A 57,671-nucleotide genomic window follows, 5' to 3' on the forward strand; every position below is an offset into this window, starting at 1 on the left:
ACGCTATTCAGGACGGGTCACATGCGAAAAAAAAGCCCGTACTTTCGTACGAGCTCTTCTCAGAATATGGCGGTGAGGCGGGGATTCGAACCCCGGATACGTTGCCGTATACACACTTTCCAGGCGTGCTCCTTCAGCCACTCGGACACCTCACCAAATTGTTTTGCTGCCTGACCTCATGGGTGGCAACGGGGCGCTACTATAGGGAGTTGGAGTAAAACGGTCAAGAAGAATTTATATGGATTGATTCGTTTGGTTACGCAATGAACATACTGCTCGCGCCCGGAGATTTTGACCGTATGTGTTCTGGTCAATTGTTTATCAAAATCTATGCATAAAATATGAGATTGAAGAAGTACCAAATAGACCCTTTTTTTAGGTTGAAATGTAACTCATTGATTTTGTTTATTGCTTTTTTGATGTCTGGAAAAAGGGTTTAAATCTGCGACTTTGTAAGTTTTAACAGTAAATCAATCGGATAGTCTGCTATTATTCCAGTTCACTGCCGTACAGGCAGCTTAGAAAACCAGTGCGCACCAGTGGTGGCCTTTGTCCTTGTTCACTGCCGTACAGGCAGCTTAGAAAATTCCCTGCGCTATCTCGTTACGCCCGTCATAGTTCACTGCCGTACAGGCAGCTTAGAAAGTTATAGAGATGCGGATCACAGTAACGAGCACGTTCACTGCCGTACAGGCAGCTTAGAAATCAATAGCCGCGAGCACGCGCTCGGCATATGTGTTCACTGCCGTACAGGCAGCTTAGAAAATTCACTGGGTAAGCAGGGAAGAACTTGCCGAGTTCACTGCCGTACAGGCAGCTTAGAAATGGTCGCTAATGCAATAACAGCCTGTAGTTCTGTTCACTGCCGTACAGGCAGCTTAGAAAAATACTGCCGACAAAAACACAAAACTATTCACGTTCACTGCCGTACAGGCAGCTTAGAAAAGTTGAGAGACGTTGCCGCGCTCGCGGCTACCGTTCACTGCCGTACAGGCAGCTTAGAAAAAATTGTCGCGCGAACAGGCGATATTCCGTATGTTCACTGCCGTACAGGCAGCTTAGAAAGACGCGCGGCGCTCGATAACCGCCTCAATAGCGTTCACTGCCGTACAGGCAGCTTAGAAAACCTGGCGCTACTGTAGAAAAATAATAATAAAGTTCACTGCCGTACAGGCAGCTTAGAAATGCCGAATGGGCTGAACGCGGAGTTCTGCTCGGTTCACTGCCGTACAGGCAGCTTAGAAAAAATACCTGGAGGGCAAATAATGTCGTTTCCAAGTTCACTGCCGTACAGGCAGCTTAGAAAAGTACCGCCATAAGATCACGTAATTAGTTACGGTTCACTGCCGTACAGGCAGCTTAGAAACATCGGGGCGCGCACAATCACCGGGCCGCTGCGTTCACTGCCGTACAGGCAGCTTAGAAAGAGATACGCTCCGCTAGCAGTGACAACGTAAAGTTCACTGCCGTACAGGCAGCTTAGAAATAACTACTGGCTGGAATTGCAGCAAACCAAAGGTTCACTGCCGTACAGGCAGTTTTCAAACACAACACTCCATCCTCCAATATTTATTCCCCGTAACTCCAGACGCAAAAAAGGCCGGTTAAACCGACCTTTTACTCGTTCTTTCTCTTCGCCCATCAGGCGGTAAAGCAATCAGCGACTACGGAAGACAATGCGGCCTTTGCTCAGGTCGTACGGGGTCAGTTCAACAGTCACTTTGTCGCCCGTCAGGATGCGGATGTAGTTTTTGCGCATTTTACCGGAGATGTGTGCAGTAACCACGTGACCGTTTTCTAACTCTACGCGGAACATGGTATTAGGCAACGTTTCAAGAACGGTACCTTGCATTTCAATATTGTCTTCTTTGGCCATCTAATCCTCTGGGGTATCACTACCGTAATTTGAACCGGCAAGATAATGCCGAAGTTCTGTAAATAAGTAAAGATTTGTGCGCTAATTCGCAACAAACAGGTTTGGCACATAACTCCGAAAACACACGGCTAAGCCGCACTATAAGCGCAACATATAAGGGAGCGGTGAGATAAACGGTGGGCGTTACCTGACGCGAAAAATTCCTTATCGGCAGCGGAGTAATGAGCATAACCAACTCTGCGACCGCAATTATAACACTCTGGGGAGAAATGTGCCGAAAACATTCATTCTTGTGGTGAAAACAATCGCCGTGGTACCCAGAAATTATTTGGTAACCGTTCGGGGCGCAGTTGATTGAGATAATTGAGGTAATCCCGGCGAGGAATTTCGCAGGCACCAAGCGAGGCCGTATGGTCATTTAATACCTGGCAGTCGATAAGCTTGCCGCCGTGGCGGATAAATTCGTCACAAAAAACCAGGAGCGCTGTTTTCGAGGCATTCTCCATGCGGCTGAACATCGACTCGCCACAAAACAGTGTTCCCTGCGCTACGCCGTACATGCCGCCGACAATTTCGCCTTCACGCCACACTTCTATGGAATGGGCATGGCCCAACTCGTGAAGACGATGGTAGGCTTCGACGACGTCACGCGTTATCCAGGTCCCTTCTTCGCGATCGCTGGCGCAGCCTTCAATGACCTGACCAAACGCGTAATTCAGCGTGACGCGATAGGGAGAGCGCTTATGAAAACGTTTCATGCTGCGGCTGATGTGCAGTGATTCTGGCCATAAAACCGCACGAGGATCAGGCGACCACCAGAGAATAGGATCGCCCGGAGAAAACCACGGGAAAATACCGCGCTGATAAGCCATGAGCAGCCGCGCAGGGCTAAGATCGCCTCCCAGCGCCAGCAGACCGTTAGGCTCGCGTAATGCGCCTTCCGGGGAAGGGAAGGCTATTGAATGGCGAGAAAGCTGAACCAGGCGCATGACTGCAAAACTCCACTACGCAAGTCGGATCGTTCAATAATAGCTTACAAACCCTGCTTAAACTGGTAATAACGCCCCTGTCTGGCAAGCAGTTCTGCATGGGTACCTTGTTCAATAATTTGCCCGTTGTCCATCACTATTATTTGCTGAAAATGTGAAAGCCCACGCAGCCGATGTGTAACCATTAATAGCGTTTTCTCACGCATCATTTCAGCCAGTAATTCGAGGATCTGACTTTCAGTCGTGGCATCTAAGCCTTCGGTTGGTTCATCCAGCAATACTAACGGCGCATCGTGCAATAGCGCACGGGCGATAGCCAGACGACGCAGCTCGCCGCCGGAAAGCTGACGTCCGCCTTCTCCCAACCAACTGTTGAGCCCTGTGTCTTCGAGTAGTTTCTCCAGACCGACGCGACGGAGAATTTCAGCAAGAGTCTCATCAGTAGCGCCAGGTGCGGCGAGTAACAGATTATCGCGCAGTGTGGCGCTAAACAGATGCACTCGCTGCGGCACAACGCTGATGGTCTGGCGCAATGTCGATTCATTCAGGTCAGAGATCGGGCTGCCGTTAAGCAAAATCTCACCCTGTTGCGGGTCCCATGCACGGGTTAGAAGTTGTAACAACGTTGATTTGCCGCATCCGGTTCGCCCGAGAATCGCAATATGTTCACCGGCGTTTGCCTGAAGAGAAATCCCTTTAAGTGCTTGTTGGGATTGTTCCGGATAAGTGAACACAACATCCCGTAATGTCAGGGAAACCTGCTCAGGAACGGCGGACTGAGTATCCGGAAAGGTCACTTCTGGTTTTTGGTCAGTTAAGTCAGTGATACGCACGGCAGAAGCAATAACTTGCCCCAGATGCTGAAATGCACCTGTCACCGGAGCCAGGGCTTCGAATGCAGCCAATGCACAGAAGACAAACAGCGCAATTAACGCACCCGGCTGGCTATTACCGCCAACGCCGCCGGAGGCCATCCATAGCATCAGAATCACCGCCAGCGCGCCAATCAACAGCATAATTGCCTGCGAGAGCGCAGTCAGTTCGGACTGACGACGTTGCGCTTCCAGCCACTGAATTTCGGTGTTCTCTAACTGCGTACGATAACGATCGCTGGCACCAAAAATGGTCAGTTCAGCTTGCCCTTGCAGCCAGGCGGTTAACTGTTGGCGATACTGACCGCGAAGATGGGTAAGGTTTTGCCCGGTGCTTTTCCCCGCTCGATAAAACAGCGGCGGCATCAGGAAAAGCGTCAGCAACATAATGCCGCCCAGCGTGAAGGCGAGGGTGAAATCAAGAAAACTTAACCCGACAGTCACCACCATAATTACCACAAAAGCCCCTACCAGCGGTGAGATAACGCGCAAGTAAAGATGATCGAGCGTATCAACATCGGCGACGACGCGGTTGAGCAATTCGCCCTGGCGATAGCGGGCCAGCCCGGCAGGGGAGAGAGGCAACAGCTTGCTGAAGGTGTAAATGCGCAAATGCTGCAACACGCGGAAAGTCGCATCGTGACTCACCAGACGTTCAAAATAGCGCCCGGCGGTGCGGGTGATTGCCGCGCCACGTACACCTGCGGCAGGTAGCATGTAGTTAAAGCTGTACAGTCCTGCAACTCCCGCCACTGCCGAAGCGGAGAGGAACCAACCAGAAAGCGTCAACAAGCCGATACTGGCGAGCAGTGTGACAATTGCCAGCACAATACCAAGACTTAACATCCACTTATGACGCTTATATAGAGCCAGATAAGGAAGTAACGCGTGCATTTAAATCTCCTCCTGACGGTGGGCCAGCAACGTGGCGAATGGACCGTTAGCCACGCTTAAATCAGCGTAACAACCTTGCTCGATAATTTGGCCATCCTGCATCACCCAAATGACGTCCCAGTCAGCGAGATCTTCTAATTGGTGGGTGACCATCAGCGTTGTCTGGCGCTGCGAGGCTGCGTTTAGCGCCTGCATCACACGCTGCTCGCTGTGTGCATCGAGGCTGGCTGCAGGTTCATCCAGTAATAACAGTGAGCAGGGATGAAGTAATGCACGCGCTACGGCCACACGTTGTGCCTGACCTACGGAAAGGCGAGCTGCCTGATCGCCCACGGGAGTATCGATACCTTGCGGCAGGAGCGGCAGAAACTCACTGACCCAGGCGTTATCCAGGGCCGTTTGTAACTCTTGCTCGCTGGCATCCGGTCGTGCCAGCAGCACATTGTCTCGTACTGTTGCCGCGGGTAATTGCGGATTCTGGCCAACCCATGAGAGATGTTTTCGCCATGATTCCGGAGATAAATCCCGCAATTCAATGCCGTTGATTTGCAGCGAGCCTTGATAAGAGAGAAAACCGGAAAGCGCATTTAATAGTGAACTTTTCCCGGATCCGCTTCGTCCCACCAGTACCGCACGTTTGCCTGCAGGTAGTATAAAGTTCAGCGGGCCAGCCAGTGTTTTACCTTCAGGCGATGTGATGAACAGATCTTTGGCTTCAATGGTCACTGGTTCGGTAGACGTTAACTCAACGTCACCACGCTGTGGATGGGCGAGCGGTGTTTCCATAAATGTTTTCAGGCTGTCAGCCGCGCCAACAGCCTGGGCTTTGGCATGATAAAACGTGCCGAGATCACGTAACGGCTGGAAAAACTCGGGGGCGAGGATCAACGCAAGGAAGCCCGCAGCCAACGTCACGCCCGTGCTGTAGTGGCCGAAATCCAGCTCACCAAGATAAGAGAAACCAAAGTACACCGCGACCAGGGCAATCGACAGCGAGGTAAAGAATTCAAGAATACCGGAGGATAAAAACGCCAGGCGTAATACTTCCATGGTCCGTTGGCGAAAATCTTCCGAAGCCGAACGGATACTTTCAATTTCAGCCTCACCACGACCAAAAATACGCAGGGTTTCCATGCCGCGCAGACGATCGAGAAAATGCCCACTTAAGCGAGCAAGCGCGAGAAAGTTGCGTCGGTTAGCATCGGCAGCACCCATCCCAACTAAAGCCATAAACAACGGAATTAACGGTGCAGTGCCGAGTAAAATAAGTGCCGCGGCCCAGTTAGAAGGGAAAATTGCGACGACAATCAGTAGTGGCACTGAGACTGCCAGCGCCATTTGCGGTAGGTAGCGAGCATAGTAATCATGCATATCGTCAATTTGCTCAAGCACCAGCGTCGCCCAGCTCCCCGCAGGTTTACCCTGAATCCAGGCCGGCCCCGCCTGCTGCAAACGGTCAAGAACCTGGCGGCGGATGGCAAAACGAATATGTTGCCCGGCGTGATAGCCCACCCGTTCGCGTAACCAGACCACCCATGCACGCAGCACAAAGGTCATCACCAGCAAGGTAAAGGGAAGTAGCAAGGCTTCTCGGGGGATGTTCTCCATGATCATATGTTGCAGAATTCGCGCCATAAACCAGGCCTGGGCAATTATTAATATGCCGCTCACAAAGCCCAGCAGACGAGAAATATTCAGCCAACGTTGGGAGATGACGCTTTGCTGTTTTAACCAGCGGGTTAACTCTTTTTGACGGGATTTATTCATTGCACGCTTAGCAGGTGAGTTATCAGAATTATTTGCAGAGCAATGTTACAACGGGGAAAAAATAAAGGCGACCCATAGTCGCATGGTGTCGCCTTCTTTACTTTTGTTACTGATTTGTAAAATTATTTTGCGTCAGCTAAACCGTCGAGGTAGCGTTCCGCATCAAGTGCTGCCATGCAGCCTGTACCGGCAGAAGTAATGGCCTGGCGATAAATATGATCCATCACGTCACCTGCGGCAAAGACGCCCGGAATGCTGGTCTGGGTGGCATTACCATGAATACCCGACTGCACTTTGATGTAGCCGTTTTCCAGTTCCAGTTGTCCTTCAAAAATAGCCGTGTTCGGACTGTGACCGATAGCAACAAACAGACCAGCAACGTCGAGAGACTCGATATTATCGCTGTTTTGCGTATCGCGCAGACGAACGCCAGTGACGCCCATCTGATCGCCGATCACTTCTTCCAGCGTACGGTTGGTGTGCAGAATGATGTTGCCGTTCTCCACTTTGTCCATGAGACGCTTAATGAGGATTTTTTCCGCACGGAAACCATCGCGGCGGTGGATCAAATGTACTTCGGAAGCGATGTTAGACAGATACAGCGCCTCTTCAACTGCGGTATTGCCACCGCCGATGACCGCCACTTTCTGATTGCGATAGAAAAATCCATCGCAGGTTGCACAGGCAGAAACCCCACGGCCTTTAAAGGCTTCTTCAGAGGGCAGGCCGAGATAGCGTGCAGAAGCCCCGGTGGCAATAATCAGCGCATCGCAGGTATATTCGCCGTTATCGCCAGTCAGGCGGAACGGACGATTCTGCAAATCCACTTTATTGATGTGGTCAAAAATAATTTCAGTTTCAAACTTGGTAGCATGTTCATGCATGCGTTCCATGAGCAACGGGCCGGTCAGATCATTTGGATCTCCTGGCCAGTTTTCTACTTCAGTGGTCGTCGTCAGCTGGCCGCCTTTTTCCATGCCGGTAATCAGCACCGGTTGCAGGTTGGCGCGTGCCGCGTAGACAGCAGCGGTATATCCCGCCGGGCCTGAGCCCAGGATAAGCAGTTTACTGTGTTTGGTCGTGCCCATGAGATCCCCATAGTTGTTGGCAGACAATGGGCAGGATTGTAGGGAATTTACAGACGTAAAAAAAGAGTATGACGATTTTGTTAACGATTTGTGCAATCGTCAAAAGCGATAATCGTGTCAAATTCTCCTGTCATTCTCCCGTCATTATCACGTCTGCTACTTAATTTTTCCGGTTTATAAGCCGATTAAATGATGATTAAACGTCACTGTTAATGAATAACTGGCATGTTGTACTAAAAAACGATGTTTTGCTTTGACAATCACCTGGTGTTTTGCGAAAACATTCGAGGAAGAAAAAAACAGTATTGTTATGTGCGCATAATCATGCATGTAAATACCATGTTTACCGTGCTAGTGAAATCTACGCATGGCGTGGACAGACGCCATTCGTGATGTCGATAGCTGCCTCAAGGCAACGGTCTTCTCACCGTAGACCCAGGCATTGCGAGCCGTGAATCTTAATGATTTCGGTCTATCGTGACAGGTAGCGACTCTGAACAGTGATGTCTTCAGGGTCAGACAGGAGTAGGGAAGGAATACAGAGAGACAATAATAATGGTAGATAGCAAGAAGCGCCCTGGCAAAGATCTCGACCGTATCGATCGTAACATTCTTAATGAGTTGCAAAAGGATGGGCGTATTTCTAACGTCGAGCTTTCTAAACGTGTGGGACTTTCCCCAACGCCGTGCCTTGAGCGTGTGCGTCGGCTGGAAAGACAAGGGTTTATTCAGGGCTATACGGCGCTGTTGAACCCGCATTATCTGGATGCATCACTTCTGGTATTCGTTGAGATTACTCTGAATCGTGGCGCTCCGGATGTGTTTGAACAATTCAATACTGCTGTGCAAAAACTTGAAGAAATTCAGGAGTGTCATTTAGTATCCGGTGATTTCGACTACCTGTTGAAAACACGCGTGCCGGATATGTCAGCTTATCGTAAGCTGCTAGGGGAAACCCTGCTGCGTCTGCCTGGCGTCAATGACACACGGACATACGTTGTTATGGAAGAAGTCAAGCAGAGTAATCGTCTGGTTATTAAGACGCGCTAACACGGAACAGGTGCAAAATAGGCGTATTTTGATTACACTCCTGTTAATCCATACAGCAACAGTACTGGGGTAACCTGGTGCTGTTGTCCGTTTTAGCATCGGGCAGGAAAAGCCTGTAACCTGGAGAGCCTTTCTTGAGCCAGGAATACACTGAAGACAAAGAAGTCACATTGACAAAGTTAAGCAGCGGGCGCCGACTTCTGGAGGCGTTGCTGATTCTTATTGTCCTGTTTGCCGTCTGGTTGATGGCAGCCTTATTAAGCTTTAACCCTTCGGACCCCAGCTGGTCGCAAACGGCCTGGCATGAGCCTATCCATAATTTAGGCGGGACGCCAGGCGCGTGGCTGGCAGATACGCTGTTCTTCATTTTTGGCGTGATGGCTTACACCATCCCGGTCATTATTGTTGGCGGCTGTTGGTTTGCCTGGCGTCATCAGTCCAGCGATGAGTACGTTGACTATTTCGCCGTTTCGCTAAGAATTATTGGCGTGCTGGCGCTTATCCTTACGTCCTGTGGCCTTGCGGCAATCAACGCGGACGACATCTGGTATTTTGCCTCCGGTGGTGTAATCGGTAGTTTATTAAGCACTACGCTGCAGCCGCTGTTGCACAGCAGTGGCGGGACCATTGCGCTGCTCTGTGTTTGGGCGGCTGGCCTGACGCTGTTTACCGGCTGGTCCTGGGTGACCATTGCCGAAAAACTGGGGGGCTGGATTTTAAACATCCTCACTTTCGCCAGTAACCGCACTCGTCGCGATGATACCTGGGTTGATGAAGAAGAGTATGAAGACGACGAAGAGTATGAAGACGAAAAAAACGGCAAACAGCATGAATCGCGCCGTGCTCGTATTCTTCGTGGCGCGTTAGCGCGTCGTAAACGCCTGGCGGAAAAATTCATCAATCCGATGGGGCGGCAAACAGACGCTGCATTGTTCTCCGGTAAGCGGATGGATGATGAAGACGACATTACCTACACTGCGCGCGGCGTAGCCGCTGATCCTGATGATGTCCTCTTTTCGGGCAACCGTGCAACGCAGCCAGAATATGACGAATACGATCCATTATTAAACGGTGCACCAATTACCGAACCTGTTGCTGCGGCAGCTGCTGCTACCACGGCGACGCAAAGCTGGGCAGCTCCGGTTGAACCTGTTACTCAGACGCCGCCTGTTGCGTCGGTTGATGTTCCACCTGCTCAACCTGCTCAACCTGCTGTTGCCTGGCAGCCTGCGCCAAGGCCGCAAACGGGCGATTCGGTCATTGCCCCAGCGCCGGAAGGTTATCCGCAACAACCTGTGCAGTCACAGCAGCCATATTATGCGCCTGCTGCGGAACAACCTGTTCAACAACCATATTATGCGCCAGTGCCTGAACAGTCGGTTCAGCAGCCATATTATGCGCCTGCTGCAGAACAACCTGTTCAACAACCATATTATGCACCAGTGCCTGAACAGCCGGTTCAGCAGCCGTATTATGCGCCTGTTGCGGAACAACCTGTTCAACAACCATATTATGCGCCAGTGCCTGAACAACCAGTGGCTGATAACGCGTGGCAAGCCGAGGGGACACAATCCACTTTTGCGGCGCAGTCTACATACCAGCCTGAGCAAACCTACCAGCAGCCAGCCGTTCAGGAGACGTTGCGTCAACAGCCGCAACCGGTTGAACAGCCGCCTGTTGTAGAACCTGAACCGGTTGTTGAAGAAACAAAACCTGCGCGTCCGCCGCTTTACTACTTTGAAGAAGTTGAAGAGAAGCGTGCGCGCGAACGTGAGCAGCTCGCCGCTTGGTATCAGCCTATTCCTGAACCAGTTAAAGAACCTGAGCCTGTTAGACCTGTTCAGTCAGCTAAATCTGTTCAGTCATCGCCGACTGCTGCCGCAGTCCCTCCGGTAGAAGCCGTGGCTGCTGTTTCGCCGCTGGCATCGGGCGTGAAGAAAGCGACTCTGGCGACGGGGGCCGCAGCAACGGTTGCTGCACCTGTTTTTAGCCTGGCAAATAGCGGTGGACCTCGACCACAAGTGAAAGAGGGGATAGGCCCGCAGTTGCCACGACCAAAGCGTATTCGTGTTCCGACTCGTCGTGAACTGGCATCGTATGGCATTAAACTACCTTCACAACGAGCCGCCGAAGAGAAAGCTCGCGAAGCGCAGCGCAATCAATACGATTCTGGCGATCAGTATAACGATGATGAAATCGATGCGATGCAGCAAGATGAGTTGGCACGTCAGTTTGCCCAGGCACAGCAGCAACGCTATGGTGAACAGTATCAGCATGATGCGCCAGTTAACCCTGAAGATGAAGATGCAGCGGCGGAGGCTGAACTGGCTCGTCAGTTTGCCCAGACTCAGCAGCAACGTTATTCCGGTGAACAACCTGCGGGAGCAAATCCATTCTCGCTGAATGATTTTGAATTTTCACCGATGAAAGCGTTGGTGGATGATGGCCCACACGAGCCACTGTTTACGCCCATTGTTGAACCACAGCAACCGGTAGCGCCGCAGCAGCAGTATCAGCAGCCACAGCAACCGGTAGCGCCGCAGCAGCAGTATCAGCAGCCGCAACAACCGGTGGCACCGCAGCCGCAATATCAGCAGCCGCAACAACCGGTGGCACCGCAGCCGCAATATCAGCAGCCGCAGCAACCGGTAGCGCCGCAGCCGCAATATCAGCAGCCGCAGCAACCGGTAGCACCACAGCCGCAATATCAGCAGCCGCAGCAACCGGTAGCACCACAGCCGCAGGATACCCTGCTTCATCCGTTGTTAATGCGCAACGGTGATAGCCGTCCGTTGCATAAACCAACGACGCCACTACCCTCGCTGGATTTGCTGACACCACCGCCAAGCGAAGTTGAGCCAGTAGATACCTTTGCGCTTGAGCAAATGGCGCGTCTGGTAGAAGCACGGCTGGCCGATTTCCGCATTAAAGCTGATGTGGTCAATTATTCACCAGGACCTGTAATCACCCGTTTTGAGTTGAACCTGGCACCGGGCGTAAAAGCCGCACGTATTTCTAACCTGTCACGCGACCTTGCCCGTTCATTGTCGACCGTGGCGGTGCGTGTGGTTGAAGTCATTCCTGGTAAACCTTACGTAGGTCTGGAGTTGCCGAACAAAAAACGACAAACCGTTTATCTGCGCGAAGTGCTGGATAACGCGAAGTTCCGTGATAACCCATCGCCGCTGACGATTGTTTTGGGTAAAGATATCGCAGGCGATCCGGTCGTAGCCGATCTGGCTAAAATGCCTCACTTGCTGGTTGCGGGGACCACTGGTTCCGGTAAGTCGGTGGGTGTAAACGCCATGATCCTGAGCATGCTCTATAAAGCGCAGCCGGAAGATGTTCGTTTCATTATGATCGACCCGAAAATGCTGGAGCTTTCGGTTTATGAAGGCATCCCGCATCTGTTAACGGAAGTCGTAACAGACATGAAAGATGCTGCCAACGCTCTGCGCTGGTGCGTAAATGAAATGGAACGCCGTTATAAGCTGATGTCGGCACTGGGAGTGCGTAATCTTGCGGGGTATAACGAAAAAATTGCTGAAGCGGACCGAATGATGCGTCCGATTCCAGACCCGTACTGGAAGCCAGGTGACAGTATGGATGCCCAGCATCCAGTGCTGAAAAAAGAGCCGTACATTGTAGTGCTGGTGGATGAATTTGCCGACCTGATGATGACGGTAGGTAAAAAAGTGGAAGAGTTGATTGCGCGTCTGGCGCAAAAAGCCCGTGCCGCAGGTATTCACCTCGTGCTGGCAACGCAGCGCCCTTCGGTGGATGTTATTACGGGGCTGATTAAAGCGAACATTCCAACCCGTATCGCCTTTACCGTATCCAGCAAGATCGACTCACGTACCATTCTTGATCAGGCTGGCGCGGAATCACTGCTTGGTATGGGGGATATGCTTTACTCCGGGCCGAACTCAACCATGCCGGTACGTGTCCATGGTGCTTTTGTTCGCGATCAGGAAGTTCATGCCGTGGTGCAGGACTGGAAAGCGCGTGGTCGTCCGCAGTATGTAGATGGCATCACCTCCGATAGCGAAAGCGAAGGCGGAGCTGGTGGTTTCGACGGTGCTGAAGAACTGGATCCGCTGTTCGATCAGGCGGTGGCGTTTGTCACTGAAAAACGCAAAGCGTCTATTTCTGGTGTTCAGCGTCAGTTCCGCATCGGTTACAACCGTGCTGCACGCATTGTTGAACAGATGGAAGCGCAAGGGATCGTCAGCGAACAGGGTCACAACGGTAATCGTGAAGTACTGGCTCCGCCACCGTTTGACTAATTAGTGCATCGTAGGCCGGATAAGACGCGATAGCGTCGCATCCGGCACTCTATCAACTGAAAATTCAGTATTTTCTTCTTTCCTCAAGCTGATTATTAGCCTGGAATAGAGAGTAGAGGGAACTCCCGATCGGGAGTGACGTAATTTGAGGAACAATGATGAAAAAAATTGCCATCACCTGTGCATTACTCTCAAGTTTAGTGGCGTCCAGTGTTTGGGCTGATGCCGCAAGCGATCTGAAAAGCCGTCTGGATAAAGTCAGCAGCTTCCACGCCAGCTTCACACAAAAAGTGACTGACGGTAGCGGCGCGGCGGTGCAGGAAGGTCAGGGCGATCTGTGGGTGAAACGTCCAAACTTATTCAACTGGCATATGACGCAACCTGATGAAAGCATTCTGGTTTCTGATGGTAAAACACTGTGGTTCTATAACCCGTTTGTTGAACAGGCTACGGCAACCTGGCTGAAAGATGCCACCGGGAATACGCCATTTATGCTGATCGCACGTAACCAGTCCAGCGACTGGCAGCAGTACAACATCAAACAGAACGGCGATGATTTTGTCCTGACGCCGAAAGCCAGCAATGGCAATCTGAAGCAGTTCACTATTAACGTGGGCCGTGATGGCACCATCCATCAATTCAGCGCGGTGGAACAGGACAATCAACGCAGCAGTTATCAGCTGAAATCCCAGCAAAACGGTGCTGTGGATGCAGCGAAATTTACCTTTACCCCGCCGCAAGGCGTAACGGTAGATGATCAACGTAAGTAGAGGCACCTGAGTGAGCAATCTGTCGCTCGATTTTTCGGATAATACTTTTCAACCTCTGGCCGCACGTATGCGGCCAGAAAATTTAGCACAGTATATTGGCCAGCAACATTTGCTGGCTGCGGGGAAGCCGTTGCCGCGCGCTATCGAAGCCGGACATCTGCATTCCATGATCCTCTGGGGGCCGCCAGGTACCGGTAAAACTACCCTTGCCGAAGTGATCGCCCGCTATGCAAATGCTGATGTGGAACGTATTTCTGCTGTCACTTCTGGCGTGAAAGAAATTCGCGAAGCGATAGAGCGCGCGCGGCAAAACCGCAATGCCGGTCGCCGTACCATTTTGTTTGTCGATGAAGTGCATCGCTTTAATAAAAGCCAACAGGATGCGTTTCTGCCACACATTGAAGATGGCACCATCACGTTTATTGGTGCAACCACTGAAAACCCGTCGTTTGAGCTTAATTCGGCGCTGCTTTCCCGTGCTCGTGTCTATTTGCTCAAATCCCTGACCACCGAGGATATAGAGCAAGTACTGACTCAGGCGATGGAAGACAAAACCCGCGGCTACGGTGGGCAGGATATTGTTCTGCCAGATGAAACACGCCGCGCGATTGCTGAACTGGTGAATGGCGACGCGCGCCGGGCGTTAAATACGCTGGAAATGATGGCGGATATGGCCGAAGTCGATGACAGCGGCAAACGTGTCCTGAAGCCTGAGTTACTCACCGAAATTGCTGGTGAGCGTAGCGCTCGTTTTGATAACAAAGGTGATCGCTTTTACGATCTGATTTCCGCGCTGCATAAATCGGTACGCGGTAGCGCACCTGATGCGGCGCTGTACTGGTATGCGCGGATTATTACTGCGGGCGGTGATCCGTTATATGTCGCACGTCGCTGCCTGGCGATTGCTTCAGAAGATATCGGTAATGCCGATCCGCGGGCAATGCAGGTGGCGATTGCTGCCTGGGATTGCTTTACCCGCGTAGGTCCGGCAGAAGGTGAACGCGCCATTGCCCAGGCGATTGTTTATCTCGCGTGTGCGCCAAAAAGTAACGCTGTCTACACCGCGTTTAAAGCCGCGTTAGCTGATGCCCGTGAACGTCCGGATTATGACGTGCCGGTACACCTGCGTAATGCGCCAACCAAACTGATGAAGGAAATGGGCTACGGGCAGGAATATCGTTACGCCCACGATGAAGCAAACGCTTATGCTGCCGGTGAGGTTTACTTCCCGCCGGAAATAGCACAAACGCGCTATTATTTCCCGACAAACAGAGGCCTTGAAGGCAAGATTGGCGAAAAGCTCGCCTGGCTGGCTGAACAGGATCAAAATAGCCCCATAAAACGCTACCGTTAATGTTATCGTTGCGGTAATGTTGTTACTGTATCCCTGTGGTCGCAGGCTGTGGCCACATCTCCCATTTAATTCGATAAGCACAGGATAAGCATGCTCGATCCCAATCTGCTGCGTAATGAGCCAGACGCAGTCGCTGAAAAACTGGCACGCCGGGGCTTTAAGCTGGATGTAGATAAGCTGGGCGCTCTTGAAGAGCGTCGTAAAGTATTGCAGGTCAAAACGGAAAACCTGCAAGCAGAGCGTAACTCTCGATCGAAATCCATCGGCCAGGCGAAAGCGCGCGGGGAAGATATCGAGCCTTTACGTCTGGAAGTGAACAAACTGGGCGAAGAGCTGGATGCAGCAAAAGCCGAGCTGGATGCTTTACAGGCTGAAATTCGCGATATCGCGCTGACAATCCCTAACCTGCCTGCAGATGAAGTGCCGGTTGGTAAAGATGAAAATGACAACGTTGAAGTCAGCCGCTGGGGTACCCCGCGTGAATTTGACTTCGAAGTTCGTGACCACGTGACGCTGGGTGAAATGCACTCCGGCCTCGACTTTGCGGCAGCGGTTAAGCTGACAGGTTCGCGCTTTGTGGTGATGAAAGGGCAGATCGCTCGCATGCACCGCGCACTGTCGCAGTTTATGCTGGACCTGCACACCGAGCAGCATGGCTATAGCGAAAACTATGTCCCGTACCTGGTTAACCAGGATACGCTGTACGGTACGGGTCAGTTGCCGAAGTTTGCTGGCGATCTGTTCCATACTCGTCCGCTGGAAGAAGAAGCTGATACCAGTAACTACGCGCTGATCCCAACTGCAGAAGTTCCGCTGACCAACCTGGTTCGCGGTGAAATCATCGATGAAGATGATCTGCCGATCAAAATGACCGCTCATACCCCATGCTTCCGTTCTGAAGCCGGTTCTTATGGTCGTGATACCCGTGGTCTGATTCGTATGCACCAGTTCGACAAAGTTGAAATGGTTCAGATCGTGCGTCCGGAAGATTCAATGGCGGCACTTGAAGAGATGACTGGTCATGCGGAAAAAGTCCTGCAACTGCTGGGCCTGCCGTACCGCAAAATCATCCTTTGCACTGGCGACATGGGCTTTGGCGCTTGCAAAACTTACGACCTGGAAGTATGGATCCCGGCGCAGAATACCTACCGCGAGATCTCTTCCTGCTCCAACGTCTGGGATTTCCAGGCGCGTCGTATGCAGGCACGTTGCCGCAGTAAGTCTGACAAGAAAACCCGTCTGGTTCATACCCTGAACGGTTCTGGTCTGGCTGTTGGTCGTACGCTGGTTGCGGTAATGGAAAACTATCAGCAGGCTGATGGTCGTATTGAAGTACCAGAAGTTCTGCGCCCGTATATGAACGGACTGGAATATATCGGCTAATATCCAACTATTCTGAATCTAAAAAGCGCCTGCGGGCGCTTTTTTTATCTCCCTTTGATACCAAACAATAATTACAGCTGACTTAAGCGCAATACTACTTTCGAGTGAAAATCTACCTATCCCGTTGATTTTCAAATTATTCGATGTATACAAACCTATATAGCGCGCCGCTATGAAAATAATTACACAAGACGGTTTGTTACTGGAATCAATCGTAAGCAAGCTTGAGTGAGCCATTATGAAAACGAAAATTCCTGATGCGGTATTGGCTGCTGAGGTGAGTCGCCGTGGTTTGGTAAAAACGACAGCGATCGGCGGCCTGGCGATGGCCAGCAGCGCGTTAACATTACCCTTTAGCCGGATTGCGCACGCTGCTAATAGTGTCGCTCCGGCAAATTCAGACGAAAAGGTGATATGGAGCGCCTGTACTGTTAACTGTGGCAGCCGCTGTCCACTGCGTATGCATGTAGTGGACGGCGAAATCAAATATGTCGAAACGGATAATACCGGGGATGACAATTACGAAGGACTGCACCAGGTGCGCGCGTGCCTGCGTGGGCGTTCTATGCGTCGCCGCGTTTACAATCCCGACCGCCTGAAATATCCGATGAAACGAGTAGGTGCTCGTGGCGAAGGTAAGTTTGAGCGTATTAGTTGGGAAGAAGCCTACGATATCATCGCCATGAATATGCAGCGCCTGATAAAAGAGTACGGTAACGAATCCATCTATCTGAACTATGGTACCGGTACGCTGGGCGGCACCATGACCCGTTCCTGGCCGCCGGGAAATACTCTGGTAGCGCGTTTGATGAACTGCTGCGGCGGTTATCTGAACCATTATGGTGACTACTCCTCGGCGCAAATAGCCGAAGGTTTGAACTATACCTATGGCGGCTGGGCCGATGGCAACAGTCCGTCAGATATCGAAAACAGTAAACTGGTGGTGCTGTTTGGTAACAACCCTGGCGAGACGCGTATGAGCGGCGGCGGGGTGACTTATTACCTGGAGCAGGCGCGGCAAAAATCAAATGCACGTATGATCATTATCGATCCGCGCTATACCGATACGGGCGCCGGACGCGAAGATGAATGGATCCCGATTCGTCCGGGAACAGATGCGGCACTGGTTAACGGTCTGGCGTATGTCATGATCACCGAAAACCTGGTTGATCAGGAATTCCTCGACAAATATTGTGTCGGCTACGACGAAAAAACGTTGCCTGCCAGCGCGCCGAAAAATGGTCACTACAAAGCGTATATTCTGGGTGATGGGCCAGACGGTGTTGCCAAAACACCGGAATGGGCCTCGCAAATTACCGGTATCCCGGCAGATAAAATCATCAAACTTGCTCGTGAAATCGGTAGCACCAAACCGGCATTTATCAGCCAGGGGTGGGGGCCGCAGCGCCATGCCAACGGTGAAATCGCCACGCGTGCCATTTCGATGCTGGCAATCCTCACCGGGAACGTCGGTATTAACGGTGGTAACAGCGGTGCGCGAGAAGGTTCATACAGCTTACCGTTTGTGCGGATGCCTACCCTGGAAAACCCGATTCAGACCAGCATTTCCATGTTTATGTGGACCGATGCCATTGAACGTGGCCCGGAAATGACGGCACTGCGTGACGGTGTGCGCGGGAAAGATAAGCTGGATGTTCCGATCAAGATGATCTGGAACTATGCCGGTAACTGCCTGATTAACCAGCATTCGGAAATCAACCGTACCCATGAAATCCTCCAGGATGATAAGAAGTGTGAGCTGATTGTGGTTATCGACTGCCACATGACCTCATCGGCGAAATATGCTGACATCCTGCTGCCGGACTGCACTGCCTCCGAACAGATGGACTTTGCGCTGGATGCATCCTGCGGGAATATGTCTTACGTGATTTTTAACGATCAGGTGATTAAACCGCGCTTTGAATGTAAGACTATCTACGAGATGACCAGCGAACTGGCAAAACGTCTTGGCGTCGAGCAGCAGTTTACTGAAGGTCGTACCCAGGAAGAGTGGATGCGTCACCTGTATGCCCAGTCGCGCGAAGCGATTCCGGAACTGCCAACCTTTGAAGAGTTCCGCAAACAAGGGATCTTTAAAAAGCGCGATCCGCAAGGGCATCACGTCGCTTACAAAGCCTTCCGTGAAGATCCGCAGGCAAATCCACTGACCACGCCATCGGGCAAAATTGAGATCTATTCACAGGCGCTGGCTGACATTGCCGCCACCTGGGAATTGCCGGAAGGCGATGTGATCGATCCGCTGCCGATCTATACACCGGGCTTTGAAAGTTATCAGGATCCGCTCAACAAACAGTATCCGCTGCAGCTTACGGGGTTCCATTACAAATCTCGTGTTCACTCGACTTACGGTAACGTAGACGTGCTGAAAGCAGCTTGCCGTCAGGAAATGTGGATCAACCCACTTGATGCGCAAAAACGTGGTATCAGCAACGGCGATAAGGTGCGGATCTTTAACGATCGTGGTGAAGTCCATATTGAGGCGAAAGTGACGCCACGAATGATGCCGGGCGTGGTCGCATTGGGCGAAGGTGCCTGGTATGACCCGGATGCGAAACGTGTCGATAAGGGCGGTTGTATTAACGTACTGACCACTCAACGTCCGTCTCCTCTTGCCAAGGGGAATCCATCACATACGAACCTTGTTCAGGTTGAAAAGGTGTAAGGAGTAACCGATGACAACCCAGTATGGATTTTTTATTGATTCCAGCCGTTGCACCGGTTGCAAAACCTGCGAGCTGGCCTGTAAAGACTACAAAGATCTGACGCCGGAAGTTAGTTTCCGCCGCATTTATGAATACGCTGGTGGAGACTGGCAGGAAGATAACGGCGTCTGGCATCAAAACGTATTTGCCTACTATTTGTCGATTTCATGCAACCACTGCGAAGATCCGGCTTGTACCAAAGTCTGCCCAAGCGGTGCGATGCATAAACGTGAAGATGGTTTTGTCGTTGTCGATGAAGATGTGTGTATTGGCTGTCGTTACTGCCATATGGCCTGCCCGTATGGTGCACCGCAGTACAACGCAACCAAAGGTCATATGACCAAATGTGATGGTTGCTATGACCGCGTCGCAGAAGGTAAAAAACCGATCTGCGTCGAATCTTGCCCGCTACGGGCGCTGGATTTCGGACCTATCGACGAGCTGCGTAAAAAACACGGCGATCTGGCGGCTGTTGCGCCGTTGCCGCGTGCGCACTTCACCAAACCGAATATTGTGATTAAACCTAACGCCAATAGCCGCCCAACCGGGGATACCACTGGCTATCTGGCAAACCCGAAGGAGGTGTGAGATGGGAAGTGGATGGCATGAATGGCCGCTGATGATCTTCACGGTCTTCGGGCAATGTGTGGCGGGCGGTTTTATCGTTCTGGCTTTGGCACTGCTCAAAGGTGACCTGCGAGCAGAAGCCCAGCAGCGTGTTATCGCCTGCATGTTTGGCTTATGGGTTCTGATGGGCATTGGGTTTATCGCCTCTATGCTCCATCTTGGCTCACCAATGCGCGCCTTTAACTCGCTTAACCGGGTAGGGGCTTCAGCTCTGAGTAACGAAATCGCCAGCGGTTCGATCTTTTTTGCCGTAGGCGGAATCGGCTGGTTGTTGGCGATGCTGAAAAAATTGTCACCGGCATTACGCACGCTTTGGCTGGTGGTGACGATGGTTCTCGGCGTGGTCTTTGTCTGGATGATGGTGCGTGTCTATAACAGCATCGATACCGTACCGACCTGGTACAGCATCTGGACGCCGATGGGCTTCTTCCTGACCATGTTTATGGGCGGACCGTTGCTGGGTTACCTGTTGCTGAGCCTGGCAGGCGTCGATGGATGGGCGATGCGTCTGTTGCCTGCAATTTCCGTGTTGGCACTGGTGGTGAGTGGTGTGATGTCAGTAATGCAGGGCGCAGAACTGGCTACCATTCATAGTTCAGTGCAACAGGCTGCCGCACTGGTGCCTGACTACGGTGCGCTGATGTCCTGGCGGATTGTGCTTTTGGCCGTGGCACTGTGCTTGTGGATTGCACCGCAGGTGAAAGGCTTTCAGCCTGCGGTGCCTCTGCTTTCCGTATCATTCATCCTGCTTCTTGCAGGGGAATTAATCGGCCGCGGGGTATTCTACGGTTTGTATATGACCGTTGGCATGGCCGTTGCCAGTTAAGGTGTAATAACCGGGGTTTCGGCCCCGGTTATCTCTTATTTCTGTTTCGTTAACGTGTCATAACTGGTCATCAAATTACGATAATCAGGAATGTGGTTAGAGAACAACGTCGCCAGCCCCTCAATATCGTTACGCCAGTCGCGGTGCAGCTCACAAGCCACGCCGAACCATGTCATCAATTGAGCGCCAGCTTGTGACATACGATCCCACGCTGAATGCCGGGTAATCTCGTTAAAGGTTCCAGAAGCGTCGGTTACCACAAAGACATCAAACCCTTCTTCAATAGCCGAAAGCGCCGGGAATGCTACGCAAACCTCGGTTACCACCCCTGCAATAATCAGTTGTTTTTTACCTGTCGCTTTAACTGCTTTGACAAAATCTTCGTTATCCCAGGCGTTAATATTTCCAGGACGCGCAATATAAGGCGCATCCGGAAACTGTGCTTTCAGCTCGGGGACTAATGGGCCGTTTGGGCCGGTTTCAAAACTGGTGGTGAGAATGGTGGGGAGATTGAAATATTTTGCTAAGTCACCCAGCGCCAGCACGTTATTTTTGAATTTGTCGGGGTCAATATCCCGCACAAGGGAAAGCAAACCAGCCTGGTGATCAACTAACAAAACAGCAGCATCATTTTTATCGAGACGAACATACGGTTTGGTCATTCTCTTCTCCTTTCGAGAGTCAGTGATACGCCTGAAAGCGTTCAGGCGCGATGCGTTGCCTTGAAAGCATAGACGGGAAATCTTAGTTTGCTGTGACCATGAAATTTTTCGACTGAACGAAGCGCATGATGTTTGTGTTAGATCAATAAAAACAAGTAGATGAGATTAATTGTCTTTTTATTATTAGTGTTATGAATGAGTAATATCAATCGATAATACAGCCGCTGCGTTATGGGGGTATTTTACCCCATTGACAATGTTTTTAGCGGTGGCATGATGCGCATAAAATTTGAACTTCCTCACGGTTTTTATCCATGTCCACGTATACCCGGCCTGTCATGCTTTTGCTGTCTGGCCTGCTTTTGTTGACCTTAGCGATCGCAGTGTTAAATACACTCGTGCCGCTATGGCTCGCCCAGGAGCACTTGCCCACATGGCAGGTCGGCGTCGTCAGTTCGTCCTATTTTACCGGCAATCTGGTGGGGACTTTACTGACAGGGTATGTCATTAAACGTTTTGGATTTAATCGTAGCTATTACATGGCCTCGTTTATTTTTGCGGCGGGCTGTGCCGGGCTTGGCCTGATGATTGGTTTCTGGAGCTGGTTAACCTGGCGTTTTGTCGCAGGCGTTGGTTGCGCCATGATTTGGGTTGTGGTCGAAAGTGCGCTGATGTGCAGCGGGACCTCACGTAATCGTGGACGACTACTTGCCGCTTATATGATGGTCTATTACGTGGGGACGTTTCTGGGCCAGTTGCTGGTCAGCAAAGTGTCGACTGAGCTGATGGCCGTGTTACCGTGGGCAACGGGTTTGATACTGGCAGGCATCTTACCGTTGTTGTTTACTCGTATTCTGAATCAGCAAACGGAAAAACATCCGGCTACGCCGATTACATCAATGCTTAAACTCCGCCAGGCACGGCTTGGGGTCAATGGCTGCATTATCTCCGGGATTGTCCTGGGCTCTCTGTATGGTCTGATGCCATTATATCTTAACCATCAGGGGATCAATAACGCTAGCATCGGTTTCTGGATGGCTGTACTGGTCAGCGCAGGAATCCTTGGGCAGTGGCCTATTGGGCGTCTGGCGGATAAATTTGGTCGTCTACTGGTACTGCGCGTTCAGGTTTTTGTTGTCATTCTTGGTAGTATTGCAATGTTAAGCCAGGCTGCGATGGCGCCTTCATTGTTTATTCTCGGTGCTGCGGGGTTCACGCTGTATCCAGTAGCGATGGCTTGGGCTTGTGAGAAGGTTGAACATCATCAACTGGTGGCGATGAATCAGGCTTTACTGTTGAGTTATACAGTCGGTAGTCTGCTTGGTCCGTCTTTTACCGCCATACTGATGCAGAATTTTTCCGATAAACTGTTATTTATTATGATTGCCAGTGTGTCATTTATCTACTTGTTGATGCTGCTGCGTAACGCCGGACATACACCAAAACCTGTCGCTCATGTGTAAATGAATTAGTGCAGAGTGTGAACATACTGTATCGCACTCTGTTTTTTTTGTTTCCTCTATACAACTTGCTTTTACCAAATTTCATTTATGGAAAAATAAATTGTGCAGCAGGTTATAATTTTTCATTCCGCTATTTTCGTACTTCTTATTAGCCGCGCATAATCCCTCGTTTTACAGATATCTATTAAAAAAATAGCGAAGGATCGAACTATGGCTGGGAACGTTCAGGAAAAACAGTTGCGCTGGTACAACATTGCACTGATGTCTTTTATTACGGTTTGGGGATTTGGCAATGTTGTTAATAATTATGCCAACCAGGGGTTGGTCGTTGTGTTTTCATGGCTGTTTATATTTGCGCTCTATTTTACACCATATGCATTGATTGTCGGTCAGTTGGGGTCGACTTTTAAAGATGGGAAAGGCGGAGTCAGTACCTGGATTAAACACACAATGGGCCCCGGATTGGCTTATCTTGCCGCGTGGACCTATTGGGTGGTGCATATACCCTATCTGGCACAAAAACCACAGGCCATTCTGATTGCGCTCGGCTGGGCGATGAAAGGTGACGGTTCGTTAATCAAAGAATATTCAGTCGTAGCGTTACAGGGGTTAACGCTGGTGCTGTTTGTCTTCTTTATGTGGATCGCTTCACGTGGTATGAAATCGCTGAAAATCGTCGGTTCTGTGGCAGGGATTGCGATGTTTATCATGTCGCTCCTGTATGTGGCGATGGCAGTAACCGCGCCTGCGATTACTGAAGTGCATATTGCGACCACGAACATTACCTGGGAAACGTTCATTCCCCATATCGATTTTACCTACATTACCACTATTTCAATGCTGGTTTTCGCGGTTGGTGGTGCAGAGAAGATTTCTCCCTACGTTAATCAGACGCGCAACCCAGGAAAAGAATTTCCAAAAGGGATGCTATGCCTGGCGGTGATGGTTGCAGTTTGTGCCATTCTGGGCTCTCTCGCAATGGGGATGATGTTTGACTCGCGTAATATTCCTGATGACTTAATGACTAACGGTCAGTATTACGCTTTTCAGAAGCTGGGCGAGTATTACAACATGGGGAATACCCTAATGGTGATTTACGCCATTGCAAATACCCTGGGACAGGTCGCTGCTCTGGTGTTCTCCATCGATGCTCCTCTGAAAGTGTTATTAGGTGACGCGGATAGTAAATATATTCCTGCCAGATTATGCCGGACCAATGATTCAGGTACACCGGTTAATGGTTATCTACTGACCCTGGTGCTGGTGGCGATTCTGATTATGCTGCCAACACTGGGTATTGGTGACATGAATAATCTCTACAAATGGCTGCTCAATTTGAACTCAGTAGTGATGCCACTGCGTTATTTGTGGGTGTTCGTGGCGTTTATTGCAGTAGTTCGCCTGGCGCAGAAATATAAGCCGGAATATGTCTTTATTCGTAATAAGTCTCTGGCGATGACTGTCGGGATTTGGTGTTTTGCCTTTACTGCTTTTGCCTGTTTGACGGGAATCTTCCCGAAAATGGAAGCCTTCACTGCAGAGTGGACCTTCCAACTAGCGCTGAATATCGCTACACCATTTGTGCTGGTGGGGTTGGGGTTGATATTCCCGCTATTGGCTCGTAAAGCGAATACGAACTAATCATTGTGGTTAGTTCTGCAGAATGAAGCGCGGAATAACAAAGCGGCAACTCAATAAAGTTGCCGCTTTACGGGGAAATTAGAACATTACTTTATGACCATATTGCTCAAGAATACCTTTCACGCGTTCCATGGTCTCTTTCTTCGGTGGTTTCACACCATCGAGTTTGTACTCTTCACCCATCGCCACCCATTTGTGTTTGCCCAGCTCGTGATAGGGGAGAAGCTCGATTTTCTCAACGTTGCCCATATCACGGGTAAATTCACCGAGGCGATGCGCTGAATCGTCATCGTCAGACCAGCCTGGGACAACAACGTAGCGGATCCAGACTTTCACATTTTTGTTCGCCAGATATTTGGCGAACTCCAGCGTACGATGATTGGAAACGCCGACCAGATTCTGGTGGATCTCGTCGTTCATCTGTTTGAGATCGAGCATTACCAGATCGGTCACTTCCAGCAGTTCATCAATCACTGGATCGTAACGACGAACAAAACCGTTGGTGTCCAGGCAGGTATGAATGCCTTCTTTTTTGCAGGCGCGGAACCAGTCACGAACAAATTCAGCTTGCAGGATTGCTTCACCGCCGGATGCGGTAACGCCACCGCCTGAAGCATTCATAAAGTGGCGATAGGTCACCACCTCTTTCATTAAATCTTCAACGGTAACTTCTTTGCCGCCATGCGTGTCCCAGGTGTCGCGGTTATGGCAATACAGGCAGCGCATCAGGCAGCCCTGGAAAAAGGTGATAAAGCGAATACCCGGGCCGTCTACGGTTCCACAGGATTCAAAGGAGTGAATGCGACCAATAACTGACATTGCGGTGTTTCTCCAGATGTGGCCCATCTGAGGCCGTGTTGGTGCGCAGCTCGAAGGCTACGTCGAGTCTGTTTTGGCAGTTACCTTAAAGTATAGATAGCTGACAAAAAAGGCTCTCTTGCTAAAAAAGGCCCCACTTTCGTGGAGCCTTTATTGTACGCTTTTTACTGTACGATTTCAGTCAAATCTAATTACATAGATTGAGTGAAGGTACGAGTAATAACGTCCTGCTGCTGCTCTTTAGTCAGCGAGTTGAAACGTACTGCGTAGCCAGATACACGGATGGTCAGCTGCGGATATTTTTCCGGGTTTTCCATCGCGTCGAGCAGCATTTCACGGTTCATCACGTTAACGTTCAGGTGCTGACCACCTTCGATGGACGCTTCGTGGTGGAAGTAACCATCCATCAGACCAGCCAGGTTGGTCTTACGAACTTCGTCGTCTTTACCCAGTGCGTTCGGAACGATAGAGAAGGTGTAAGAGATACCATCTTTAGCGTAAGCGAACGGCAGTTTAGCAACGGAAGTCAGGGAAGCTACAGCACCTTTCTGGTCACGGCCGTGCATCGGGTTAGCACCCGGTCCGAACGGCGCGCCAGCACGACGACCGTCTGGGGTGTTACCGGTTTTCTTACCATACACAACGTTAGAAGTGATGGTCAGAACAGACTGAGTCGGGATAGCGTCACGGTAGGTGTGCAGTTTCTGAATTTTCTTCATGAAACGTTCTACCAGGTCAACAGCCAGGTCATCTACACGCGGATCGTTGTTACCAAACTGCGGGTATTCGCCTTCGATTTCGAAGTCGATAGCCAGACCGTCTTCGTCACGAATCGGTTTAACTTTCGCATATTTGATTGCAGACAGGGAGTCAGCAGCAACGGACAGACCAGCGATACCACACGCCATGGTGCGGATAACGTCACGGTCGTGCAGCGCCATCAGAGAGGCTTCGTAGCTGTACTTGTCGTGCATGTAGTGGATGATGTTCAGTGCAGTGATGTACTGTTTAGCCAGCCAGTCCATGAAGTGATCCATGCGCTCCATCACTTCATCGTAGTTCAGGAGGTCGCCTTTGATCGGTTCAGACTTCGGACCAACCTGCATTTTCAGTTTTTCGTCAACGCCGCCGTTGATTGCGTACAGCATGGTTTTCGCCAGGTTTGCACGCGCACCGAAGAACTGCATTTGTTTACCAACGATCATCGGGCTTACGCAGCAAGCGATAGCGTAGTCATCGTTGTTGAAGTCCGGACGCATCAGATCATCGTTCTCGTACTGCAGAGAAGAGGTGTCGATGGACACTTTAGCGGCGAATTTCTTGAAGTTCAGCGGCAGTTTTTCAGACCACAGAATGGTCATGTTCGGTTCCGGAGACGGACCCATGGTGTACAGGGTGTTCAGGAAACGGAAGCTGTTTTTGGTAACCAGGGTACGACCGTCGAGGCCCATACCACCGATAGATTCGGTTGCCCAGATCGGGTCGCCAGAGAACAGTTCATCGTACTCCGGAGTACGCAGGAAGCGAACCATACGCAGTTTCATGACCAGGTGGTCAACCATTTCCTGCGCTTCTTGTTCGGTGATCTTGCCAGCTTTCAGGTCACGTTCGATGTACACATCCAGGAAGGTGGAGGTACGACCGAAGGACATTGCAGCACCGTTCTGAGACTTAACAGCAGCCAGGTAGCCGAAGTAAGTCCACTGGATAGCTTCCTGAGCGTTGGTAGCCGGACCAGAAATGTCGTAGCCGTATTTCGCAGCCATTTCTTTCATCTGACCCAGAGCGCGGTGCTGTTCAGCGATTTCTTCGCGCAGACGGATAGTCTGTTCCAGGTTTACGCCGTTTTCCAGATCAGCCTGCAGAGAGGTGAACTGTGCCAGTTTGTCTTTCATCAGGTAGTCGATACCGTACAGCGCAACGCGACGGTAGTCACCGATGATACGACCACGGCCATATGCATCTGGCAGACCGGTCAGAACACCAGATTTACGGCAACGCAGGATGTCCGGAGTGTAAACGTCGAACACGCCCTGGTTGTGAGTTTTACGGTATTCAGTGAAGATTTTTTTGATCATCGGATCCAGTTCGCGGTTGTACGCTTTGCAGGAACCTTCGATCATTTTGATACCACCGAACGGGATAAGAGCACGTTTCAGCGGAGCTTCAGTCTGCAGACCAACGATTTTCTCAAGCTGCTTGTTGATGTAGCCAGCGTCGTGAGAGGTGATGGTGGAAGCAACAGCGGTGTCAAAGTCAACTGGCGCGTGAGTGCGGTTTTCCAGTTTAACGCCTTCCATTACTTTGTCCCACAGGGTGGTGGTCGCTTCAGTAGCGCCAGCCAGGAAGGACTCGTCACCCTCGTACGGAGTGTAGTTTTTCTGAATGAAGTCACGGACGTTTACTTCATTCTGCCAGTCACCTTTGGTAAAACCTTCCCAGGCTGTGGCTAACTTTTCATTAAGCTCGGACATGTAACACCTACCTTCTTAAGTGGATTTTTTATTTACTACGTACTTCGACAACCATTAATGGTGATCGTTTTCACGCAGGTAAATGACCCAGTATGTCAACCCAACCAACAAACCACCGCCGATAATATTACCGATCGTAACCGGAATCAGGTTATCAGTGATGAAGTTCATCACGGTCAGGTGAGAAAAATTTTCCGGTGCAGAACCGACAGTGGTCCAGAATTCCGGAGATGCGAAGTCGCGGATTACAATACCCATCGGGATCATAAACATGTTTGCGATACTGTGCTCAAAACCGCTGGCAACAAACATCGCGACCGGCAGCACCATGATAAACGCTTTGTCCATCAGGCTGCGGCCAGAATAACTCATCCATACTGCCAGACATACCATCAGGTTTGCCAGGATACCAAGACAGACGGCCTCAATAAAAGTATGGTGCACTTTGTGGTCGGCGGTTTGTAGGACGTTTAGTCCCCATTGACCATTCGCGGTCATATATTCGCCAGAAAGCCACATTAAAAGTACAAACAGCAGTGCGCCGACCAGGTTGCCAAAATAGACATTTAGCCAGTTTTTCGCCAACTGACCCCAGGTGATGCGCCCACTCGCCTTGGCAACAACAATCAACACTGTGGAAGTAAAGAGATCGGCTCCGCAGACAACACAAAGAATCAGCCCCAGAGAGAAGCAAATGCCGCCAACCAGTTTTGCCATGCCGAAGGGCATTGTGCCTGTGCCAGTGGTTGCTGTGATATAGAAGACGAATGCGATTGAGATGAAAACACCGGCGGTAATCGCCAGATAGAAAGTCTTAAGCGGATGTTTCGTTGCTTTATAGACACCTGCCTCTTCGGCCACTTTGGCCATTGCAGCAGGAAGTAAAAGATCAAAAGGGTTGTCAGCTTTCACACTAACTCTCTCTTTATTAAGTCGGCGACGAGATACTAACAAAGCATTATAGATGAGAAATTGATATAGATCATATCTCGCCTGGCTTATAGGCCCGTAACTCGCATGGTTTTTATGCAAATACGGAGTAACTATTTGATTATCCAAATAAAAATAAATTTTAAAAATTAACAAATGAGTTGAATTTTTTCCGCATCCTCCGCTAAAACAGTTAATTAAAAGGGAGCATCAGGCGAATAAAGTAACAATATCGATCGTATTTATTAAATACAAATTACCGATATTTAACCTTATAATTACAATTATTTTATTAATGCAAATATATGTAAAGCGGGGCATTAAAAAACGCCCTGTAATATAACTCAGACGAATCATTAAGCCTACATTGCGTAGGCTATTTGATTTTATTTTGCCCAGAATGCTGCTTTGGCGCGCTGCAGCTTTTCGTAGGCCTTCAACAACGACTGATGTGCAGCAAACGCGTGCAGATCGCTATCTACTGGTTGCAGGCCATAAAACGCGGCTTCGCCACTCATTGCCGCGCTGGCTGCCTCAACCGCATCTGCACCGTACATACGAATAAATGCATTCAGATATTGCAGCGGTTGACGATCTTCTTCCTGAGCAAGCAGCAATAAAGTTTGCAGGCAGCGATAATAGTTGGCGCGTTCAGGGCTGAACACCGATGAATTAAATTCCATCGTCCATTCGGTCCAGACCAGAGCCTGTTCCATATCGCCGCCAGCCAGCGCCAGCATGGCTTTCAGCTCACCGATACGCAGGGTATACCAGCCATTATCTGGCCCGGTCGCCAGACCCAGCAGCTCACGCACGCGGGTAAAGTCATCAAAACCTTCTTCATCCAGTTGCTCAATGAGGTTCAGATAATCTTCTTTTTCCCACTCACTACCGGGCAGTGACAGAATTGTTTCCCGTAAATGGCTGCCCATACCGTTATTTGCCAGCCATAAATCTTCAGCCGGATAAATATCGGACATGCCAGGCACGATAATTCGGCAAGCGTAGACCCCCAGATGCTCGTAATCGGCAATATAAACTTCTTTATCTTCCTTTTTGAAGATAGCCATCAGCGTGGCGAACTCTTCTTCAGTGGTGCCGGAGAAGCTCCAGTCCACAAACGGATAATCGGCATCCTGCTTGAACAGGTCCCAGGAGATCAAACCGCTGGAGTCGATAAAGTGCGTTTCGAGGTTAGTATGTTCAGCGACTTCTTCATCATCGAAGGTTGGCGGAGTAAATACATCCAGGTCTTTCAGACCGCGACCTTGCAGCAGCTCGGTCACGGTACGTTCCAGTGCAACGCCAAAATCAGGATGCGCACCGAATGAGGCAAAGCAGGTGCCGTTAGCAGGATTAAACAGTACCACGCAAATCACCGGATACTGGCCGCCAAGGGAACCATCATATGCGAAGATCGGGAAACCTTCCGCTTCCAGCGTTTCGATCGCTTCAACTACTGCTGGATAACGCGCCAGCACGTCTGCTGGGATCTCTGGCAGGCTGATGCTTTCAGCAATAATGCGGTTTTTCACGTAGCGTTCGAAAACTTCGGACAACCCCTGAACGCGTGCTTCGTTGCGGGTATTACCTGCGGACATACCGTTAGAGACGTACAGGTTACCAATGATATTCATCGGAATATAAACGGTCTGATTGTCGGACTGACGCGTAAACGGCAGGCCGCAAATACCACGATCTTCGTTACCGGATTGCAGGTCAATCAGCATACTGCCGGTCAGTTCATTTTCCGGATCGTAAAACGCGCGCAGACGGTCATCGAGCAGCCCTTCTGGCACATCGTCATTTTCGGTCAGTGGGAACCATTTTTCGTTGGGATAATGCACGAACGGACCGTTGGCGATGGTTTCGCCCAGCCAGAAGTCCGCAAAAAAGTAGTTGGTAGACAGACGCTCGAAATATTCACCGAGGGCAGAAGCCAGCGCCGCTTTTTTGGTTGCGCCTTTGCCGTTGGTAAAACACAGGGCGCACTCTTTGTCGCGAATGTGCACGGACCAGACGTTAGGTACCGGATTCAGCCAGGAGGCCTCTTCAATCTGAAAACCGAGGTCGGAGAGTTTTTGCTGGAAGCGAGCGATGGAATCTTCCAGTGCGGCATCTTTGCCGGGGATAAATGTTTGCGTCATGAAAATCACTTTAGTCGTACGGAAAGCGCGCAATAATACGGGTTTTATCTCAAAGGTGCTATCACCGCCGCCACGCTGATGAACTGTTAGCTATGCTTTTAGCGGATAAACTACGATAAGAGCATAAAAATGAAGGCGTTCGATCTCCACCGTATGGCATTCGATAAAGTGCCTTTTGATTTCCTTGGCGAAGTTGCACTACGTAGTCTCTATACCTTTGTGTTGGTCTTTTTGTTCCTCAAAATGACAGGGAGACGCGGCGTGCGGCAAATGTCGCTATTTGAAGTATTAATCATTCTGACGCTGGGATCGGCGGCGGGGGATGTGGCGTTTTATGACGATGTGCCGATGGTCCCGGTGCTTATTGTCTTTATTACCCTGGCGTTGTTATACCGCCTGGTGATGTGGTTAATGGCGCACAGTGAAAAACTGGAAGATTTGCTGGAAGGTAAACCGGTTGTCATTATTGAAGATGGCGAGCTGGCCTGGTCGAAACTCAATAACTCCAACATGACGGAATTTGAGTTCTTTATGGAACTACGGTTACGTGGCGTGGAACAACTGGGGCAGGTGCGTCTGGCTATTCTCGAAACCAATGGCCAAATTAGCGTCTATTTCTTTGAAAATGACAAAGTAAAACCAGGCTTACTTATTTTACCCAGTGACTGTACTCAGCGTTACAAAGTGGTGCCGGAGTCGGCGGACTATGCATGCATCCGTTGCAGTGAAATCATTCATATGAACGCGGGGGAAAAACAATTATGTCCGCGCTGTGCAAATCCAGAATGGACGAAGGCAAGTCGGGCAAAACGGGTGACCTGACAGTAAAAACATCGGCTTTTTGCTAATAATCCGAGAGATTCTTTTGTGTGATGCAAGCCACATTTTTGCCCTCAACGGTTTTACTCATTGCGATGTGTGTCACTGAATGATAAAACCGATAGCCACAGGAATAATGTATTACCTGTGGTCGCAATCGATTGACCGCGGGTTAATAGCAACGCAACGTGGTGAGGGGAAATGGCTCAAATCTTCAATTTTAGTTCTGGTCCGGCAATGCTGCCGGCAGAGGTGCTTAAACAGGCTCAACAGGAACTGCGCGACTGGAACGGTCTTGGTACGTCGGTGATGGAAGTGAGTCACCGTGGCAAAGAGTTCATTCAGGTTGCAGAGGAAGCCGAGAAGGATTTTCGTGATCTTCTTAATATCCCCTCCAACTACAAAGTATTGTTCTGCCACGGCGGCGGTCGCGGTCAGTTTGCTGCTGTACCGCTGAATATTCTTGGTGATAAAACCGCCGCAGATTATGTTGATGCCGGTTACTGGGCGGCAAGTGCCATTAAAGAAGCGAAAAAATACTGCACGCCTAATGTCTTTGACGCCAAAGTGACTGTTGATGGTCTGCGCGCGGTTAAGCCAATGCGTGAATGGCAGCTCTCTGATAATGCTGCTTATATGCATTACTGCCCGAATGAAACCATTGATGGTATCGCCATCGACGAAACGCCAGACTTCGGCAAAGATGTGGTGGTCGCTGCCGACTTCTCTTCAACCATTCTTTCCCGTCCGATTGATGTCAGCCGTTATGGCGTAATTTACGCTGGTGCGCAGAAAAATATCGGCCCGGCTGGCCTGACAATCGTCATCGTTCGTGAAGATTTGCTGGGCAAAGCGAATATCGCTTGTCCGTCGATTCTGGATTATTCCATCCTCAACGATAACGACTCCATGTTTAACACGCCGCCAACGTTTGCCTGGTATCTGTCTGGTCTGGTCTTCAAATGGCTGAAAGCGAACGGCGGTGTGGTTGCAATGGATAAGATCAATCAGCAAAAAGCAGAACTGCTGTATGGGGTGATTGATAACAGCGATTTCTACCGCAATGATGTGGCGAAAGCTAACCGTTCGCGGATGAACGTGCCGTTCCAGTTGGCGGATAGCGCGCTTGATAAATTGTTCCTCGAAGAGTCTTTCGCTGCGGGCTTACATGCGCTGAAAGGTCACCGTGTGGTCGGCGGAATGCGTGCTTCTATTTATAACGCCATGCCGCTGGAAGGCGTTAAAGCACTGACAGACTTCATGGTTGAGTTCGAACGTCGTCACGGCTAATGCCGACATTTTGCGTAATCCCCACAGCCAGACTGTGGGGTTTTTATTTCTGTTGTAGAGAGTTGAGTTCATGGAATCCCTGACGTTGCACCCCATCGCCCGTGTCGATGGCACTATTAATCTGCCCGGTTCCAAGAGCGTTTCTAACCGCGCTTTATTGCTGGCGGCATTAGCACACGGCAACACAGTATTAACTAATCTGCTGGATAGCGATGACGTGCGCCATATGCTGAATGCATTAACGGCGTTAGGGGTAAGTTACACGCTTTCAGCCGATCGTACGCGTTGCGAAATCATCGGTAACGGCGGTCCATTACACGCAGAAAGCGCGCTGGAGTTGTTTCTTGGAAACGCCGGAACGGCTATGCGTCCGCTGGCGGCGGCACTTTGTCTGGGAAACAATGATATTGTCCTGACTGGTGAGCCGCGTATGAAAGAACGCCCGATTGGTCATCTGGTGGATGCGTTGCGCCAGGGCGGAGCGAAAATCACTTACCTGGAACAAGATAATTATCCACCGTTGCGTTTACAGGGCGGTTTTACTGGCGGCAACGTTGACGTTGATGGCTCCGTTTCCAGCCAGTTCCTCACCGCACTGTTAATGACTGCGCCTCTTGCGCCGAAAGATACAGTTATTCGTATTAAAGGTGATCTGGTTTCTAAACCTTATATCGATATCACGCTCAACCTGATGAAAACGTTTGGTGTTGCGATTGAAAATCAGCACTATCAACAATTTGTCGTAAAAGGGGGGCAGTCTTATCAGTCTCCGGGTACTTATTTGGTCGAAGGAGATGCATCTTCAGCTTCTTACTTCCTGGCAGCAGCAGCAATCAAAGGCGGCACGGTAAAAGTGACCGGCATTGGACGCAACAGTATGCAGGGCGATATTCGATTTGCTGATGTACTGGAAAAAATGGGGGCGGCCATTAGCTGGGGCGATGATTATATTGCCTGCACGCGTGGCGAACTGAACGCCATCGATATGGATATGAACCATATTCCCGATGCGGCGATGACCATTGCCACGACGGCGTTATTTGCAAAAGGCACAACCACGCTGCGCAATATTTATAACTGGCGCGTAAAAGAAACGGATCGCCTGTTCGCGATGGCAACAGAGCTACGTAAAGTCGGTGCAGAAGTTGAAGAGGGGCACGATTTCATTCGCATAACTCCACCGGAAAAACTGAACTTTGCCGAGATCGCGACATACAATGATCACCGGATGGCGATGTGTTTCTCGCTGGTGGCATTGTCAGATACGCCAGTGACGATTCTTGACCCCAAATGTACGGCTAAAACCTTCCCGGATTACTTCGAACAACTGGCGCGGATAAGCCAACCAGCTTGAATAACGGGCGATAAATAGACAAATATTTCTTTCTAAAAGCGTCGGCACACTGCCGGCGTTTTTTTTCGGACCTTGTGAGTCATTTTGAACAGTGGTAACGTCGATCATCAATGTAAGTTATTGATACATAATATTTATATATGATTAATCAACGGATGATTCACATGAAGAATACTAAATTACTGCTGGCGATTGCGACTTCTGCAGCACTACTGACAGGGTGTCAAAATACTCACGGTATTGATACCAATATGGCTATCAGCTCCGGTTTAAATGCCTATAAAGCTGCAACGTTAAGCGACGCCGATGCAAAAGCCATTGCCAATCAGGGCTGTACCGAAATGGACAGCGGCAATCAAGTTGCAAGCAAATCCAGCAAGTACGGTAAACGTCTGGCAAAAATCGCCAAAGCATTGGGTAACAACATTAACGGTACGCCGGTCAACTATAAGGTTTATATGACCAGCGACGTTAACGCATGGGCGATGGCAAATGGCTGTGTCCGTGTCTACAGTGGCCTGATGGACATGATGAACGACAACGAAATTGAAGGCGTTCTGGGTCATGAACTGGGACACGTTGCATTGGGTCACTCACTGGCTGAAATGAAAGCATCTTATGCGATCGTTGCCGCACGTGATGCAATTTCCGCCACCAGCGGTGTTGCTTCCCAGCTTTCTCGCTCGCAACTGGGCGATATCGCAGAAGGCGCTATCAATGCTAAGTACTCCCGCGATAAAGAGTCTGAAGCAGATGATTTCTCCTTTGATCTGCTGAAGAAACGTGGCATTAACACCCAGGGACTGGTCGGTAGCTTTGAAAAACTGGCCAGCCTGGATGGCGGTCGTACTCAGTCTATGTTTGACTCTCATCCACCATCAGCAGAGCGTGCACAGCACATCCGCGATCGTATTGCCTCCGGTAAGTAAATCATTGTCATCTTTCGGGCTGGTCTTTCGCCAGCCCGCTATAATTGCGCAATAAATCCCCATCTGAATACAGACAAAACTGGTTTTTGCACACAACGTTAACGATTTGTGGCGCCGACGCGTATAATGCGCGCGGTTATGTTAACGGTACGCCTGTTTTAAGGAGATAAAGATGACGGCAATTGCCCCGGTTATTACCATTGATGGCCCAAGCGGTGCAGGGAAAGGCACCTTGTGTAAGGCTATGGCGGAAGCGTTGCAATGGCATCTGCTGGACTCGGGTGCAATTTATCGCGTACTGGCACTGGCGGCATTACATCACCATGTTGATGTTGCGTCGGAAGATGCGCTGGTGCCGCTGGCATCCCATCTGGATGTACGTTTTGTGTCGACCAATGGCAATCTGGAAGTGATCCTCGAAGGGGAAGATGTCAGCGGCGAAATTCGTACTCAGGAAGTGGCGAATGCTGCTTCACAAGTCGCTGCATTCCCACGCGTTCGTGAAGCATTATTGCGTCGCCAACGCGCATTCCGGGAGTTACCCGGTTTGATCGCCGATGGTCGCGATATGGGGACAGTGGTATTCCCTGATGCGCCAGTAAAAATTTTCCTTGACGCCTCCTCGGAAGAACGTGCGCATCGCCGCATGCTACAGTTGCAGGAGAAGGGCTTTAGTGTTAACTTTGAGCGCCTTTTGGCCGAGATCAAAGAACGCGACGACCGCGATCGTAATCGCGCGGTAGCGCCCTTGGTTCCGGCAGCCGATGCTTTAGTTTTGGATTCCACCACCTTAAGCATTGAGCAAGTGATTGAAAAAGCGTTACACTACGCGCGCCAAAAATTGGCTCTCGCATAAGCGACCGAATTTGCAGTACCCCCGTTGCAATGGAATGACAGCGGGTATGTTAAACAACCCCATCCGGCACGGAGCCAGGTGGACGTTAAATATAAACCTGAAGATTAAACATGACTGAATCTTTTGCTCAACTCTTTGAAGAGTCCTTAAAAGAAATCGAAACCCGCCCGGGTTCTATCGTTCGTGGCGTTGTTGTTGCTATCGACAAAGATGTAGTACTGGTTGACGCTGGTCTGAAATCTGAGTCTGCCATCCCGGCTGAGCAGTTCAAAAACGCCCAGGGCGAACTGGAAATCCAGGTAGGTGACGAAGTTGACGTTGCTCTGGACGCAGTAGAAGACGGCTTCGGTGAAACTCTGCTGTCCCGTGAGAAAGCTAAACGTCACGAAGCCTGGATCACGCTGGAAAAAGCTTACGAAGATGCTGAAACTGTTACCGGTGTTATCAACGGCAAAGTTAAGGGCGGCTTCACTGTTGAGCTGAACGGTATTCGTGCGTTCCTGCCAGGTTCTCTGGTAGACGTTCGTCCGGTGCGTGACACTCTGCACCTGGAAGGCAAAGAGCTTGAATTCAAAGTAATCAAGCTGGATCAGAAGCGCAACAACGTTGTTGTTTCTCGTCGTGCCGTTATCGAATCCGAAAACAGCGCAGAGCGCGATCAGCTGCTGGAAAACCTGCAGGAAGGCATGGAAGTTAAAGGTATCGTTAAGAACCTCACTGACTACGGTGCATTCGTTGATCTGGGCGGCGTTGACGGCCTGCTGCACATCACTGACATGGCCTGGAAACGCGTTAAGCATCCGAGCGAAATCGTCAACGTGGGCGACGAAATCACTGTTAAAGTGCTGAAGTTCGACCGCGAACGTACCCGTGTATCCCTGGGCCTGAAACAGCTGGGCGAAGATCCGTGGGTAGCTATCGCTAAACGTTATCCGGAAGGTACCAAACTGACTGGTCGCGTGACCAACCTGACCGACTACGGCTGCTTCGTTGAAATCGAAGAAGGCGTTGAAGGCCTGGTACACGTTTCCGAAATGGATTGGACCAACAAAAACATCCACCCGTCCAAAGTTGTTAACGTTGGCGATGTAGTGGAAGTTATGGTTCTGGATATCGACGAAGAACGTCGTCGTATCTCCCTGGGTCTGAAACAGTGCAAAGCTAACCCGTGGCAGCAGTTCGCGGAAACCCACAACAAGGGCGACCGTGTTGAAGGTAAAATCAAGTCTATCACTGACTTTGGTATCTTCATCGGCCTGGACGGCGGCATCGACGGCCTGGTTCACCTGTCTGACATCTCCTGGAACGTTGCAGGCGAAGAAGCAGTTCGTGAATACAAAAAAGGCGACGAAATCGCTGCAGTTGTTCTGCAGGTTGACGCAGAACGTGAACGTATCTCCCTGGGCGTTAAACAGCTCGCAGAAGATCCGTTCAACAACTGGGTTGCTCTGAACAAGAAAGGCGCTATCGTAACCGGTAAAGTAACTGCAGTTGACGCTAAAGGCGCAACCGTAGAACTGGCTGACGGCGTTGAAGGTTACCTGCGTGCTTCTGAAGCATCCCGTGACCGCGTTGAAGACGCTACCCTGGTTCTGAGCGTTGGCGACGAAGTTGAAGCTAAATTCACTGGCGTTGATCGTAAAAACCGTGCTATCAGCCTGTCTGTTCGTGCGAAAGACGAAGCTGACGAGAAAGATGCAATCGCAACTGTTAACAAACAGGAAGATGCAAACTTCTCCAACAACGCAATGGCTGAAGCTTTCAAAGCAGCTAAAGGCGAGTAATTCTCTGACTCTTCGGGATTTTTATTCCGAAGTTTGCTGAGTTTACTTGACAGATTGCAGGTTTCGTCCTGTAATCAAGCACTAAGGGCGGCTACGGCCGCCCTTAATCAATGCAGCAACAGCAGCCGTTAAATTTGCCTTTAAGGAACCGGAGGAATCATGACCAAGTCAGAATTGATAGAAAGACTTGCCACCCAGCAATCGCACATTCCCGCCAAGACGGTTGAAGATGCAGTAAAAGAGATGCTGGAGCATATGGCCTCGACTCTTGCGCAGGGCGAGCGTATTGAAATCCGCGGTTTCGGCAGTTTCTCTTTGCACTACCGCGCACCGCGTACCGGACGTAATCCGAAGACTGGCGATAAAGTAGAGCTGGAAGGAAAATACGTTCCTCACTTTAAACCAGGTAAAGAACTGCGCGATCGCGCCAATATTTACGGTTAAGTTTTAGTAAAACTTGAACGCGGAAAAAGCACCTGTCGGGTGCTTTTTTCATTTCTGCAATATGGTTCTGGAAGCTGTCTCGCAGAGTTGTGTACAGTTTTCATCATCCTGCTAAATTCTTCTGAACGTGTCTCTGGCAACGCAAAACTCCCGCCAGACAACCACTCAACAAAGTTGCACACTTTCCAAAAACAGGGAGGAGTGCATGAAAATAACGACAGTTAGCCTGTGCATAATTTGCGGGATTTTTCCGCTGCTGATTTTGCCGCAGTTGCCTGGGACATTAACTCTTGCGAGTCTGACTGTATTCGTCTGCGTACTGGCATTTATTCCTGTTAAAGTCGTCCGTTATTTCACGCTGACATTGCTGTTTTTTCTTTGGGGCGTGTTGGCGGCGAAGCAAATTCTGTGGGCAGGAGAAAACTTAACTGGCGCGACGCAGGATGCAGTCGTCGAGATTACCGCCACTGACGGCATGACCACGCATTACGGGAAAATTACTCATCTACAAGGGCGGCGGTTATTCCCCGCGCCAGGCATCGCGCTATATGGCGAATATTTGCCACAATCGGTATGCGCCGGGCAACGATGGTCGATGAAACTCAAAGTGCGTGCTGTTCATGGTCAACTTAATGATGGCGGCTTTGACAGCCAGCGTTATGCCATTGCCCAGCATCAGCCACTTACCGGACGTTTTCTGCAAGCAAGCGTCATTGAACCAGGTTGTAGCCTACGTGCGCAATATCTGGCATCCCTGCAAACGACGCTGCAGCCGTATTCATGGCAGACGGTGATGCTCGGCTTAGGAATGGGTGAACGGTTATCGGTATCTAAAGAAATTAAAAATATAATGCGCGATACTGGTACGGCACATTTAATGGCGATATCGGGTTTACACATCGCTTTTGCAGCATTACTGGCTGCGGGGCTAATTCGTGGCGGGCAAATTTTCCTCCCCGGGCGTTGGATTTACTGGCAGATGCCATTAATCGGTGGAGTTTGCTGCGCTGCTTTTTATGCCTGGCTTACCGGTATGCAGCCGCCTGCATTGCGTACCGTGGTGGCGCTTGCGACCTGGGGAGCGCTCAAATTGAGCGGCCGGCAATGGAGTGGTTGGGATGTGTGGATATGCTGCCTGGCAGCAATTCTGCTGATGGATCCTGTCGCTATCCTCTCGCAAAGTTTGTGGCTCTCTGCCGCAGCGGTGGCCGCGCTGATATTTTGGTATCAGTGGTTTCCCTGCCCAGTCTGGTCGTTGCCGCCTGTATTGCAATCTATTGTTTCACTTATCCATCTGCAACTTGGTATAACACTCCTGCTAATGCCGGTGCAAATAGTCATGTTTCATGGCGTTAGTCTGACTTCATTTATGGCAAATTTGTTCGCTATTCCCTTAGTGACATTTATTTCGGTTCCGTTGATCCTCGCCGCGATGGTTGTGCATTTAATCGGGCCATTAATCCTGGAACAAGGTATATGGTTTCTTGCCGATCGGTCCTTAGCTTTACTTTTTTGGGGGTTAAAGAGTTTGCCTGAAGGGTGGATAAGCATTGCTGAACGTTGGCAATGGCTATCATTTTCGCCCTGGTTATTACTGGTGATATGGCGACTAAACGCATGGCAAACGTTGCCTGCGGTGTGTATGGCTGGAGGAATTATAATGTGTTGGCCACTGTGGCAAAAACCACGGTCTGATGAGTGGCAGGTTTATATGCTTGATGTCGGGCAAGGGCTGGCAATGGTGATCGCTCGAAACGGTAAAGCGGTTCTCTATGATACAGGGCTCGCCTGGCCGGAGGGGGACAGTGGGCAACAACTGATTATTCCCTGGCTCCGCTGGCATGACCTTGAACCGGAAGGCGTTATTCTTAGTCATGAACATCTTGATCACCGGGGTGGACTGGACTCGATATTACATGCCTGGCCGACGTTATGGGTAAGAAGCCCCTTAAACTGGGTGCATCATCAGCCCTGCGTGCGTGGCGAAGCGTGGCAGTGGCAAGGATTGCAGTTTAGTGTGCACTGGCCTTTGCAAGGGAGTAACGAAAAGGGAAATAACCATTCCTGTGTGATTAAGGTTGATGATGGAACACATAGCATTCTTTTGACTGGCGATATTGAAGCCCCCGCTGAACAAAAAATGCTAAGTCATTACTGGCAACAGGTTCAGGCAACTTTGATTCAGGTACCCCATCACGGTAGTAATACCTCGTCATCAGTGCCATTGATTCAGCGGGTAAATGGAAAAATGGCACTGGCATCGGCATCGCGCTATAACGCATGGCGATTGCCCTCCAGTAAAGTTAAACTTCGCTATCAACTACAAGGATATCAATGGGTTGATACCCCACATCAGGGGCAAATAACGGTCTATTTTTCAGCGCAAGGTTGGCGGGTGAGCAGCCTAAGGGAGCAAATTTTACCTCGTTGGTATCATCAGTGGTTTGGCGTGCCAGTGGATAACGGGTAGAATATGCGGCTATTTCAACAAATGCTGGTTTTTTGAATGCATAACGACAAAGATCTCTCTACGTGGCAGACATTCCGCCGACTGTGGCCAACCATTGCGCCTTTTAAAGCGGGTCTGATCGTGGCGGGCATAGCGTTAATTCTCAACGCAGCCAGCGATACCTTCATGTTATCGCTCCTTAAGCCGCTTCTCGATGATGGCTTTGGTAAAACAGATCGCTCCGTGCTGATGTGGATGCCGCTGGTGGTTATCGGCCTGATGATTTTACGTGGTATCACCAGTTATATCTCCAGCTACTGTATCTCCTGGGTATCAGGAAAAGTGGTTATGACCATGCGTCGACGTCTGTTCGGCCACATGATGGGAATGCCAGTGTCATTTTTTGACAAACAATCAACCGGGACACTGCTTTCACGTATTACTTACGATTCTGAACAGGTTGCTTCGTCATCTTCCGGCGCGCTGATTACGGTGGTGCGTGAAGGTGCTTCCATTATCGGTCTGTTCGCCATGATGTTCTATTACAGCTGGCAGCTGTCGATCATTTTGATTGTGTTGGCGCCGATTGTCTCGATTGCGATTCGTATCGTATCGAAGCGTTTTCGCAGCATCAGTAAAAACATGCAGAACACCATGGGGCAGGTGACCACCAGTGCTGAACAGATGCTGAAAGGCCACAAAGAAGTATTGATTTTTGGCGGCCAGGAAGTAGAAACAAAGCGTTTTGATAAGGTCAGCAACAAGATGCGTTTGCAGGGGATGAAGATGGTTTCTGCTTCTTCCATCTCTGACCCGATCATTCAGCTGATCGCCTCTCTGGCGCTGGCATTTGTTCTCTACGCTGCGAGCTTCCCAAGCGTGATGGATAGCCTGACTGCCGGTACGATTACTGTCGTCTTCTCTTCGATGATTGCACTGATGCGTCCGTTGAAATCGCTGACCAACGTTAACGCCCAGTTCCAACGCGGGATGGCGGCATGTCAGACGCTGTTTACCATTCTGGATAGTGAACAGGAGAAAGACGAAGGTAAACGCGAGATTGAGCGTGCTACTGGTGACGTTGAATTCCGCAATGTCACTTTTACCTATCCGGGGCGTGAAGTCCCTGCGCTGCGTAATATCAACCTGAAGATCCCGGCAGGGAAAACAGTGGCTTTGGTAGGGCGTTCTGGGTCGGGTAAATCGACCATTGCCAGCCTGATCACCCGTTTTTATGATATCGATGAAGGCGAGATCCTGATGGATGGTCACGATCTGCGCGAGTATACCCTGGCGTCTTTACGTAACCAGGTTGCTCTGGTGTCGCAGAATGTCCATCTGTTTAATGACACGGTTGCCAACAACATTGCTTACGCCCGTACTGAACAGTACAGCCGTGAGCAGATTGAAGAAGCGGCACGTATGGCCTATGCCATGGACTTTATCAATAAGATGGATAACGGTCTTGATACGGTGATTGGTGAAAACGGCGTGTTGCTTTCTGGCGGCCAGCGCCAGCGTATTGCCATTGCCCGTGCCTTGCTGCGTGATAGCCCAATTCTGATTCTGGATGAAGCCACTTCGGCGCTGGACACCGAATCCGAACGCGCGATTCAGGCGGCGCTGGACGAGTTGCAGAAAAACCGTACCTCACTGGTGATTGCCCACCGCTTGTCTACCATTGAAAAGGCAGACGAAATTGTGGTCGTCGAGGACGGGATCATTGTGGAACGCGGTACGCATAACGATTTGCTTGAGCACCGTGGAGTCTACGCGCAACTTCATAAAATGCAGTTTGGCCAATGATCGAAAAAATCTGGTCTGGTGAATCCCCTTTGTGGCGGTTATTGCTGCCACTCTCCTGGTTGTATGGCCTGGTGAGTGGCGCTATCCGTCTTTGCTATAAACTAAAACTGAAGCGCGCCTGGCGAGCCCCCGTACCGGTTGTCGTGGTTGGTAATCTCACCGCAGGCGGCAACGGAAAAACTCCGGTGGTTGTCTGGCTGGTGGAACAACTACAAAAGCGCGGTATTCGTGTTGGCGTAGTGTCACGGGGCTATGGCGGTAAAGCTGAGTCGTATCCGCTGTTATTGTCGGCAGATACCACCACCGCACAGGCGGGCGATGAACCGGTGCTGATTTATCAGCGTACGGGTGCACCTGTTGCAGTTTCTCCTGTCCGTTCAGATGCGGTAAAAGCCATTCTGGCGCAATATCCCGATGTGCAGATTATCGTGACTGATGACGGTTTACAGCACTATCGTCTGGCGCGTGATGTGGAAATCGTCGTCATCGATGGCGTGCGTCGCTTTGGCAATGGCTGGTGGTTGCCGGCGGGGCCAATGCGCGAGCGCGCGGGGCGCTTAAAATCGGTTGATGCGGTAATCGTCAACGGCGGTGTCCCCCGCAGCGGTGAAATCCCCATGCATCTGCTGCCGGGTCAGGCGGTGAATTTACGTACCGGTACGCGTTGTGATGTTGCTCAGCTTGAACATGTGGTGGCGATGGCGGGGATTGGTCACCCGCCGCGATTTTTTGCCACACTAAAGATGTGCGGTATACAACCGGAAAAATGTGTGCCGCTGGCAGATCATCAATCTTTGAATCATGCGGATGTCAGCGCACTATTAAGCGCCGGGCAAACACTGGTCATGACTGAAAAAGATGCGGTGAAATGTCGGGCTTTTGCAGAAGAAAACTGGTGGTATTTGCCCGTTGACGCACAGCTTACGGGCGATGAACCAGAGAAACTGCTCGCACAACTTTCCTCGCTGGCTTCTGGCAACTAATTCAGCCGCGGCAGCGTTTAATTGACGGAGCAATGAATGACGCTGCCTTATCTCTCCCTCACCGATGCACGAAATCTTCATCTCACCGCGCAAGGGCTGTTAAACAAGCCCCGTCGTCGCGCGTCGCCGGAAGATATTCTGGCTACCATTTCTCGCATGTCCTTGCTGCAAATCGATACCATCAATATTGTTGCCCGTAGTCCATATCTGGTGCTTTTCAGTCGTCTGGGAAATTATCCTGCGCAGTGGCTGGATGAGTCTCTGGCGTGTGGCGAATTAATGGAATACTGGGCGCATGAAGCCTGCTTTATGCCGCGTAGCGATTTTCGTCTTATTCGCCACCGCATGCTGGCACCTGAAAAAATGGGCTGGAAATACAAAGATGCCTGGATGCAGGAACATGTGGCGGAAATTGAACAGTTAATTCAGCATATTCATGATAAGGGGCCGGTACGTTCAGCCGATTTTGAGCATCCTCGTAAAGGGGCGAGCGGCTGGTGGGAGTGGAAGCCGCATAAACGGCATCTGGAAGGGCTCTTTACCGCCGGAAAGGTGATGGTGATTGAACGGCGCAACTTCCAGCGCGTTTATGATTTAACCCACCGTGTCATGCCTGACTGGGATGATGAGCGAGATCTCATTTCGCAAACAGAAGCAGAAATCATCATGCTGGATAACAGTGCGCGCAGCCTGGGAATATTTCGCGAACAGTGGCTGGCGGATTACTACCGGCTGAAACGTCCGGCGCTGGCGGCGTGGCGCGAAGCGAGGGCTGAACAGCAGCAAATCATTGCTGTGCATGTTGAAAAATTGGGTAATCTTTGGCTGCATGCTGATTTGCTGCCGCTACTCGAACGTGCGCTCGCCGGAAAGCTCACTGCAACGCACAGCGCGGTACTTTCGCCTTTTGATCCTGTTGTCTGGGATCGTAAACGGGCGGAGCAACTTTTTGATTTTAGCTACCGGCTGGAGTGCTACACGCCAGCGCCCAAACGCCAGTATGGTTATTTCGTTCTACCGTTATTGCATCGTGGGCAATTAGTTGGGCGAATGGATTCTAAGATGCATCGCCAGACTGGCATCTTTGAAGTGCTCTCTCTCTGGCTACAGGATGGGGTAAAACCAACAGTGACCCTTCAAAAAGGGCTGCGTCAGGCGATTACGGATTTTGCTCACTGGCAGCAGGCAACGCGAGTAACAATAGGGCGCTGCCCGCACGGTTTCTTTACCGATTACCGCACTGGCTGGGAAATAGACCCCGACGCATAAATGATTATGATAAGATTTATGCATTCATAACCCGATCCATCTGGAGGAACTATGGATCATCGTCTGCTTGAAATCATTGCCTGCCCGGTTTGCAACGGCAAACTTTGGTATAACCAGGAAAAACAAGAACTTATTTGCAAACTGGACAACCTGGCTTTTCCGCTGCGCGATGGCATTCCAGTGCTGCTGGAAACGGAAGCCCGCGTGCTGACTGCTGATGAGAGTAAATCATGAGTTTTGTGGTCATTATTCCCGCGCGCTACGCTTCCACGCGTCTGCCAGGTAAGCCGCTGGTCGATATTAACGGCAAACCTATGATTGTTCATGTACTCGAACGCGCGCGCGAATCAGGTGCCGAGCGCATCATCGTCGCAACCGATCATGAGGATGTCGCCCGCGCTGTTGAAGCTGCTGGCGGTGAAGTATGCATGACGCGTGCAGATCACCAGTCAGGTACAGAACGCCTGGCGGAGGTTGTCGAAAAATGCGCGTTCAGCGACGACACGGTGATTGTGAATGTGCAGGGTGATGAACCGATGATCCCCGCGACAATCATTCGTCAGGTTGCTGATAACCTTGCCCAGCGTCAGGTTGGAATGGCGACCTTGGCTGTGCCTATCCACAGTGCGGAAGAAGCCTTTAACCCGAATGCGGTTAAAGTTGTTCTCGACGCCGAAGGTTATGCGCTCTACTTCTCGCGTGCCACTATCCCGTGGGATCGTGACCGTTTTGCGAAAGGTCTGGAAACCGTAGGAGATAACTTCCTGCGCCATCTCGGCATTTATGGCTATCGTGCAGGTTTTATCCGCCGCTATGTTAACTGGCAGCCAAGCCCGTTAGAACATATCGAAATGTTAGAACAGCTTCGTGTGCTGTGGTATGGAGAAAAAATCCATGTTGCTGTCGCCCAGGAGGTTCCTGGCACCGGTGTAGATACTCCCGAAGATCTTGAGCGTGTTCGCGCTGAAATGGCTTAATTTTTCCCCACGACACTCCATCTCAATTTTGGGAGGAGTGTCGTATCGTTACGATTCTCTTCATTTTTTCCCTTCAACAATTGATCTCATTCAGGTGACATCTTTTACATTGGCGCTCATTATGAAAGCAGTAGCTTTTATGAGGGTAATCTGAATGGAACAGCTGCGTGCCGAACTAAGCCATTTACTGGGCGAAAGATTGAGTCGTATAGAGTGTGTGAATGAAAAAGCAGACACAACTCTGTGGGCGTTGTATGACAGCCAGGGAAACCCGATGCCGCTCATGGCGCGAAGTTTTTCTACCCCGGGGCAGGCCAGACAGCTGGCATGGAAAACCACCATGCTGGCTCGGAGCGGGACTGTTCGCATGCCGACTATCTATGGCGTGATGACGCATGAAGAACATCCCGGTCCCGATGTCTTGTTGCTGGAGCGGATGCGCGGTGTTTCTGTGGAAGCCCCCGCAAGAACGCCAGAGCGCTGGGAACATCTGAAAGATCAAATTGTTGAAGCATTGCTGGCCTGGCACCGTCAGGACAGCCGCGGATGTGTTGGCGCGGTTGACAATACTCAGGAAAATTTCTGGCCTTCCTGGTATCGTCAGCACGTTGAAATGCTGTGGGCGACGCTCAATCAGTTCAATAACACAGGTTTAACCATGCAGGATAAGCGGATTCTGTTTCGCACTCGTGAATGTCTGCCGGTGTTGTTTGAAGGTTTTAACGATAATTGTGTGCTGATTCACGGCAATTTCTGTTTGCGTAGCATGCTGAAAGATTCCCGTAGCGATCAGCTCCTGGCGATGGTCGGACCGGGGTTAATGCTCTGGGCACCGCGTGAGTATGAATTATTCCGGTTGATGGATAACACCCTGGCGGAAGATTTGCTCTGGAGTTACCTTCAACGCGCGCCAGTGGCGGAGTCTTTCATCTGGCGGCGTTGGCTGTATGTGTTATGGGATGAAGTTGCGCAACTGGTCAATACCGGGCGGTTTAACCGTAGCAACTTTGATCTGGCGACTAAATCACTCCTGCCGTGGCTCGCCTGACGTACCTTTTAGCCACTGCCAGATGCGGCCAAGCGTTTCATAGCCAACGCGGTCGCTATGCATTAACCAGACCGGAGAGGGGATTGCCCGTTCCCACGGATTAAGCGGCGAGTCGATTGCCAACTGGTTCGCCGGGGCTGGCAGCGGATTTAGCCCTTCCTGCTGAAAAAAGATCATCGCGCGTGGCAAATGAGACGCAGATGTCACCAGCAGGAAAGGGGCATCGCCAATCGCCTGTTTCACTGCGGCAGCTTCTTCTTCGGTATCTTTTGGTAAATCCAGTGTGATAATTTGCTCGCGTGGGACACCCAACGATTGCGCCACTCTGGCACCTACTTCCGCTGTACTCACCGTATTGGTTTTTGCTACGCCTCCCGTGAAGATCAGCTTTGATCCCGGATTTTCGCGCCATAAGCGAATACCTTCATTCAGGCGCGGCAAACTGTTATTGATTAAATTAGAGCTCGGTGCCCACTGCGGGTTCCAGGTATAACCACCTCCGAGCACCACGATATAGTCCACTTTTTGCGAATTATTCCATGTCGGATAGGTGCTTTCGATGGGACGCAGCAGGCGGTCGGCTACCGGTTGCAAACTCAATAACAAGAGCGCCAGCCACCCAATGCTAATAAAAATCTTCCCGGTTTTTTGAAAACGGCTAAACCACAGCAGCGCCAGGCCAGCACCAATAATCAACAACATCAGCGGAAGTGGCAGCAGCATGCCGCCAATCACTTTTTTCAGCGTAAAAAGCATCCTTTCTGGTTCCTTTTTTGACCATATAGCAAGGGATCGCCAGCGATATTACACCAGACGGGTTCATTCTCGCCGTGGCTGTGACAAAATAGCGTCTTTATCAGAAAACGTCTTAGCCAACCGGTGGAGAAAGCAATGCAGGATCGCAATTTTGATGATATTGCGGAAAAGTTTTCCCGTAACATTTACGGCACCACCAAAGGGCAGCTTCGACAGGCTATTCTGTGGCAAGATCTCGATCGCGTGCTGGCGGAAATGGGCGCGCAAAAACTGCGTGTGCTGGATGCCGGTGGCGGTGAAGGGCAGACCGCAATCAAAATGGCCGAGCGCGGGCATCAGGTCATTTTATGCGATCTCTCTGCGCAGATGATCGACCGCGCAAAACAGGCGGCAGAAGCAAAAGGTGTGAGCGACAAAATGCAATTTATACATTGCGCCGCTCAGGATGTTGCTTCACATTTGGAAACGCCCGTTGATCTGATATTGTTCCATGCGGTGCTGGAGTGGGTGGCCGATCCCCGCAGCGTATTACAGACCCTGTGGTCCGTGTTGCGTCCAGGCGGTGTGTTGTCGTTAATGTTCTACAATGCGCACGGCTTGCTGATGCATAACATGGTCGCCGGGAATTTTGATTACGTGCAGGCGGGAATGCCGAAAAAGAAAAAACGGACGCTTTCGCCAGATTATCCACGCGACCCGGCGCAGGTTTATCTGTGGCTGGAAGAAGCTGGTTGGCAAATTATGGGTAAGACAGGCGTTCGCGTGTTTCATGATTATCTGCGTGAAAAGCACCAACAGCGCGACAGCTATGAAGCATTACTTGAATTAGAAACGCGTTATTGCCGTCAGGAACCGTATATTAACCTGGGGCGTTATATTCATGTCACCGCGCACAAACCGCAGAGCAAGGATAAAGTATGAGTGAATTATCCCAGACAGTCCCCGAACTGGTTGCCTGGGCCAGAAAAAATGACTTCTCCATCTCGCTGCCGGTAGACCGACTCTCTTTTCTGCTGGCTGTTGCCACGCTGAATGGTGAGCGTCTTGATGGTGAGATGAGTGAAGGCGAGCTGGTGGATGCGTTCCGCCATGTGAGTGATGCGTTTGAGCAAACCAGCGAAACCATCGGCGTGCGCGCCAACAACGCGATCAACGATATGGTGCGTCAACGTCTGCTGAACCGCTTTACCAGCGAGCAGGCGGAAGGGAATGCTATTTATCGCCTGACGCCGCTCGGCATCGGCATTACTGACTACTACATCCGTCAGCGCGAGTTTTCTACGTTGCGCCTTTCTATGCAGTTGTCGATTGTGGCGGGTGAGTTAAAACGTGCAGCCGATGCCGCCGAAGAGGGCGGTGATGAATTTCACTGGCACCGCAACGTCTATGCGCCGCTGAAATATTCGGTAGCGGAAATTTTCGACAGCATCGACCTGACGCAACGTCTGATGGACGAACAGCAGCAGCAGGTGAAGGACGATATCGCTCAGTTGCTGAATAAAGACTGGCGGGCGGCGATCTCCAGCTGTGAATTGTTGCTTTCGGAAACTTCCGGAACGCTGCGTGAATTGCAGGATACGCTGGAAGCGGCAGGCGACAAACTCCAGGCCAATCTGTTGCGCATTCAGGATGCGACGATGACCCATGACGATCTGCATTTTGTCGATCGCCTGGTGTTCGATCTGCAGAGCAAACTCGACCGTATTATCAGTTGGGGCCAGCAATCCATCGACTTGTGGATTGGCTACGATCGCCACGTACACAAATTTATTCGTACCGCTATCGATATGGATAAAAACCGCGTCTTTGCCCAGCGTTTACGCCAGTCGGTACAAACCTATTTTGATGAGCCGTGGGCGCTGACTTACGCCAATGCCGATCGTCTGCTGGATATGCGTGACGAAGAGATGGCACTGCGCGATGAAGAAGTGACCGGGGAACTTCCGCCAGATTTAGAGTACGAAGAGTTTAACGAGATCCGCGAACAACTCGCAGCGATTATCGAAGAGCAGCTCGCCGTCTATAAAACCAGACAAGTACCGCTGGATCTTGGTCTGGTGGTACGCGAATATTTGGCGCAGTATCCGCGTGCGCGTCACTTTGACGTCGCGCGTATTGTTATTGATCAGGCGGTACGCCTCGGCGTAGCGCAAGCAGACTTCACCGGACTGCCAGCGAAATGGCAGCCGATTAATGATTACGGAGCCAAGGTACAGGCGCATGTCATCGACAAATATTGAACAAGTGATGCCGGTTAAGCTGGCGCAGGCGCTGGCGAATCCGTTATTTCCGGCGCTGGATAGCGCCTTACGTTCAGGCCGCCATATTGGCCTCGACGAACTGGATAATCATGCTTTCCTGATGGATTTTCAGGAATATCTGGAAGAATTTTACGCGCGTTATAACGTGGAGCTAATCCGCGCGCCGGAAGGTTTCTTCTATTTACGTCCACGTTCCACCACCATCATCCCACGTTCCGTGTTGTCGGAACTGGACATGATGGTCGGGAAAATCCTCTGTTATCTCTATCTCAGCCCGGAACGGCTGGCGAACGAGGGAATCTTTACCCAGCAGGAACTGTATGACGAACTGCTCACCCTGGCCGATGAAGCAAAATTGCTGAAACTGGTGAACAATCGTTCTACTGGTTCAGACGTTGACCGCCAGAAATTGCAGGAAAAAGTACGCTCTTCGCTCAACCGTCTGCGTCGCTTAGGCATGGTGTGGTTTATGGGCCACGACAGCAGCAAGTTCCGCATTACCGAATCGGTGTTCCGTTTTGGTGCCGATGTGCGTGCGGGCGACGATCCGCGTGAAGCACAACGTCGTCTGATTCGCGATGGTGAAGCAATGTCGCTGGAAAATCACCTGCAACTCAATGACGAAACTGAAGAGAATCAGCCAGATAGCGGAGAGGAAGAATAATGATTGAACGCGGTAAATTTCGCTCACTGACGCTGATTAACTGGAACGGCTTTTTTGCTCGCACCTTTGACCTGGATGAGTTGGTCACGACGCTTTCCGGCGGTAACGGTGCGGGTAAATCCACCACGATGGCGGCGTTTGTTACGGCGCTCATTCCCGACTTGACCCTGCTGCATTTCCGTAACACCACGGAAGCCGGGGCTACCAGCGGTTCGCGCGATAAAGGTCTGCACGGTAAGCTGAAAGCGGGTGTCTGTTATTCGATGCTCGACACCATTAACTCGCGCCACCAGCGCGTGGTGGTCGGTGTGCGTCTGCAACAGGTTGCCGGACGCGATCGTAAAGTGGATATCAAGCCGTTTGCCATTCAGGGACTGCCGATGTCGGTGCAGCCGACACAGCTGGTGACCGAATCCCTGAACGAACGTCAGGCGCGCGTGCTGCCGCTTAACGAGCTGAAAGACAAGCTCGAGGCGATGGAAGGCGTGCAGTTTAAACAGTTCAACTCCATTACCGATTACCACTCGCTGATGTTCGATCTGGGCATCATCGCGCGTCGTCTGCGCTCCGCATCTGACCGTAGCAAATTCTATCGTCTGATCGAAGCTTCGCTGTACGGCGGGATCTCCAGTGCCATTACCCGTTCTCTGCGCGACTACCTGCTGCCGGAAAACAGCGGTGTGCGTAAAGCGTTCCAGGACATGGAAGCGGCGCTGCGTGAAAACCGTATGACGCTGGAAGCGATTCGCGTCACCCAGTCGGACCGCGACCTGTTTAAACATCTGATCAGCGAAGCCACCAACTACGTGGCGGCGGACTACATGCGTCACGCCAACGAGCGCCGTGTCCATCTCGATAAGGCCCTGGAGTTTCGTCGCGAGCTACATACTTCGCGTCAGCAACTGGCGGCGGAGCAGTACAAACATGTCGATATGGCGCGTGAACTGGCAGAGCACAACGGTGCCGAGGGCGATCTGGAAGCGGATTATCAGGCGGCCAGCGATCACCTGAACCTGGTGCAAACCGCTTTGCGTCAGCAGGAGAAAATCGAACGCTACGAAGCGGACCTCGATGAACTGCAGATCCGTCTCGAAGAGCAAAATGAAGTGGTGGCAGAAGCCATCGAGCGCCAGGAAGATAACGAAGCGCGCGCGGAAGCCGCCGAACTGGAAGTGGACGAGCTGAAAAGTCAGCTTGCTGACTACCAGCAGGCGCTGGACGTCCAGCAAACGCGTGCGATCCAGTACAACCAGGCGATTGCTGCGCTTAATCGCGCCAAAGAACTGTGCCATCTGCCGGACTTAACCGCCGACAGCGCCGCCGAATGGCTGGAAACCTTCCAGGCGAAAGAGCTGGAAGCGACCGAAAAAATGCTCTCTCTTGAGCAGAAAATGAGCATGGCGCAAACTGCGCACAGCCAGTTTGAGCAGGCTTATCAGCTGGTGGTTGCAATCAACGGCCCGCTGGCGCGTAACGAGGCGTGGGATGTCGCCCGCGAACTGCTGCGCGAAGGGGTCGATCAGCGTCACCTGGCAGAGCAGGTTCAGCCACTGCGGATGCGCTTAAGCGAACTGGAACAGCGTCTGCGCGAGCAGCAAGAAGCTGAACGTCTGCTGGCAGATTTCTGCAAACGTCAGGGCAAGAATTTTGATATCGACGAACTGGAAGCCCTGCATCAGGAACTGGAAGCGCGTATTGCCTCTCTTTCTGACAGCGTTTCCAACGCCCGTGAAGAGCGTATGGCACTGCGTCAGGAACAGGAACAGCTGCAATCTCGTATTCAGAGCCTGATGCAGCGTGCGCCGGTTTGGCTGGCAGCGCAAAACAGCCTCAATCAGTTGAGCGAGCAGTGCGGTGAAGAGTTCACCTGCAGCCAGGATGTCACCGAATATCTGCAACAACTGCTGGAGCGTGAGCGCGAAGCGATTGTTGAACGTGATGAAGTGGGCGCGCGCAAAAACGCTGTCGATGAAGAGATCGAACGTTTAAGCCAGCCAGGCGGCTCCGAAGACCAGCGTCTGAATGCGCTGGCCGAGCGTTTTGGCGGCGTGCTGCTGTCAGAAATTTATGACGACGTTAGCCTGGAAGATGCGCCGTACTTCTCGGCGCTGTATGGCCCGTCTCGCCACGCCATTGTGGTGCCGGATCTGTCTCAGGTGGCCGAACAGCTGGAAGGCTTAACCGATTGTCCGGAAGATCTCTACTTGATCGAGGGGGATCCGCAGTCGTTCGATGATAGCGTGTTCAACGTCGATGAGCTGGAAAAAGCGGTGGTGGTGAAAACCGCCGAGCGTCAGTGGCGTTACTCGCGCTTCCCGGAAGTGCCGCTGTTTGGTCGCGCGGCGCGTGAAAGCCGGATCGAAAGCCTGCACGCCGAGCGCGAATTGCTTTCTGAACGCTTTGCTACGCTCTCCTTTGATGTTCAGAAAACCCAGCGACTGCATCAGGCATTCAGCCGCTTTATTGGCAGCCATCTGGCAGTGGCGTTTGAGTCCGATCCAGAAGCCGAAATTCGCCAACTGAACAGCCGTCGTGTCGAACTGGAGCGGGCGTTGAGTAATCATGAAAATGATAACCAGCAGCAGCGAATTCAGTTTGAGCAGGCGAAAGAGGGCGTTGCGGCACTGAACCGTATCCTGCCGCGTCTCAACCTGTTAGCGGATGACTCACTGGCGGATCGTGTCGATGAAATCCGCGAACGTCTTGATGAAGCTCAGGAAGCCGCGCGTTTTGTTCAGCAGTTTGGCAATCAACTGGCGAAACTGGAGCCGATCGTTTCTGTGTTGCAGAGCGACCCGGAACAGTTCGAACAGTTAAAAGAAGATTACGCGTATTCTCAGCAGATGCAGCGCGATGCCCGTCAACAGGCATTTGCCCTGACTGAAGTGGTACAGCGTCGTGCGCACTTTAGCTACTCTGACTCGGCAGAAATGCTGAGTGGGAACAGCGATCTCAACGAAAAACTGCGCGAACGTCTGGAGCAGGCGGAAGCGGAACGTACTCGTGCTCGTGAAGCGTTGCGCGGCCACGCTGCGCAGTTGAGTCAGTACAACCAGGTACTGGCTTCGCTGAAAAGTTCTTACGACACCAAAAAAGAGCTGCTTAACGATCTACAACGAGAACTACAGGATATCGGCGTGCGTGCCGATAGCGGGGCAGAAGAGCGGGCGCGTATTCGCCGTGACGAGCTGCACGCGCAACTGAGCAATAACCGTTCACGCCGCAATCAACTGGAAAAAGCGCTGACCTTCTGCGAAGCGGAGATGGACAACCTGACCCGCAAACTGCGCAAGCTGGAACGTGATTACTTTGAGATGCGCGAGCAGGTAGTGACCGCCAAAGCGGGCTGGTGTGCGGTAATGCGCATGGTGAAAGATAATGGCGTTGAACGCCGCTTACACCGTCGTGAGTTGGCTTATCTCTCTGCCGATGATTTACGTTCCATGTCGGATAAGGCGTTAGGTGCGCTGCGTCTGGCGGTGGCGGATAACGAACATCTGCGCGACGTGCTGCGCATGTCGGAAGATCCAAAACGACCTGAGCGCAAAATCCAGTTCTTCGTGGCGGTTTATCAGCATCTGCGCGAACGTATTCGCCAGGATATTATTCGTACCGATGATCCGGTGGAAGCTATCGAGCAGATGGAAATCGAACTTAGCCGTCTGACCGAAGAGTTAACTTCTCGCGAACAGAAACTGGCGATCAGCTCCCGCAGTGTGGCGAACATCATTCGCAAAACCATTCAGCGCGAACAGAACCGCATCCGCATGCTCAACCAGGGCTTGCAGAGCGTATCGTTCGGTCAGGTGAACAGTGTGCGTCTGAACGTGAACGTGCGTGAAACCCACGCCATGCTGCTTGACGTGCTTTCAGAACAGCATGAGCAACATCAGGATCTGTTCAAGAGCAACCGTCTAACCTTCTCGGAAGCTCTGGCAAAACTGTATCAGCGACTTAATCCACAAATTGATATGGGTCAGCGCACGCCGCAAACCATTGGTGAAGAACTTCTGGATTACCGTAACTACCTGGAGATGGAAGTTGAGGTTAACCGTGGTTCCGATGGTTGGTTGCGCGCGGAGTCTGGCGCACTGTCGACCGGTGAGGCTATCGGTACGGGTATGTCGATTCTGGTGATGGTGGTACAGAGCTGGGAAGATGAATCTCGCCGCCTGCGCGGTAAAGATATCTCTCCTTGCCGTCTGCTATTCCTTGATGAAGCTGCGCGACTGGATGCCCGTTCCATCGCCACGCTGTTTGAATTGTGTGAGCGTTTGCAAATGCAGCTCATCATCGCGGCACCTGAAAATATCAGCCCGGAGAAAGGCACCACCTATAAACTGGTGCGTAAAGTCTTCCAGAATACCGAACACGTTCACGTAGTCGGCCTGCGAGGATTTGCGCCGCAACTCCCTGAAACGCTTCCAGGAACGGATGAAGCGCCTTCTCAGGCAAGTTAAGTTCAAGGCGGCAGCGATGCCGCCTTTTTTTTTCGAAAAACTCCGTTTCTGCACTAAAAAAATGCCGCATTATGGCGCGCTTTTCTTTAAACTTCTTTACATTAGGTTGTGTAAAAACGTACCGACGTTTATATACTGAAGGTAAGCTTGATAAGTAACAGGCTTGCTCGTCATACTTTCATGAGTATTGGCGTTGTAAAGGCAGTTAAGATAAAACAGCCTGGCTATTCAGAGTATGATAAAAACAGGGGGCAAGGGATGTTGCTTAACATGATGTGTGGTCGTCGGCTTTCGGCAATCAGTTTGTGCCTGGCCGTAACATTCGCTCCACTGTTCAGTGTGCAGGCTGATGAGCCTGAGGTTATCCCTGGTGACAGCCCGGTGGCTGTAAGTGAACAGGGAGATGTACTGCCGCAGGCGCAAGCCACGGCAATAATGGCGGGGATCCAACCGCTACCTGAAGGTGCGGCAGAAAAGGCCCGCACGCAAATTGAATCACAATTACCTGCAGGTTATAAGCCGGTTTATCTTAACCAGCTTCAACTCTTGTATGCAGCACGCGATATGCAGCCGATGTGGGAAAATCGTGATGCAGTTAAAGCTTTCCAGCAGCAGTTGGCGGAAGTGGCGATTGCCGGTTTTCAACCGCAGTTTAACAAATGGGTGGAGTTACTGACTGACCCTGGCGTTAACGGTATGGCACGTGATGTGGTGCTATCGGATGCAATGATGGGGTATCTCCATTTCGTCGCAAACATTCCGGTCAAAGGTACCCGCTGGCTGTACAGCAGTAAACCTTATGCGCTCTCAACACCGCCGCTCTCGGTCATTAACCATTGGCAGGTGGCGCTGGATAACGGTCAACTGACCACGTTTGTCACAGGGTTGGCACCACAGCATCCGCAATATTCAGCAATGCATGAATCTTTGCTGAACTTATTGAGTGATTCCAAACCGTGGCCGCAACTGACCGGTAAAGCAACGCTACGCCCTGGTCAATGGAGTAACGACGTCCCGGCGCTGCGCGAGATTTTGCAGCGTACAGGTATGCTCGAAGGTGGGCCGAAAATAGCACTGCCGGGCGATGAAACATCGACAGGCGCGGTAGTTAGTCCGTCTGCCGCTGCAATTGAAACAGCCGAAACTAAGCCGATGGGTAAGCAAACTACAGCTCGCAGTAAACCTGCGCCAGCCGTCCGAGCTGCCTATGATAATGAGCTGGTGGAAGCCGTGAAACGTTTTCAGGCATGGCAAGGCTTAGGGGCAGATGGCTCTATTGGCCCGGCAACGCGAGACTGGTTAAACGTCACGCCTGCACAGCGAGCGGGCGTGCTGGCGCTCAATATCCAGCGATTGCGCTTGCTGCCATCCGAGCTTTCTACTGGCATCATGGTTAACATTCCGGCCTATTCGCTGGTCTATTATCAGAACGGCAATCAAGTGCTGGATTCAAGGGTCATTGTCGGTCGTCCCGATCGCAAAACGCCGATGATGAGCAGTGCCTTAAACAATGTGGTGGTAAACCCGCCGTGGAACGTACCACCGACGCTGGCACGCAAAGATATTCTGCCAAAGGTGCGTAACGATCCCGGTTATCTTGAAAGCCATGGCTATACGGTTATGCGCGGCTGGAACAGCAAAGATGCGCTTGACCCGTGGCAGATTGACTGGTCGACGATAACCGCATCGAATTTGCCGTTCCGCTTCCAGCAAGCTCCTGGCCCGCGAAATTCGCTAGGACGGTATAAATTTAATATGCCGAGTTCAGACGCTATCTATTTGCATGACACGCCGAATCACAATCTTTTCAAACGTGAAACGCGCGCGTTGAGTTCTGGCTGTGTGCGGGTGAATAAGGCGTCGGATCTGGCAAATATGCTGCTGCAGGATGCTGGCTGGAATGACAAGCGTATCTCCGATGCTCTGAAGAGGGGTGATACCCGTTACGTTAATATTCGTCAATCGATACCGGTTAATCTTTACTATCTGACCGCTTTTGTTGGTGCAGATGGTCGAACCCAATATCGTACAGATATTTACAATTATGATCTGCCGGCACGATCCAGCTCGCAAATTGTCTCAAAAGCGGAACAATTAATCAGGTAAATGAAGTAGTTCGGGAAAATCTGTTGTCGTAATAATTAGCATTTTCGGGGGCTATTCTCTGTAGCCCCCGTCGCTGCTGGGGGGGAGTCATCTTGACGTCAGCTTTATGGGCGGTTAAGGTGCCTCTTGTGCGCCAGAAGTGCATATAAACGATAACATTGACCTGTAGACTTGATTATCATGGACAAATTCGACGCTAATCGCCGCAAACTACTGGCGCTTGGTGGTGTTGCACTTGGTGCCGCCATCCTGCCGACGCCTTCATTTGCGACACTCTCTACCCCACGTCCGCGCATTTTGACACTTAACAATCTCCATACCGGAGAGTCAATTAAGGCGGAGTTTTTCGATGGCAGAGGCTATATTCAGGAAGAATTGGCAAAACTAAACCATTTTTTCCGCGATTTCCGCGCGAACAAAATAAGGTCCATCGACCCAGGATTATTCGACCAGTTATATCGCCTGCAAGGGTTGTTAGGCACTCGCAAGCCAGTACAGCTCATTTCTGGCTACCGTTCGATTGACACCAATAATGAATTACGCGCCCACAGCCGTGGAGTAGCAAAGAAAAGCTATCACACTAAAGGGCAGGCGATGGACTTCCATATTGAAGGTATTGCGTTAAGCAATATACGCAAAGCAGCGTTATCTATGCGCGCAGGTGGTGTAGGATATTACCCACGCAGTAACTTTGTGCATATTGATACCGGGCCAGCGCGGCACTGGTAACAATCGCTTAACGAAACAGGGGCAGTATGAATTATCGTATTATTCC

At 51.0% G+C, this 57,671-nt stretch carries 42 protein-coding genes, 1 tRNA gene and 1 CRISPR repeat array (1 of these 44 running past the window's edge); of the genes, 31 read left to right on the forward strand and 12 right to left on the reverse strand.

Annotated elements, in window-relative coordinates; translation table 11 throughout:
- Window positions 1–67: 67 nt before the first annotated feature.
- The 6 genes from FEK66_RS15400 to trxB form a co-directional block, all read right to left on the reverse strand.
- Window positions 68–155, reverse strand: a tRNA-Ser gene (locus FEK66_RS15400).
- 342 nt (window positions 156–497) lie between these two features.
- Window positions 498–1,546: direct repeats of the CRISPR family, unit length 28 nt; unit sequence GTTCACTGCCGTACAGGCAGCTTAGAAA.
- Between the two features lie 111 nt (window positions 1,547–1,657).
- Window positions 1,658–1,876: a translation initiation factor IF-1 gene (gene infA / locus FEK66_RS15405; RefSeq protein WP_001040187.1), complete on the reverse strand. Its 219-nt coding sequence runs from the start codon at window positions 1,874–1,876 to the stop codon at window positions 1,658–1,660.
- A gap of 284 nt (window positions 1,877–2,160) precedes the next feature.
- Window positions 2,161–2,865, reverse strand: a complete 705-nt coding sequence (gene aat / locus FEK66_RS15410; RefSeq protein WP_130205277.1) for a leucyl/phenylalanyl-tRNA--protein transferase — start codon at window positions 2,863–2,865, stop codon at window positions 2,161–2,163.
- Window positions 2,866–2,909: 44 nt separating this feature from the next.
- Window positions 2,910–4,631, reverse strand: a complete 1,722-nt coding sequence (cydC, locus tag FEK66_RS15415) for a cysteine/glutathione ABC transporter ATP-binding protein/permease CydC (protein WP_135493624.1) — start codon at window positions 4,629–4,631, stop codon at window positions 2,910–2,912.
- The gene (gene cydD / locus FEK66_RS15420; protein WP_130260768.1) at window positions 4,632–6,398 is read right to left on the reverse strand and encodes a cysteine/glutathione ABC transporter permease/ATP-binding protein CydD; all 1,767 of its coding nucleotides are present in this window, start codon (window positions 6,396–6,398) and stop codon (window positions 4,632–4,634) included. It lies immediately after the preceding gene.
- A gap of 122 nt (window positions 6,399–6,520) precedes the next feature.
- Entirely contained in the window at window positions 6,521–7,486 is a 966-nt protein-coding gene (gene trxB, locus FEK66_RS15425) for a thioredoxin-disulfide reductase (protein WP_130205283.1), read from the reverse strand.
- A 555-nt stretch (window positions 7,487–8,041) separates the two neighbouring features.
- Between trxB and lrp the strand changes: the two genes are divergently transcribed.
- From lrp to dmsC, 8 genes are all read left to right on the forward strand, one after another.
- A complete protein-coding gene (gene lrp, locus FEK66_RS15430) occupies window positions 8,042–8,536 on the forward strand; it encodes a leucine-responsive transcriptional regulator Lrp (protein WP_000228473.1) in 495 nt (164 codons plus the stop codon).
- A 134-nt stretch (window positions 8,537–8,670) separates the two neighbouring features.
- Complete coding sequence (ftsK, locus tag FEK66_RS15435; RefSeq protein WP_138211495.1) at window positions 8,671–12,822, forward strand: DNA translocase FtsK; 4,152 nt, start codon at window positions 8,671–8,673, stop codon at window positions 12,820–12,822.
- Window positions 12,823–12,980: 158 nt separating this feature from the next.
- A complete protein-coding gene (gene lolA, locus FEK66_RS15440) occupies window positions 12,981–13,592 on the forward strand; it encodes an outer membrane lipoprotein chaperone LolA (RefSeq protein WP_089623815.1) in 612 nt (203 codons plus the stop codon).
- A 10-nt stretch (window positions 13,593–13,602) separates the two neighbouring features.
- Window positions 13,603–14,946, forward strand: a complete 1,344-nt coding sequence (gene rarA, locus FEK66_RS15445; RefSeq protein ID WP_130205287.1) for a replication-associated recombination protein RarA — start codon at window positions 13,603–13,605, stop codon at window positions 14,944–14,946.
- Window positions 14,947–15,036: 90 nt separating this feature from the next.
- Window positions 15,037–16,329, forward strand: coding sequence for a serine--tRNA ligase (gene serS / locus FEK66_RS15450; protein WP_000886683.1), 1,293 nt, complete (start codon window positions 15,037–15,039; stop codon window positions 16,327–16,329).
- Window positions 16,330–16,567: 238 nt separating this feature from the next.
- Complete coding sequence (dmsA, locus tag FEK66_RS15455; RefSeq protein WP_130205289.1) at window positions 16,568–19,012, forward strand: dimethylsulfoxide reductase subunit A; 2,445 nt, start codon at window positions 16,568–16,570, stop codon at window positions 19,010–19,012.
- A gap of 10 nt (window positions 19,013–19,022) precedes the next feature.
- Window positions 19,023–19,640 carry a dimethylsulfoxide reductase iron-sulfur subunit DmsB gene (gene dmsB / locus FEK66_RS15460; RefSeq protein WP_000213094.1) on the forward strand — a complete coding sequence of 206 codons (618 nt, stop codon included), beginning with the start codon at window positions 19,023–19,025 and terminating at the stop codon, window positions 19,638–19,640.
- Window position 19,641: 1 nt separating this feature from the next.
- Entirely contained in the window at window positions 19,642–20,505 is an 864-nt protein-coding gene (gene dmsC, locus FEK66_RS15465; RefSeq protein ID WP_135493625.1) for a dimethyl sulfoxide reductase anchor subunit DmsC, read from the forward strand.
- A 35-nt stretch (window positions 20,506–20,540) separates the two neighbouring features.
- Here dmsC and ycaC read toward each other — a convergent pair whose 3' ends face one another.
- Complete coding sequence (gene ycaC, locus FEK66_RS15470) at window positions 20,541–21,167, reverse strand: isochorismate family cysteine hydrolase YcaC (RefSeq protein WP_012133028.1); 627 nt, start codon at window positions 21,165–21,167, stop codon at window positions 20,541–20,543.
- A gap of 314 nt (window positions 21,168–21,481) precedes the next feature.
- On the opposite strand from ycaC, the gene FEK66_RS15475 reads away from it, so the two are divergent.
- Entirely contained in the window at window positions 21,482–22,630 is a 1,149-nt protein-coding gene (locus tag FEK66_RS15475; protein WP_130205293.1) for an MFS transporter, read from the forward strand.
- Window positions 22,631–22,840: 210 nt separating this feature from the next.
- The gene (locus FEK66_RS15480; protein WP_130260772.1) at window positions 22,841–24,271 is read left to right on the forward strand and encodes an amino acid permease; all 1,431 of its coding nucleotides are present in this window, start codon (window positions 22,841–22,843) and stop codon (window positions 24,269–24,271) included.
- Between the two features lie 78 nt (window positions 24,272–24,349).
- Here FEK66_RS15480 and pflA read toward each other — a convergent pair whose 3' ends face one another.
- The 4 genes from pflA to ycaO all read right to left on the reverse strand — a co-directional run bounded on the left by pflA (window position 24,350) and on the right by ycaO (window position 30,641).
- On the reverse strand, window positions 24,350–25,090 hold the full coding sequence (gene pflA / locus FEK66_RS15485) for a pyruvate formate lyase 1-activating protein (protein WP_000111043.1): 741 nt from the start codon (window positions 25,088–25,090) through the stop codon (window positions 24,350–24,352).
- A 191-nt stretch (window positions 25,091–25,281) separates the two neighbouring features.
- Entirely contained in the window at window positions 25,282–27,564 is a 2,283-nt protein-coding gene (gene pflB / locus FEK66_RS15490; RefSeq protein ID WP_001292820.1) for a formate C-acetyltransferase, read from the reverse strand.
- Window positions 27,565–27,618: 54 nt separating this feature from the next.
- Window positions 27,619–28,476 (reverse strand): formate transporter FocA, encoded by an 858-nt coding sequence (focA, locus tag FEK66_RS25830; RefSeq protein WP_059321627.1) that lies wholly within the window; start codon window positions 28,474–28,476, stop codon window positions 27,619–27,621.
- Window positions 28,477–28,880: 404 nt separating this feature from the next.
- Complete coding sequence (gene ycaO / locus FEK66_RS15500) at window positions 28,881–30,641, reverse strand: 30S ribosomal protein S12 methylthiotransferase accessory factor YcaO (protein WP_131162335.1); 1,761 nt, start codon at window positions 30,639–30,641, stop codon at window positions 28,881–28,883.
- 129 nt (window positions 30,642–30,770) lie between these two features.
- Between ycaO and FEK66_RS15505 the strand changes: the two genes are divergently transcribed.
- The 14 genes from FEK66_RS15505 (at window position 30,771) to FEK66_RS15575 (ending at window position 46,649) form a co-directional block, all read left to right on the forward strand.
- On the forward strand, window positions 30,771–31,463 hold the full coding sequence (locus FEK66_RS15505) for a DUF421 domain-containing protein (protein ID WP_130205321.1): 693 nt from the start codon (window positions 30,771–30,773) through the stop codon (window positions 31,461–31,463).
- A gap of 198 nt (window positions 31,464–31,661) precedes the next feature.
- Complete coding sequence (gene serC / locus FEK66_RS15510; protein ID WP_135409786.1) at window positions 31,662–32,750, forward strand: 3-phosphoserine/phosphohydroxythreonine transaminase; 1,089 nt, start codon at window positions 31,662–31,664, stop codon at window positions 32,748–32,750.
- A 70-nt stretch (window positions 32,751–32,820) separates the two neighbouring features.
- Window positions 32,821–34,104, forward strand: coding sequence for a 3-phosphoshikimate 1-carboxyvinyltransferase (aroA, locus tag FEK66_RS15515; RefSeq protein ID WP_135493626.1), 1,284 nt, complete (start codon window positions 32,821–32,823; stop codon window positions 34,102–34,104).
- A 164-nt stretch (window positions 34,105–34,268) separates the two neighbouring features.
- Window positions 34,269–35,033 carry a metallopeptidase YcaL gene (ycaL, locus tag FEK66_RS15525; RefSeq protein WP_130205325.1) on the forward strand — a complete coding sequence of 255 codons (765 nt, stop codon included), beginning with the start codon at window positions 34,269–34,271 and terminating at the stop codon, window positions 35,031–35,033.
- Window positions 35,034–35,205: 172 nt separating this feature from the next.
- Window positions 35,206–35,889 carry a (d)CMP kinase gene (cmk, locus tag FEK66_RS15530; RefSeq protein WP_000125014.1) on the forward strand — a complete coding sequence of 228 codons (684 nt, stop codon included), beginning with the start codon at window positions 35,206–35,208 and terminating at the stop codon, window positions 35,887–35,889.
- A gap of 110 nt (window positions 35,890–35,999) precedes the next feature.
- Entirely contained in the window at window positions 36,000–37,673 is a 1,674-nt protein-coding gene (gene rpsA / locus FEK66_RS15535) for a 30S ribosomal protein S1 (RefSeq protein WP_000140327.1), read from the forward strand.
- 159 nt (window positions 37,674–37,832) lie between these two features.
- Window positions 37,833–38,117, forward strand: a complete 285-nt coding sequence (gene ihfB / locus FEK66_RS15540) for an integration host factor subunit beta (RefSeq protein ID WP_000167336.1) — start codon at window positions 37,833–37,835, stop codon at window positions 38,115–38,117.
- Between the two features lie 205 nt (window positions 38,118–38,322).
- On the forward strand, window positions 38,323–40,587 hold the full coding sequence (locus FEK66_RS15545) for a ComEC family protein (protein ID WP_138211496.1): 2,265 nt from the start codon (window positions 38,323–38,325) through the stop codon (window positions 40,585–40,587).
- A gap of 36 nt (window positions 40,588–40,623) precedes the next feature.
- Window positions 40,624–42,372 carry a lipid A ABC transporter ATP-binding protein/permease MsbA gene (gene msbA, locus FEK66_RS15550; RefSeq protein ID WP_130205329.1) on the forward strand — a complete coding sequence of 583 codons (1,749 nt, stop codon included), beginning with the start codon at window positions 40,624–40,626 and terminating at the stop codon, window positions 42,370–42,372.
- Window positions 42,369–43,355, forward strand: coding sequence for a tetraacyldisaccharide 4'-kinase (gene lpxK, locus FEK66_RS15555; RefSeq protein WP_135493627.1), 987 nt, complete (start codon window positions 42,369–42,371; stop codon window positions 43,353–43,355). The genes msbA and lpxK overlap by 4 nt, the downstream gene beginning before the upstream one ends.
- Window positions 43,356–43,391: 36 nt before the next feature.
- Entirely contained in the window at window positions 43,392–44,624 is a 1,233-nt protein-coding gene (ycaQ, locus tag FEK66_RS15560) for a crosslink repair DNA glycosylase YcaQ (protein ID WP_135493628.1), read from the forward strand.
- A 51-nt stretch (window positions 44,625–44,675) separates the two neighbouring features.
- Entirely contained in the window at window positions 44,676–44,858 is a 183-nt protein-coding gene (ycaR, locus tag FEK66_RS15565; protein WP_000350058.1) for a protein YcaR, read from the forward strand.
- On the forward strand, window positions 44,855–45,601 hold the full coding sequence (kdsB, locus tag FEK66_RS15570) for a 3-deoxy-manno-octulosonate cytidylyltransferase (protein ID WP_064528339.1): 747 nt from the start codon (window positions 44,855–44,857) through the stop codon (window positions 45,599–45,601). Before ycaR ends, kdsB begins: the two co-directional genes overlap by 4 nt.
- 154 nt (window positions 45,602–45,755) lie before the next feature.
- A complete protein-coding gene (locus tag FEK66_RS15575; RefSeq protein WP_130205335.1) occupies window positions 45,756–46,649 on the forward strand; it encodes a YcbJ family phosphotransferase in 894 nt (297 codons plus the stop codon).
- Here FEK66_RS15575 and elyC read toward each other — a convergent pair.
- Window positions 46,626–47,405, reverse strand: a complete 780-nt coding sequence (gene elyC, locus FEK66_RS15580) for an envelope biogenesis factor ElyC (RefSeq protein ID WP_130260778.1) — start codon at window positions 47,403–47,405, stop codon at window positions 46,626–46,628. The two genes, FEK66_RS15575 and elyC, sit on opposite strands and share 24 nt — an antisense overlap.
- Window positions 47,406–47,540: 135 nt before the next feature.
- Between elyC and cmoM the strand changes: the two genes are divergently transcribed.
- The 7 genes from cmoM to gloC all read left to right on the forward strand — a co-directional run.
- Window positions 47,541–48,326, forward strand: a complete 786-nt coding sequence (gene cmoM / locus FEK66_RS15585; RefSeq protein WP_130205339.1) for a tRNA uridine 5-oxyacetic acid(34) methyltransferase CmoM — start codon at window positions 47,541–47,543, stop codon at window positions 48,324–48,326.
- Window positions 48,323–49,645 (forward strand): chromosome partition protein MukF, encoded by a 1,323-nt coding sequence (gene mukF, locus FEK66_RS15590; RefSeq protein ID WP_130205341.1) that lies wholly within the window; start codon window positions 48,323–48,325, stop codon window positions 49,643–49,645. The genes cmoM and mukF overlap by 4 nt, the downstream gene beginning before the upstream one ends.
- Window positions 49,626–50,330 carry a chromosome partition protein MukE gene (gene mukE, locus FEK66_RS15595; RefSeq protein ID WP_010344468.1) on the forward strand — a complete coding sequence of 235 codons (705 nt, stop codon included), beginning with the start codon at window positions 49,626–49,628 and terminating at the stop codon, window positions 50,328–50,330. Before mukF ends, mukE begins: the two co-directional genes overlap by 20 nt.
- A complete protein-coding gene (mukB, locus tag FEK66_RS15600; protein WP_130258245.1) occupies window positions 50,330–54,790 on the forward strand; it encodes a chromosome partition protein MukB in 4,461 nt (1,486 codons plus the stop codon). The genes mukE and mukB overlap by 1 nt, the downstream gene beginning before the upstream one ends.
- Window positions 54,791–55,048: 258 nt before the next feature.
- Window positions 55,049–56,896: a L,D-transpeptidase gene (gene ldtD / locus FEK66_RS15605; protein WP_130260781.1), complete on the forward strand. Its 1,848-nt coding sequence runs from the start codon at window positions 55,049–55,051 to the stop codon at window positions 56,894–56,896.
- Window positions 56,897–57,076: 180 nt separating this feature from the next.
- Window positions 57,077–57,625: a YcbK family protein gene (locus FEK66_RS15610; RefSeq protein ID WP_130205347.1), complete on the forward strand. Its 549-nt coding sequence runs from the start codon at window positions 57,077–57,079 to the stop codon at window positions 57,623–57,625.
- Window positions 57,626–57,651: 26 nt separating this feature from the next.
- Window positions 57,652–57,671 carry the start of a hydroxyacylglutathione hydrolase GloC gene (gloC, locus tag FEK66_RS15615; RefSeq protein WP_130205349.1) on the forward strand. The gene runs 628 nt beyond the window's last position, so 20 of the gene's 648 nt are visible here — the first part of the coding sequence; it begins with the start codon at window positions 57,652–57,654; its stop codon lies beyond the right edge, outside the window.

This window comes from Escherichia sp. E1130 (assembly GCF_005781065.1).
Classification (GTDB): Bacteria; Pseudomonadota; Gammaproteobacteria; order Enterobacterales; family Enterobacteriaceae; genus Escherichia.

What these genes read in the sequence shown, in the direction of transcription:
- ycaO (WP_131162335.1), bottom strand. Translation starts at nt 30,641, where the DNA reads ATGACGCAAACATTTATCCCCGGCAAAGATGCCGCACTGGAAGATTCC.
- FEK66_RS15610 (WP_130205347.1), top strand. Translation starts at nt 57,077, where the DNA reads ATGGACAAATTCGACGCTAATCGCCGCAAACTACTGGCGCTTGGTGGT.
- mukF (WP_130205341.1), top strand. Translation starts at nt 48,323, where the DNA reads ATGAGTGAATTATCCCAGACAGTCCCCGAACTGGTTGCCTGGGCCAGA.
- infA (WP_001040187.1), bottom strand. Translation starts at nt 1,876, where the DNA reads ATGGCCAAAGAAGACAATATTGAAATGCAAGGTACCGTTCTTGAAACG.
- serS (WP_000886683.1), top strand. Translation starts at nt 15,037, where the DNA reads ATGCTCGATCCCAATCTGCTGCGTAATGAGCCAGACGCAGTCGCTGAA.
- lpxK (WP_135493627.1), top strand. Translation starts at nt 42,369, where the DNA reads ATGATCGAAAAAATCTGGTCTGGTGAATCCCCTTTGTGGCGGTTATTG.
- cydC (WP_135493624.1), bottom strand. Translation starts at nt 4,631, where the DNA reads ATGCACGCGTTACTTCCTTATCTGGCTCTATATAAGCGTCATAAGTGG.
- FEK66_RS15480 (WP_130260772.1), top strand. Translation starts at nt 22,841, where the DNA reads ATGGCTGGGAACGTTCAGGAAAAACAGTTGCGCTGGTACAACATTGCA.
- cmk (WP_000125014.1), top strand. Translation starts at nt 35,206, where the DNA reads ATGACGGCAATTGCCCCGGTTATTACCATTGATGGCCCAAGCGGTGCA.
- lrp (WP_000228473.1), top strand. Translation starts at nt 8,042, where the DNA reads ATGGTAGATAGCAAGAAGCGCCCTGGCAAAGATCTCGACCGTATCGAT.
- ihfB (WP_000167336.1), top strand. Translation starts at nt 37,833, where the DNA reads ATGACCAAGTCAGAATTGATAGAAAGACTTGCCACCCAGCAATCGCAC.
- ldtD (WP_130260781.1), top strand. Translation starts at nt 55,049, where the DNA reads ATGTTGCTTAACATGATGTGTGGTCGTCGGCTTTCGGCAATCAGTTTG.
- lolA (WP_089623815.1), top strand. Translation starts at nt 12,981, where the DNA reads ATGAAAAAAATTGCCATCACCTGTGCATTACTCTCAAGTTTAGTGGCG.
- trxB (WP_130205283.1), bottom strand. Translation starts at nt 7,486, where the DNA reads ATGGGCACGACCAAACACAGTAAACTGCTTATCCTGGGCTCAGGCCCG.
- FEK66_RS15545 (WP_138211496.1), top strand. Translation starts at nt 38,323, where the DNA reads ATGAAAATAACGACAGTTAGCCTGTGCATAATTTGCGGGATTTTTCCG.
- elyC (WP_130260778.1), bottom strand. Translation starts at nt 47,405, where the DNA reads ATGCTTTTTACGCTGAAAAAAGTGATTGGCGGCATGCTGCTGCCACTT.
- mukE (WP_010344468.1), top strand. Translation starts at nt 49,626, where the DNA reads ATGTCATCGACAAATATTGAACAAGTGATGCCGGTTAAGCTGGCGCAG.
- aat (WP_130205277.1), bottom strand. Translation starts at nt 2,865, where the DNA reads ATGCGCCTGGTTCAGCTTTCTCGCCATTCAATAGCCTTCCCTTCCCCG.
- serC (WP_135409786.1), top strand. Translation starts at nt 31,662, where the DNA reads ATGGCTCAAATCTTCAATTTTAGTTCTGGTCCGGCAATGCTGCCGGCA.
- dmsA (WP_130205289.1), top strand. Translation starts at nt 16,568, where the DNA reads ATGAAAACGAAAATTCCTGATGCGGTATTGGCTGCTGAGGTGAGTCGC.
- pflA (WP_000111043.1), bottom strand. Translation starts at nt 25,090, where the DNA reads ATGTCAGTTATTGGTCGCATTCACTCCTTTGAATCCTGTGGAACCGTA.
- dmsC (WP_135493625.1), top strand. Translation starts at nt 19,642, where the DNA reads ATGGGAAGTGGATGGCATGAATGGCCGCTGATGATCTTCACGGTCTTC.
- cmoM (WP_130205339.1), top strand. Translation starts at nt 47,541, where the DNA reads ATGCAGGATCGCAATTTTGATGATATTGCGGAAAAGTTTTCCCGTAAC.
- FEK66_RS15575 (WP_130205335.1), top strand. Translation starts at nt 45,756, where the DNA reads ATGGAACAGCTGCGTGCCGAACTAAGCCATTTACTGGGCGAAAGATTG.
- kdsB (WP_064528339.1), top strand. Translation starts at nt 44,855, where the DNA reads ATGAGTTTTGTGGTCATTATTCCCGCGCGCTACGCTTCCACGCGTCTG.
- ycaQ (WP_135493628.1), top strand. Translation starts at nt 43,392, where the DNA reads ATGACGCTGCCTTATCTCTCCCTCACCGATGCACGAAATCTTCATCTC.
- ycaC (WP_012133028.1), bottom strand. Translation starts at nt 21,167, where the DNA reads ATGACCAAACCGTATGTTCGTCTCGATAAAAATGATGCTGCTGTTTTG.
- FEK66_RS15505 (WP_130205321.1), top strand. Translation starts at nt 30,771, where the DNA reads ATGAAGGCGTTCGATCTCCACCGTATGGCATTCGATAAAGTGCCTTTT.
- pflB (WP_001292820.1), bottom strand. Translation starts at nt 27,564, where the DNA reads ATGTCCGAGCTTAATGAAAAGTTAGCCACAGCCTGGGAAGGTTTTACC.
- ycaL (WP_130205325.1), top strand. Translation starts at nt 34,269, where the DNA reads ATGAAGAATACTAAATTACTGCTGGCGATTGCGACTTCTGCAGCACTA.
- msbA (WP_130205329.1), top strand. Translation starts at nt 40,624, where the DNA reads ATGCATAACGACAAAGATCTCTCTACGTGGCAGACATTCCGCCGACTG.
- aroA (WP_135493626.1), top strand. Translation starts at nt 32,821, where the DNA reads ATGGAATCCCTGACGTTGCACCCCATCGCCCGTGTCGATGGCACTATT.
- ycaR (WP_000350058.1), top strand. Translation starts at nt 44,676, where the DNA reads ATGGATCATCGTCTGCTTGAAATCATTGCCTGCCCGGTTTGCAACGGC.
- rpsA (WP_000140327.1), top strand. Translation starts at nt 36,000, where the DNA reads ATGACTGAATCTTTTGCTCAACTCTTTGAAGAGTCCTTAAAAGAAATC.
- mukB (WP_130258245.1), top strand. Translation starts at nt 50,330, where the DNA reads ATGATTGAACGCGGTAAATTTCGCTCACTGACGCTGATTAACTGGAAC.
- dmsB (WP_000213094.1), top strand. Translation starts at nt 19,023, where the DNA reads ATGACAACCCAGTATGGATTTTTTATTGATTCCAGCCGTTGCACCGGT.
- FEK66_RS15475 (WP_130205293.1), top strand. Translation starts at nt 21,482, where the DNA reads ATGTCCACGTATACCCGGCCTGTCATGCTTTTGCTGTCTGGCCTGCTT.
- cydD (WP_130260768.1), bottom strand. Translation starts at nt 6,398, where the DNA reads ATGAATAAATCCCGTCAAAAAGAGTTAACCCGCTGGTTAAAACAGCAA.